Origin of the sequence: Nostoc sp. CCY0012, assembly GCF_963920855.1 — a bacterium.
GTDB lineage: Bacteria > Cyanobacteriota > Cyanobacteriia > Cyanobacteriales > Nostocaceae > Cyanocohniella.
In genome coordinates, this window is record NZ_CAWUDM010000016.1 from 1 (window position 1) to 57,671 (window position 57,671).

Sequence of the window (57,671 nt, forward strand, 5' to 3'; positions counted from 1 at the left end):
GAAAAAAGGCAGGGGGGCAGGGGGCAGGGGGGAAATTTCTGCGTTACTCCCTACTCCCCACTCCCTACTCCCTACTCCCTAATTTTGTAACTGACAAAGCAATAACCCAACCCACTGCTGTGGATCAGTCCACACATGAAGCGGTGTTAAACCTTGTGCGGTGAGTTGCTGTTGAATAGTTTCCAGGTCAAATTTGCGGGAAATTTCCGTGAGGATAGTTTCCCCTGGAGAAAAATTAACAGTGACGTTGAGAGCTTTTAATTCTACAGTTTGCGATCGCAAGCTGCGTAAATGCATCTCGATTTGATTTGCTGTTTCGTTATAAAATGCCCAATGTTCAAACTGCGCGGTATCAAAATTGCCCTCAAACCGTTGATTTAAATGCGCCAACATATTCAGGTTAAATGCTGCTGTTACACCTTGGCGATCGTTGTAAGCTGGTTCCAAGATATTTTTGGGCTTTTGTAAATCTATCCCTAATAAAAAATATTCACCCACTTGCAGCGCATTGGTAATTTGGGACAAAAATAAATCACACTCTTGGGGCTGGAGATTACCTAAAGTGCTACCAATAAAAGCAATCATCCGATTGGGTAATTGGGTAGGTACAAGTTGTGCTAATGCTAATTCGTAGGTTCCCGCAAGTGCATGAACTTGTAAAGAGGGATAATCAGCTAATAGCTGCCTAGCACTACTTTCTAATATCCCAGCACTCACATCAATAGGAAGATAGCGCAGGGGATAGTCTAACTCCTGGTAAGCATCCAAGAGGATTCGGGTTTTTGTCGAGCTACCACTACCAAGTTCGACTAATTCACAAGCACCTGTTATCTGGGCAATTTCACCAGCATACTCCTGTAAAATCGCAGTTTCTGTGCGTGTCAGATAATATTCTGGTAATTCACAGATTTGTTCAAATAGCTCAGAACCCTGATCATCGTAAAAGTAACAAGCAGGAATAGTTTTGGGTGTTTGAGTTAATCCCTTAATGACATCATTGCCTGTATTGGGGACAACTACGCGATTTGCTGCTACCAAATGCTGTACCTGCAAACGCTGTTCAACGCTGTTTTCCAGTGTCACCTTGGTGCTAGCAACTTTAGATATTGACATTCAACCTCCGTATGTTTGGCGTAATAGGTTCCATTTGTTGGGCAAACCTTTACCCCAGCCAGTGAAACACATAGCTATAGCTCATAACATCACGCTTGAGCCAGATTAATCAAGCTTTCAAGCTAACATTAGATATTTTCTCTGATTCCCAACCAAAAGGTTGACACAATTGCGAACTGCAAACTGCAAATTGTTTAGTTAGTCAGCTGCACAACGAAATCCAGCGAACATTTCGCGCATGTGGGGATAATACCAGTTACGAAAACTAGAACGCAGTACCCAAGGGCGTGTTGCCCAACTACCGCCTTTTAAAACGCGATGTTGTTGATCAAAATAAACTTGTGAGTAACCGATGTAAGGGTAACTCTGAAAACCTTTGTAATTATCAAACCAAGAAGCCGTCCATTCCCAGACATTGCCGAGAGTATCGTATAAGCCATAGGCACTTTGTCCTTTTGGATAGGCATCTACTGGCGTAGTCTGACCAATGAGGCGATAGCGAAGCGCTCCGTAGGAATCGCAGTTACAATTTTCCGATGTAGGTAATTCATTACCCCACGGATAGATGCGGCGACAATTAGCTTGAGCATCCCAACTAGCAGCTTTTTCCCACTCGGCTTCTGTTGGTAGTCTTTTTCCCACAAACCGCGAGTATGCTTCGGCTTCATACCAACTCACACCATAAACTGGGTGATTATCCACATTGCGATCGCCACACCAGTAAAGTGGTTGTATTATCTGCTCAGTTTGTCGCCATTGCCATCCCGCCTCTGACCACCAGCGATAATTTTCATAGCCTCCCGCTGCCATGAATACCCGATACTGCCCACAAGTCACCGGGTACTGATCAATATAATAAGTGTTTAAATATACTTTATGTGCAGGTTGCTCATTATCCAGAGCATCTATAGAATCTTGCCCCTGCTCAAACTCCCCCGCCGGAATTTCCACCATCTCTGTAATATTACTGTAAGAAGGGGCATCATTTACTTTTTTCTCCAGCGCCCCCTCTTCCCTTTTCAACAGTTCCCACACAAAGCTAATAATTTCACTATGTTGGCTTTCATGCTGAATCAAAAAGCGCCACAAACGTTCTTCACGTTCAATATCAACTACTTCCAAGTGTTCTAAAACTTTGTTTCTTACCGTGTCCAGATAATAGAGAATTTCCTCTAAATTAGGTAATTGTACACGTTCTGATTTCGGTAAACCATCAGCCGCCAATAGTTTGCGATATTGGGGAAACAAGCAAGGTAAACCCGCACTATGTTCTAGTAACCACAAAGACTCAATATAAGCAATGTGACCTAAATGCCAGCCAACGGGACTAAAATCAGGATGAGGCTGACTACGAAATGTCGAGTCGTCCATCCCCTCAAACAACTTTAGAGTTTTATGACGACACTCATGTAAAGCACAAGCAATAGATTCTTTGACACTAGATTTGGTCAACTTGGATAACACAGTCTTCTCCCACACTGATAATGCTATTTTCTGGAAAAGCAGTCCAATTACCAGTAAATAACGGTTCAGAGGCAATAATTACAGATTGAGGAAAATTTAAATCATCTCTGAGCCAATAAAGCGATGGCGCAGGTGCATTAGAGGCAAAGCGGGAAGCAATCAAACGATTTCCATCACTAAAAACAATGTTGGCTGAAACTTTGATTGTATGGCGTTTTGCCATTTCTAATAAAGTTACTAATGTATTGCGTAAAGCATATTCTGGAGGTCGATGTTTGTTAATTTGAGTCTGGGAAAGTAGCAAGGCGAAAATGTGTTCCGAATCAGTATTCCCATTAATTTTTTCGTAAAAATCGTGAGTTAAAATACTACGGATTTTGCGGTGTAATGTTTTGCGAAAATTTTCAATAAATCCATTGTGAATGAATAGCTGTTGTTGATAACTAAAAGGCTGACAATTAGCAAAATCTAAAGCTTGTCCTTCTGTAGCGCTGCGAACATAAGCTAGTAAACACTTAGATTCTACATAACGGCTCAAATCAGGTAAATTTACATCATTCCAAATAGGTAGTGTATTTTTATACGTAAAGGGTTCAGCCTCTTTTTGATGATGATACCAACCCACACCAAAACCATCTGCATTGACAACCCCAGAAGTCATTTCGCGTGGTTGGTAACTCTGAACTATTAAAGAATGTTCAGGTTTATACAATATTTTTTCTAATGAAACAGGTAAACCTATATAAGCGAGTAAACGGCACATGTATAAAAAAATATATAAATAGAAAGACTTATTGAAAGTTTGTAGTCAGCGGCTCTAGCCCTTTAAAGCCTGGAAACAGAGCGATAAATCGCTCACTACGAACGAAACCTTATTTTACATTTAATTTTGACTTTGCCTGATTCGTAGATAAAATTGTGGAAATTTTGCTTGGTAGTTGACGACTCTAGCCAGGATGACAGTCCTCGAAAGGACACAAGAGAAAAGTCCTGCCCTTTCTGTGTGTCCTTTTTGGTAGGGTATTATCAATGCTTCTGATGCTACTAAAGACCCTCAATTAGCCAAACAAAGTCCCTTCGATGGCGTTAAGAGCCTTTTCTAAATCATCATTAACAATTTTTACATCAAATTCGTCCACAGCTTGAATTTCTTCTTCAGCACGGCATAGACGACGGGCGATCGCTTCTTCCGAATCTTGGGCGCGACCACGTATCCGTTGTTCTAATTCATTTAGGGAAGGCGGTAAAATAAAAATGCTGAGGGCAGCAGGGAAGGAAGCACGGATTTGTCTTGCCCCTTCTAGTTCAATTTCTAGCACCACTAACTTACCAGATTGAACTTGGTTAAGCACTGCTTCACGGGGTGTACCGTAATAGTTACCAGCAAATTCTGCCCACTCTAAGAATTCACCTTGAGCAATTAATTGTTCAAACTTACTACGGCTAATAAAGTAATAATTTTTGCCATCAGTTTCTCCTGGACGAGGAGAACGAGTCGTCACGGATACAGAATAATAAAGTTCCGGATGACGTTTTAATAGCGCTTGCATTAAAGTTCCTTTACCAACCCCACTAGGGCCAGTTAAAACAATCAGCCTACCTGGAGATGGGCATTCTTTGGTAGTAGCGCTACTCTGGGTGGGTAAAACTTGCATCATCCGTTTAACCTGTGAATTAATCAATCGACATTATGTATGAGTCATTAGCTTTATGTTCGTTATCAGAAAAATCTTTGACGAACAAATTTGTAGCACGGGTGACAGAAAACTTGTCTAATTCACATGGTACGGCCGATGTGGTGCAAATAGGGGTAGGGTTATTGACCTACATTACATGAAGTCAATTATCTACAGCATGATGATCGCGAGAAATCACAAAGCGGTTCGCTACCGTTTCCGGTTGAATCGCTGACAAAATCACGTGGCTGGAATCAGTGATAATTACAGCCCTAGTCCGACGACCATAAGTTGCATCCACTAGTTGACCTCTGTCCCGCGCATCGGTAATGATCCGTTTAATGGGCGCAGATTCGGGGCTAACAATGGCAACTACTCGGTTAGCAGACACAATGTTACCGAAACCGATATTGATTAATTGTATTTCCATAAAAAACAGACACCAAATGTGGTGTGACAAACTGGTAAGGTATTTATTCCCATGTTATCCCCAAAAAATCGCAGTTACAACGCTTTACGACAAGCTTCCCTGAGTTTTTAAAGGACAAATGGGTTTTTTAGCTAATAAATAGCTAAATCTACTGAAAATATTCCCCAAGACATATGCGAAACCGTAAAAATACAATCTAATTAATGGATGTAATGTTACTTTGAGTAAAAATCTCGATTAAAACTGGATGTCGTCAGAATTTTCCTCAGTCTGGAGACTGATAAGTAGCAAATATTGTTTCTTCGACTTAGATATTACCTATTCAGCTTTGTCTAAAATTTTAGGTGAAAATATAGATTGATCTGCTGATACTGCCTCACAAAATAACTAGAGGTTCTGTATGAATAAGCAAGAAACGATCAAGAAACAGAAGAGAAATGCATGAATTATTAAATTTTCACAACGAACAGTTTTTACAGCAGTCGTTGACTCACCGTTCCTACGTTAACGAAAATTCTGGTGAAATGCATCATGAACGCCTAGAGTTTTTAGGCGATGCCTTACCATACTTAAATTAATTTGCTGTCTTCTTCAGTATTTGCCATCTTTCTCGCAGTTGATTCAAGTTAGGTGCATGACCACCATAACGCCAGCCTACATAAGCTTGGCAAATTTCATCTATTACCTCAGCCGTTGCTGGGGGATGATGCTGGTGTACTCCGCTGGCATACTCTAGAGGTGTTTGTGCTGGATGTTTAGTCAGACCTTTAATTGATGCCCATTCCAGCATTTGCTGATATAAATTTTCCATCGGGGGCAATTTCTTCAACCAACGGCGCTTCAGCCATTCTTGCCACTGTTCCCAACCTAGCCAACCCAAAAAGGCTGTTGTGGTCGCCACAATTAGGCCGGTCAATATACCCAGCCAACCTTGAGAAAATAAAGCCAAGAACCAAGCGATCGCCCTAGTCAACCAGCTAAATATAATTCCCAATACATGATTGAGGAATCCCGTTACTGGAGAAGGTAACCAACCAGCCACCCATTGCCAAAACTGCCGCAGCACACTAAATGTCTGAATATCCTCAATGGAAGGGGGAATCAAAGGCTGATTGGGAATGGGGTTAAAGGCGAACCAGCCATATCTAGGGAAATACACTTCTGTCATCGCAAAAGCATCTGTGTTGCGGACAACGTACATTCCTGTAAAGGGATTAAACTCTCCTGCACCAAACCCCGCAACTAGCCGCGCTGGGATACCAACGGAACGCAGCATGACCGTGAGAACTGTGGAGAAATGGTCTGGATAGCCGCCTTTATGCTTGAATAAAAAAGCCTCTACCAAATCTTCGTCTTCCCCTAAAAACGGTAGTCCTAAGGGATTTTCGGGAATAGAGTAGTTTTGTTTGAGATACTGAGCTAAATAAAGTGCTTTTTCGTAAGTTGAATCTAAGGTTTTAGAAGACTGTGATATTCGTTCTTGATTATAGTTGGCAATAATTTCTTCAGTACGTTGCCGGACTTTTTCGTTAATTTCTGGAGGAACTTGCAGATAATATTTTTGAATATTTGGTGGATACTTAGTAGAAGTTTCACCTAATAAAGTGCGATCGCGGTAAGGGACTTCAGAAATCACAGTATAGGTGAGTCCTTCAGATAAACTCACAGGCGATCGCAACCCATTTTCTTGATCAACAGCAATAATTGGCGTGGGAAAGTAAATTTCTTTGGGATGCGCCATAGCCGGTATCAGGTTAGGCAAGTCTGACACCACTGTGTAAGTTTGGACTATTTCTCTAGTACGACCAGTAAATATTGGTAAAGGTAGACGTATTTGGTAAGACCAAGGAGATCGCCTGTGGGTACTAACTTCCTCATTGCGAGAAATCTCCCATCCTTTGCCGGTGTAATGGTCAAATGCTAATACTCGCCAAAATCCTTCGATTTGCGATCGTACCCGCATGACTACCTTAGGGGTCATTTCTCCCCGCAGGTTTTGGTTAATCTGGCTATTAAAACCGTAATAAAAGCTTTGATCTAAACTACCTGGTTGACCTGTTTGGCTTTGTCCCTCACCATTGCCATCACCTTGGCCATTAGCATTACCTGGGCGGACATAACCAGGATTAATAATGCTCCGACCTGTAAAATTATCCTGGACATTAATCGGCCCACTTACAGGAAAATTCCGCAGCTGATAGCCAGGGAATCTCGGTAAAACCGCAAAAATTGTCAGCCCTAGGGCGACAACTACTGTAAAAAGTAAAAAATAAACAGATAAATTAGAAGATAATTTTGGTTTTTTTGATTTTAAACTGGGGGTTTTTGCTTTATTCAGACCGAGTTGTGAGCGATAGTTTAATCCTAAAGTCGGCAAGGCGATCGCTAAAAATAACAGCAGCACTGGTGCAAAAGCCAGAGTTTGGCTGAGTGTTGCGGCTACACCCAATAAAATCAATCCGATAACTATGGAATAGCCCAAATCTTTACGCCGGGGCATATCAAAGCTATGGAGTATTTGCAGTTGAATCAATAACTCCGCCAATGCCAGTCGAGTATCATTCAATTCTCCCAGCAATCGCCCGAAGAAAGCACCCAAAGCAATTAACATGCCAATGGCGATGCAAAACTTTACTGGCACATTGGTACTATGGCGACGATAATAACTCCAACCAGCACCCACCATACTTAACGGCACTGCCCACAGACTAAACCTAGTCGCAGCCGAAATATCCGTGGCGACAATTCCCATGATTACCAACGCCAGCACTAGCACTCTTAAGGAAATTGCCTCTTCCACTTCCAGTGCAGGCGATCCTTGGGCATTTTGCCACTTGTAACGACCTAAAGGTAGAAGCCAAACCTGATTGATCCTGGATAAGTTAAACATTGAGATGTCAGCAAAGGGATGTTGTTATGCCATAGACACAATGTTGGGGATATAAACTGACTACCTTACTTGCTCATTTATATTGTTGATGCGAGTTCCTCTAAAGAAAACAGGAACTCCCCGAAGGTAGCCTTTGGGAGTTTAAGTATCTTATACATGTGTCATTTTGATTGCGGTTAATGTAGAAACCCTAATGATCGCTTGTTAAAAAGTAGAAGCCCTAATGATCTGTTACTAAAAACAAATCATCTTCAAAACCACGAAAACCATAGGATTGATCAGTGTTAATCAACCTCATATGCTCACGTTGGTCTGCACGCAATTCAAAACTCAAAAGTCAAAAAGCTTTTACTTTGAGATTTTGAACATTTTGAAGTATCCCTGTTGCGCCTTGCTGTCCTAAATTGTGGGGTTAATCACAAATAACAATGGCTGTGCGTCCAACTCTGGAAACTCAACTTCCAAAGTGTACGTCGGGTTAACTTGATTGCAGTATAACTCAACACTCAAAGCTCCCGGAGTCGAAGATTTTGCTACTGCTTGGTTGCCATCACCTTGCAGCTGCAAAATTCCCGCGGCGGGTAACTCACTTTGAACACGCAAATGCGTCATCTGACCCTGAGATTGGTATTCTACCCTCAGCTTCAGAGTTCCTTCGTTCGTTAGCCATTGTCTTTCTACTACTGGATTAGTGGATGACACTGGTAAAGTCAAATCGTCTAGCAGTTGTTTAGCTGCCATGAGTGACAATGCCATCTGTTGACGCGGCTGTAAATCTGAATAATCGCTCTGAATTTGCGGCATGGTTTCCAGAGTATCCACAGATCTATAGGTGCTTCTTAGCACCAATCCAGCTAGATCATTGATTGTTTGCGATTCGTTGGGGAAAAAGCTCTCTACTACCTGTACTAGTTTTGCCCCTAGAGGTAGTGAAGAAGTGATCATTCCTTGACATCTTTCCAAAAGTTCTTGGAAAACTTTCTCCGGTAAGGGGATGGGCAGATTCAGTTTTGACTGTTGTGCCATCCATCCCCAACTCGGAGTTAATGCTAGCGATCGCTCTTCTACAAAATCTGGGTACTCTACTAATTGAGACTCCCAAGGAAATAAAGGAGGGTGGTCTTCGACTTGGATTTGTAGCCGACGTTTAAGGACGGCTTGGAAACGTTCTTGCACAGTAGGAATTTCTCCCAATTGAAAGGTTTGGGCGATTCCTCCCAATTCTGGCTCACCGCCTGTTAAGGCGGCTACCTCCTTGAGAGGGTCATATACCCCGTCATCTTCCTCACAATCTACCCATTTAGGCTCATGGATGTTAACTTTATTTGCCAACAACCCATCGAGTATATGGTTCTGTGAGGATTCTGAGTTACTATTCATGAGTAGATGCACCTGATCCGGACACTAGGGAGTTACGAATTTCCCATGCTTGTTCCAGAATCTTAAACCAGCGTTTTTGCAGTTGGGCTGTGGACAAACCCAAAGCTTTGGCAATTTTTTCATCTGGTTGTCCTTGTTGTTTCAATTCTAGTAACGAGCGTTGTTTATCATCCAATTGGGCTGTATAATCTTGCCATTGCTGGGGAGTCAAACCTAAATTAGTATGCAGTGAGGCTTCCAACCACTCGTGAACTAATTCCCAACGATGCAATAAGGCAAACCGAATTAGATGATATTTAAATCGTTGTTGTAGGTAATCTCTCTGGCGGGGAGTTAAACCTAAAATCGATTCAATTTCTTGGGTAGGTAAATCCTGGAGACGAAGAGCAAAGTAATCAGCACAATCAGATTGTTGCCGTTGTTCCAGGTAATCCATTAATTCCGTAATCACCACGGAACGTAAAGTATCTTCTTCCGGTTCTGGTTCCGCTTGCGTAGCCATTGCTGAACGCAATTGCTGTACTGCTGGCTCTTCCCAAGAACCGTCATTATCGTTAGAGCTACCTTCTGCGGCTTGTTCTATATCTACGCTGGTTTCCTGGGGTTGCTGTTGCGAAAAAGTTTGGGCCCGCAGGATAATTAGCTGCTGTTGCCGCCCTGGTAAAGGTATGCGCCGCTTACCATAGCGCTCTGTAAATGCCATATACTCTGCCAATTCCAGGAGAGTTTGGGGACGATATGTAGGGCCCATTTGATTTTCTCGTCGGAAAGCATTTAAAGCTTCCAGATAAAAACCTTGGAGAAAATCTTCAATAATGGTCAGTCGCCCTTGATAGCTCAACTGCCGTTGGGGAGGATTAATGTAACGATAAATAATGGCACTGAGAGTACTGTGTAACTCTACCCTACCTCGACTGGAACCTAACTGATAGTACCTGAGACACTGTTGCAGCCGATGCCGTGCCAGGGATATAGCAGAGCTTTCTACAGCACCGGAAGCTTGGATACGTTTACTTTCGCTGCAAATCCGGTATACTTCGGTGGTAATTCGGGTTGCTACATCGTGGCAATTTTGTTTGGAAGCTTTGGTAGACTCCTGAAGCTCCTTCAACAAAAGTTGAAATGTCCCCTCCACGCCGATAGAATTGTCTCCCTGAACTGCTGGGGTGGGAAATGTTGTGTTTGGAATTGTTGCGGTTGCGGCTGAATTCATAGTCTCGGTTTTCAAAAGACCCTAAAATACTTAAATACAACCTGTTACGACCGTGGGTATTGGCTTTGTGGATTTGCGTATAAGCTAAACGCAGGACTATCGAGCATTTAGGATGTGAATACTTTTATTGTTCCCAAGTCTGATGGGATTGTTCACATGTCGATAGATGTTTTTGCCATTACCCACCATGCCGTTTACAAGTCATTATGGATTTAAAAACACAAATTCAATTGCTGATTGATAATGCACCCCGCGATGGCATAACACCACATCTTGTCTCAGCAATTGCTCCTGTATTAAGCGCGATCGCTCTTAGATTACGTCATTCCCAATACTATATTCTTCAAAATTCGGAAGAGAACTGGGTTTTAACTACATTGAGCAATCGGGCAAATGCAGGATTTGAGAAGCGTGTTATCTACGCTTTTCCTACCATACAGGATGTCTCCCTAATTTCACCTGCTGGGCTTGACCCTCAAATGCTAGCGAAAATTGTTCCCGTCACCCATATTTTGTTCCAACTGGTGGCATTAGAACCCGTAGATAGTATCGTTTTTTTGGAGACGCCGGGTAAGACCACTCATACCTTGGAAGTCAAACGCTCAGAATTGCAAAATCTCTTGCAACAACAGCTAAAACAACAGCGATCGGGTAAAAACATACCCCCAAATATTGCATAAATAAATTACGGAGATGGGATTTATTAGATACAATCTAAAATCCCATCTCCGTCTGAGGAATTTTGCCAGAAAAAATTTTCTTGAGTAGCAAAGTTTTTGCAAAAGTTCCAATTTATGATGAAAAATCTAAAATTGGTTAATAAAGTCGGCTCAGTACATAGTCAGCTATATGAATCAATGCCTGGTGTGATGCCGAAGGCGGTAACACAGCCAGATGATCAACTGCTAGCTTGGCATGGTGGTCTGCTAGTTCCCGTGCCTGCTGTATACCTTGACTATTTTGAATCAACTCTAGCGCTTGCTCTAAATCGCTTTCCTGGGTAAATTCCCTTTCAATCAGCACTTCCAGGTATGGTTTTTCCTTAAGAGCGAATAAAACAGGCGCAGTCAGATTACCACTTTTGAGATCAGATCCTGCTGGTTTGCCTAAAGTATCTGTTGTACTGGTGAAATCTAAAATATCATCCACAATCTGAAATGCTAAACCTAGATGACGTCCGTAGGCGTACAAATGGTCAGCGGTTTCTGGGGAGACGTCACTAAGTAACCCAGCAGCTTTGGAACTATTGGCCATTAATGAAGCTGTTTTGTAATAGCTCTTTTTTAAGTACGTCTCAATGGAGATGCTATTGTCAAAGCAATTCAGTCCCTGCTGGATCTCCCCAGTAGCTAGATCCATAATTACTTCAGATAGTAGTTTCACCACTGCCAAATTATCCAGATTGGCTAAATACCAGGACGATTGGGCAAAGAGAAAATCTCCTGCCAAGACGGCAATACGATTCCCGAACAAACTATGAACTGTGGGTACACCACGTCGCATCTGCGATTCATCTACCACATCGTCATGCACTAGGCTTGCCGTGTGAATCATTTCTGTAATTTCTGCTAGGCGTCGATGACGTGGAGTAATGTCTTGTTCTAACATTGTCGCCCGCGATATCAGCAACACAATTGCTGGTCTGATACGCTTGCCCCCAGCTCCGAATAGATGTTCGGCTGCTGCAAAGAGGATGGGGTGGCGATTTCCAACTAGCTGCTTGAGGTTTTCTGCTAGTAGTTGCAGGTCTGCTTCCACAGGGGTAAACAGGGAGGTGGCTGGGGTCATGGATGGGCGGACTCTGGCTTAGGTTACGAAAGTTTACATATCCTACACTCATTTTAAGATAACCCTGTGCCAGCGCAAAGTTTTGATGAGAGAATACTGGCTGATTCTACATTTATTCTGCATAAATAGTTTAGTTTCCACACAAGCGTAAATTGGAAAAACGCTTTGTGGTTAAGCTCTACAGCCTTATCTCTGATTCATGAAAATATTTTGTCAAGTCAAGGAAAAATTTTTTATGTGTTATTTGTGTTGTGAAAAATTAAGGACATAAAATTTATGTAAAATTATGTAATATTTTACACTAGTACAATTAAGCTAAATTTTTTCGTAAATTTGTCTAAATAAAGGAATATTCAGGGTTTTTAGCCAAAATAAATTTTCGGACAACAGTATTAAAAGTTGTATTTAACACAATACTTTACAACTTATTTTTTAAGTAAGAGTTAAAATTTATACTTTTTACTAATAAAGCCAAAATTAGCTTCTCCCAGCCTAGATTTTTGCCCCAAAAAAATTTCAAAATTGACTCCAAAGTCTGCTGAAAACTCAGGATCATTGTGTTACGCTAAAATCTAGGGATTTTAAATTTTTCAGGTACTCATTCTCCAACAGGTAAGATGCCTTTAGGTAAAATTACCTATATGGTTTTGAGGGTCTAAAATAAGTCTTCGCCGTGAATTAAAAATTAAGGAAACAATTTCTTGGTTATTTAATTCGGCAAAAAAGCCTCCTGGGATGGAGCTTCGCGGTATCCGTATGGTTATCACTGCAAGGCTTTAGCTTACTTTAGTAGCTAAGGCTGCTCTTGTCATAGAGGTAAGCCCAAAATAATGCAGACTAAGTAGACTGCTGAGGAGTGCAGTTCAAATTGCTGTCTAGCAATTTAGCTGTTGTGGTGTTTTGTCTGCAAAAACTTAGTTAAACAATTATTTATTTAACCGTAGAGAATCACAGCTGTACGGCGAAATTTCAGTATAGCAAACTACAGCCATCAAGAATCTCTTGGTCGGTTGAATTTTTACTAATTTTATAAAATTTCATATTCCTTTCAGAAAAGGTGCTGGTAGAACAATGATTTACGGGAAGATGCCTATGTTGATTTTTATTTTAGCTGCTGGATATTTGTTCACAGTTTACCTATTACTAGCTCTAGCAAAGCGAACTGGTCAAAAATCTGCTCCGAGGAATTTGCCGACAATAAACCCAGGAAAATATAAGCAAGATGTGTCAGCAAACTCTAATGTCAGTAATGTCAGTGAGGCAGTCAATAGCCAATAGACTAGCTCGGCAGTCAACAGTCCAATTTTTGGTAATTTTGAGTGGTAATCTTCTGTGATGTGTAAAAACCCCGGTTTCTTTGAGAAATCAGGGTTTTTATATTTCATCATAGCTATAGCTGAACAAAGCTTGATTAGAATTGGGAAACTGCTGTATCAGTAAAATCTACAACCTCAACCATAGGGGTATGGCCTAGCAACTGCACACCGGATTGGGCAAACTGTTGTGGACAGCCACTAACAGCAAAGCGAGTGGGTAGTGGGGGGTGAGTATTACTTAAACCGAGTAGTTCTAATTCTTGAGTACAAGCTGCCACAACGTGAACTGCTGGGTCAACTAATTTGACATGAGCAGGTAGAAGCGATCGCAGTACTGGTGCCAAGTGGGGATAATGAGTACAGCCGTAAACTAAGGTGTCAATATTTTGCTGAATCAGCGGCTCTAAATATGAGCGTGCTACTTCAGTAGTGTAGGGGTCATTGATCCGATTTTGCTCAATCAGTGGCACAAACTCTGGACAACTGACTTGCCAGACTTGGACACTGGGGTCAATTTCTAGAATTGCGTGGCGATAGGCATTGCTTTTTGCTGTGGCTGGGGTAGCAATCACACCAATGCGCTTTCCCTGCTGGACTGCTGCTTTAGCCCCTGGGAGAATTACTCCGAGAATGGGCAGGTCAAATTCTCCACGGACTATTTCTAATGCCAAGGCAGAACTTGTATTACAAGCCATAACTACCATTTTGACGCGTTGCTGTTGCATCCAGTGCAGGATTTCACGCACATACTGTAATATTTCTGCTTGTGAACGAATACCGTAAGGCAGCCGAGCAGTATCGCCAAAGTAAATAATCGATTCATTGGGTAGATGCCGATAGAGTTGTCGCAGTACCGTCAGCCCACCCACACCACTGTCAAAAACGCCGATTGGGGAACGTTGAGGTTCTTGAGCAGAAACATCGTCAAGGTTGCCTTCAAACAAGGAAGATGAATACACAGGTAGATTATTGAATTAGGTTATTGGGGTATAAAATACAGAATTTAGCAGAGAATTTGCTAACTGACTACTATATAGGGACTAGCCTCAAGCCTCTAATGTCTAGCCCCTAGTTGGATTTTACCTTTGCTGTAAATATTTGAGGACACCATTTGCGATCGCCTCTGCCATGCGATTTTGATAATCTGGTGTTCCCAAGCGGGGGTTATCTTCTCGACCTGTCATATAACCTACTTCTACTAAAATCGCAGGCATAGAACTTTTTCTGAGAACGTAAAATCTAGCTTGGCGGGTTTTTCGGTCTTTAATAGTACTAATATTTTGCAGAATGCTATTGTGAACTGCTTGAGCTAAACGACTGCCGCTTTCATAATAGTATGTCTCTAATCCATTCACCTCCGGGCGATCGCCAACGGAATTAGCGTGAATGCTGACAAATAAAGTCGCATTAACTCGTTCGGCAATATCTACCCGTCCCTGGAGTTCGACAAAAAAGTCAGAATCCCGTGTTAAAACTGCTTGGACACCATTTTGCTCTAAAATTTCTGCTATCCGTCTACTAATAGGTAATATTACATCTTTTTCTTTTAATCCACCCAAACCAATAGCTCCTGGGTCTTTACCGCCATGTCCAGGGTCAACTACTACTCTCAATTTGCCTCTGGGATTTGTAGGGCTTGTCCCTGGTTGAGATGTGGGTGGGGGAATGTCAATGGCCAGATTTGGTGATGAGTCTCGGTTGGGTAGGGGTAGGGGCGGTAAACTTACTGGCGGAGTAACTGCACGGGAGCGTTGTAATTGTAAAACGACTAACTGGCTACTGAGTTGGTTAACTTCGCCAATTTGCACTCCAGTGGCTGGTTGAACCAAAACATTGACTGAGTTTGGTGCTTGTGTTTGCAAACGTACCCTGAGGACAGGACTATTGGCATCCAAAGCCGGGCCGGTGACAGTGGTAGCTAACTTTGCATTAGGAATATTAATCCTAAACAGACCAGAGGATCTATCCCATCCACCAGTGGCGGATAAATTTTGGTCGCCGCGAATCAACAGTTGCGTACCATTACCTGCTAATTCTACAGATTGAATGGTGGCTAAAGAGTTACTAACAGTAGTAACAGGTGGTGGTGTCGGGTTGGGGCTAGATTTATTAGTTTCCGGCAATCTGGCAATACCACGACTTGGCAAAACTACAAACCCACCAATACTGCTGGTGCTGGTTCGCCAATCTGGACTATTTTTATCTACCTGTAAGGTCATCCGCACAGTGGATGGTTGTGCTGACAGTTGAGTGAATTGAATATTGCTGACACCATAACGATTAATCGATAAATCTTGTTGCCCTAATTTAGGCGACAAAGACGCACCAGCAATATCAATATTAATTTCCCGCTTGTCCTGACTGCGATTCAGCTGAATTTGCGGATTTCCCCCACTAGTGCGGATGAAAAACCCATCACCTGTGATTCGTAAATCCTCAATTTGAGTGACTGCTGCTACTTGATTGACAATCGACTCTTTATTATTTGATGTGTTAGAGCCTGTTCTCACCACACTATAAATATTTCTAGGAGCAAGGGCTGATGCCGTCGTTCTGCCTGTATCTGGTGGCGTGGCGACTTCTTGCTGTAATGTAACTGCGTTGTTAGGAGCTGCTGTATCCAATTCCGGAGTCGGTAATTGTACTGACCAACGACTAGCAGTAATACCTATAAATTTTACTTGCTGGGGGTCTAACGTATAGCCAGGATTCAGTTCCACAACTATACGTGTTGTTTGGGGGTCAAACTGCGCCGCCCGTACAACCCGAACTGCCCCACCTACAGGCTGCGTTGACGGTGAATTGCCAACGGTGACACCTGGTAAATCAATTACCAACCGTGTGGGGTTAAATACCAATTGTGCTTGGGGTTGAACAGCACCCGCAGTGTTAATTTCCAGACGATTTTGAGTAATGTCAAAACGCCAAGATTCTAGTCTCGCAGCCAAAGCTGGCGATGATAGTAAGACAATCCCGCCAATTGTACTAGGTAGTAACCAGTGTAATTTCACAATTTTTGCTCCTGATTCGCGTTGATTATATTGGCAAATCCTCACACCGTCGCCGCCTAAACTTTAGCTTGACAAAGAAAATTCTGATCCGCGCTTCCACAGATCAGAGCTTTTCTTGCAGCAAAAGACTTTTTCGCTGGTATTCCAGCCACCGCTAATGGCGTAATATTGTAGCATTAACTTGTGATTTTGCCATCCCGCGAAGGTATCATTTACAAGCAAAGTAGCAGATGACACCAAACAGAAGCTCATCAGAATTAACCACACAGTTACTTCCTGTTAATGGCACTTAAAATCAGGCAGGATCTTGGTGTTGAGTTATTTAATTGCTGATAGTTAATGTACCCAAAAAATTCGCATTAATATCAACTCATTGGTGATGCAAAATTAGTAATAGCCACCATCCTACCTGTGCGTGAAATTGCTTATCTGCGTTGTATATGTTGGAGAATCCCTTTGGCGATCGCCTCTGCCATTTGATTTTGGTGAGCTGTGGTTCTCAGTTTAGCAGCATCCTCCCGACCGGTGACGAAACCTAATTCCACCAACACAGAGGGCATAGCACTTTTCCTAAGTACGTAAAATCTAGCTCGCCGCACGCCCCGATCTCTAACAGTTACATTTTGGAGAATGCTGCGATGAATCGACTGAGCTAGACTTTGACCACTCTGAAAATAATATGTTTCCAAACCATTGACATCGGGACGACTCATACTAATGGCATTGGCATGGATGCTGACAAATAAATTAGCGTTAGCTTGTTTGGCTAAATTTACGCGTCCTGGTAGACTGACGAAATAATCTGAATCCCTGGTCATGACTACTTGGACGCCATTTTTCTGCAAAATCTCGGCCACCTTTTTGCTGACTGACAAAACTACTCCTTTCTCTTGCAGTCCGCCAATACCAATAGCCCCTGGATCTCGACCACCATGTCCAGGGTCAATCATCACGACTACTCTACTTCTGGGTGCTGGGCGTGGCGTTGGCTGAGGTGTGGGCCGAGGAGGCGCAGCAGGATCTGGTATTTGCCCTTGATTTGCAGGTGGTAAGGGCGGTAATGCTACAGGTGGTGTAGTTTGCCGAGAACCTTGTAATTGTAAAGCTAAAAGCTGGTTACTAACTTGATTTAGGCGCCCAATTTGCACTCCTGTGGCTGGCTGCACCAAAATAGTTACTGTGTTGTTTTGGGGTTGCAGACGTACCCGGAGGATGGGGCTACCGGCGGCAAAATTTGGGCCTGTAACCTTGGGAGCTAATTTAGCATTGGGAATAGTAATGCGGAACAATCCGGAGGATGTATCCCATCCACTGGTAGCATTGACTTGTTTATCGGATCTAATTAGTAATTGTGTGCCATTACTACCCAATTCCACAGCCTGAATTGTCGCTGGAGAATTATTGACAACGGGTGGATTGGGAGTGGCTACCGGTGGTACTGGCTGATTAGGTGGTGGATTGTTCGGTGAGTTGCCTGAATTATTATTTCCAGGTAACGTGACCACACGAGTGGGTAGAACCACCAAACCACCAGAACTACTATTGGTTACCCGCCAGTCTGGGCTATTTCTATCTACCCGCAAGGCCATGCGGACTCCTGGCGGTTGGCCTGTGAGTGGAGTAAATTCTACACGACTTACACCATGTCTGTTGATTTCTTGATTTCGCTGCGCCAGACTCGATGATAAACTCGCATCGGCGATATCCATAAAGATAATATCGCGTTCGCGGCTGCGGCTCACCTTAACTTGAGGGTTATCGCCCTTGGTACGGACAAAAAAACCGTCCCCTGTTACCTGTAAGTTCTCTATCTGAACTTTTCCTGGTGTGGTACTAGCAACCTGATTAGAGAACTCTGGCCTGTTATTAGTATCAGAGTCAACAGTTACTATATTGTAAATATTTCTGTCAGAAGACTGTGTTTGCTGTGCCGTTGGTCTTGGTAACTGTACCCTCCAACGACTGGCTGTCACGCCTTCAAATTTCACTTGCTGGGGGTCTAAGGTATAACCAGGAGTGAGTTCAACTACTAAGCGTGTTGTTTGTGGGTCAAACTGTGCCACACGTAAAGCTCGAATAGCACCGCCAAACTGTTGCGTGGACTGCGGACGCCCAAAGGTTGTACCGGGCAAATCAATTACTAGACGCGTCGGATTGAAGACGAGTTCTGCCCTGGGTTGCACAGCACCGGAAGTGTTAATTTCTAGACTATTTTGAGCAGGATCAAAACGCCAAGATTCCAGTTTTGCAGCCAAAGCCGGCGACGATAGTAAAACGATAGTTCCAACAGTACTGGGTAGTAACCAGTGTAATTTCACAATCTTTTCTCCTGATTCGCGTTCATGGAAGCCATCAATATTTCAACATATTGGCAAATCGTTACACTGTCACAACCTCATCTTTCGCTTTGATACTTCTGGAAATTGTTTGCTGGTATAAAAGCACAATTAATGGCGTAAATTACTAGTATGCCTTCTAATTTTGCCATCCTATCAGGACATAAGAATCACACCTATAAAGCATCGGATGCAACAACAATATCACAGAAGAATTAACTGATTAAAGTCAATCCCCGTCAGTGATACTTGACGTAGCCTTAGATTGGTGCCGAGTTGTTGAATTGCTGGCAATCAATGTGTTGATTAAAAAATTCCAACTACTTTTAACTGATGTGGTTAACTGATGTGGTAAAAATTGCAATCACTAATTTCTAATTGCTGAAAAATATCCAAATTTACACAGACAAACAGAATGTTACTAGTAAGGAGACCAATTATCAAATTAACAATCTTCAAGGACGGAGACTTAGGCATAGAAGTTTCCCGGAAAGAGAGGGGGAGATGGGGGGATGGGGAGATGGGGAGAAAGATTGTGGTGCTAAACCCAAGTACCCCTAGTCCCTAGTCCTTAGTCCCTAGCCCCTAACATCTACTTAGGTTTTGGATACATTATCCCCAGTATCAGGGTTGCCTTCCTTGATCCCACCATCATTGGCGGCAGATGCTATCGATTGAGGTTGGTCTACCATTAACGGTGTTCCAGTCACACTGTCTAAAATCAGTTTATTTTCGGCATCTGTTGCCAAATTGTCTGATTCTGGAAATACGAAACGTAACAGTGGCGGAGCTAAAAAGGTTGTGAGAATGACCATCATAATAATCGCTGCCCCCAGTGATTTAGAGAGAACGCCACTGGCGGCACCAACACCAGCAAACACTAACCCGACTTCACCCCGAGGAATCATCCCTACACCAATTGCTAAACGATTGATTTGGGGTTGACCAAACACGCTGAAACCTGTGATCACTTTACCGATAATGGCCACTACTATCAGGAAAGTTGCCATAATTAGACCTTCTCGATTGCTGGGGATGGCTGGATTCAAAACTCCTAGGTCTGTTTTGGCCCCAACAGTGACGAAGAAAATTGGTACTAATATATCGGCAATGGGTATAACTTGCTTCTGCAATTCTTTACGTTTATCGGTTTCTTCTAGGACTAAACCTGCGGCAAAGGCTCCCAAAATAGCTTCTAACTGGATAATTGAAGCCAGGTAAGCCATGACAAAAGCAAAAATGAATGCTGGTATAACTAGTTCACCGCGTGTTTTGAGTTGATTGGCGATCGCCACAAATGTTTTATTGAAAACATTCCCTAAGACAATGGCACCGATGAGAAACGCACTGGCGCTGATAATCAAATAAATGACTTTGCTGACATCTACTACGCCATCTTTAGCTAGGCTGGCAACCACTGCTAAAACGATGATACCTAGTATGTCGTCAATTACAGCAGCACCTAAAATAATCTGCCCTTCTTTGGAATTGAGTTTTCCTAGTTCTGACAGCACCTTGGATGTAATGCCAATACTTGTGGCAGTTAAAGCCGCCCCAGCAAAAATTGCCGGCACTGCACTCACACCAAATAAAGCCATTAGTCCCACGGTACCAGCGGTAAAGGGAACTACTACCCCGACTATTGCCACAACACAGGCTTGGAGACCCACAGATATCAGGTCTTTTAAGTTGGACTCCAAACCAATTTCAAATAGCAGAATAATCACACCCAATTCCGCTAAAACAGAAACCACCTCTGATTGAGCCTCGAATACCGCTGGAGTGGCTTCAGGTGTTAAACCAGCCGTGGTTTGCAGAAAGGCCATGATTAAAGAGTTAGAACTATCCGTGCCACCTTCTGGAAACACCAATAGATGCAAAACCGAGATGCCTACTACCACACCTCCCAAGAGTTCGCCTAACACGGGCGGTAAACCCACTCGGTTTGATAACTCCCCACCGACTTTACTGGCTAGGTAAATTACCACTAAACTCAGTAGTACTGCGGCCATGACCATTGAACTGTCGGCTGTTTCTGTGGCACTGGCCAACAAGGGAAAATATACGTTTGTTGCATCTAAAAACTGCATTATGTCCTGCAAAAATCCTAATGTGTTCTACGAAAAAGCTTCTCTTTATTTTTACTCCTTTGGGAAAGCAACATATCTTTACAATATATACAAGTTGCTGACCCCAGTCATAAATTAACTTGGGCTAACTTGGGCGATCGCTTAACTCCTGCAAGCGCCTCCAGTAAACTTCCGATACGGGGACAACAGAAAGTCGGGGAAGTCTCAATAAATCAAAGTCGATGAAATTTCCATCCTGCTTAATTTGCGCCAGAGTCAGAGGCTGAGAAACTCTTTTGATAGCCTTGATATCCACAACTACCCGTTTGGCATCATTTAACGCTGGGTCAGCATAAGGTGAACTGACTATCTCTGCTATACCCATAATTTGCCGTTCTTTACCTGTGTGATAAATCAATGCTAAGTCCCCAGGAACCATCATCCGCAGATGTTTGAGTGCTAAAGAATTGTTAACCCCATCCCAAACTGTACTACCTTCCCGCTCTAGATCAAAATAGGAATAATTGTCTGGTTCCGTTTTTAGTAGCCAGTATGCCATCAAAAAACCTCCATAAATTTTGGTGTAATTTTTTTAGTTTCCAAAAATGTAACCATTCTTACTTTTGACTATGGCAGTGTCAAAGTAAGAACATACAAACAGTGCTATGAGTGCAGCCGGTTGTAGTCCTGGCTGAGTCATTGATGATAATTCCGAGATATCTGTTGACTATTGAGAGTTAACAGTTAACTAAGAATTACTAGATTCGTTGTATAAAAGCATCTGTAGATACTTTTTGAGGAGTATAAATATTATGCATAGAACCGCTTTATCGGGTTCTCAGTTGGCGACTGGGAATTTGTGGAAAACTTTACCATTAGCTTTGCTGTTATCTTTTACTTCTATCCAGCCTGGGTTAGCCCAAGAAACAGCAAAAATGTGGCGAACTCTGACAGTTAGTGGTCGTGGTGTAGAAACAATTCCGACAACGCTATCCCAGGTGAGTTTGGGTGTAGTAGTTCAAGGTAAAACTGCCCAAGAAGTACAACAAGAGGCAGCCCGTAGGTCATCAGCTGTGGTAGCCTTACTCAAAAGCCGCAATGTAGAAAAATTACAAACCACTGGTATCCGCCTGAATCCAGTTTATAGTTACACCGATAATGTGCAACGCATTACAGGTTATGCTGCTAGTAATACTGTGAGTTTTCGGATCGCTACCGATAAAGCAGGGATATTGTTAGATGAAGCAGTAAAGGTAGGGGCAACAGAAATTAGTAGTGTCAGTTTTATTGCTAGTGATGAAGCGATCGCCTCGGCACAAAAACAAGCACTGAGGCAAGCTACCCAAGATGCACGACTGCAAGCTGATGCTGTTTTTAATACCTTAGGTTTTCAGGCTAAAGAAGTGGTGAGTGTGCAAATCAATGGTGCCAGTGCGCCGCCGCCACCGATATTGCAGCGGGCCGAAATGGCTAAATTATCCAGTGCAGATGCTTCCACCCCTGTGGTTGGTGGTGAACAGCAGGTAGAAGCATCGGTGACGTTGCAAATTAGTTATTAAAGGGGAGTAGGGAATAGGGATAATGGGGCTTCCAAGTAAATAAATCTCCAGTCGCTTTTGACGCTGGGTTAGCTGGGGGAGAAAGAATCTGATTATCGTCTTCGCTCCCCATAACCAATGATTAATGATTAAAAATGTTCTGAAGACATATCTGCCATAGCGCCTTCGGCATCGCGCTTGGAACCTAATAATTCTAGTTGGTCTACTCTAATAATAGGTGCAGAACGATTGGCTCCTGTTTGGCGATCGCTCCAAGTGTCAAACTTTAAGGAACCTTTGATTCCAATTAAGCTGCCTTTACGTACATAGTTTCCCGCGACCTCTGCTGTCTTATCCCATAGTTCTAAAGTGAACCAGTCAGGTTCATCGCTATTACGAGTTCTTCTTTTTACTGCTAGTGTTAATCTACACTTAACACTACCAGACTCAAAATATTTAATATCCGGGTCGCCGCCTACACGACCAACAAGGGTGACAATATTGATGCTCATAGAGGTTACCTTCTAGTACACAAGTACTGAATTGTTTTAACTTTCATCATAGCGAATTGTGAAGCTATTGAAAATGTGTTAAAAACTTAACAGCCTTTTTGGGTATAAGAATGGAGGAAATGACTTGCAAAAATTGCAAAAATATACGGATATATTGAAGTGGTTAGAGAATATCAAAAACATGGACGCTTGACACTGAGTAAAGATTGCCAAATACAAAATGGGCATTCTGACTGGACTCAGGATAAAAAACGTAATAAAATCCAGCACTATTAACTCTAACAGTTTTTAGTCAACAAAGTATCGCAAATAAGGGGCGTAGAGACGCGTGGGTCTTTTTAGGAACTTTCGCTCATCGTGGGATATGGGTATCGACCTCGGTACTGCCAACACCCTCGTATATGTATCTGGTAAAGGCATCGTTCTCCAAGAACCTTCTGTAGTTGCTATCGATCAAAACGAAAAAGTAGCATTGGCAGTGGGAGAAGAAGCCAAGAAAATGCTCGGTCGCACACCTGGAAATGTGATTGCCCTCCGCCCCTTGCGTGATGGTGTAATTGCTGACTTTGATACGGCCGAGCTGATGCTCAAACATTTTATTCAGAAGGTTAATGAAGGTAGGTCTTTAATATTACCTCGGATTGTCATTGGTATTCCCAGTGGCGTTACTGGGGTAGAAAGACGAGCTGTCATGGATGCAGCCGCCCAAGCTGGGGCCAGAGAAGTGTATTTAATTGATGAGCCAATTGCAGCGGCAATAGGAGCAGGTTTACCGGTTGCCGAAGCCACAGGTAATATGATTATTGATATTGGTGGTGGCACAACAGAAGTCGCAGTACTGAGCCTCCAAGGGACTGTAATCAGTGAATCAGTACGAGTTGCTGGGGATGAACTCACTGAAGCCATCATTATGTATCTCAAAAAAGTTCATAACTTGGTGATTGGAGAACGAACTGCTGAAGATATCAAGATTCGCATGGGTTCTGCCTATCCTACTAATGATGATGAAGAGAGCATGATGGAGGTTCGTGGCTTACACTTGCTTTCTGGTTTACCCCGAACCGTGACGATCAAAAGTCCGGAAATTCGTGAAAGCATGGTAGAACCGCTATCAGTAATTATCGAAGCAGTAAAGCGGACATTAGAACGGACACCCCCAGAGCTAGCTTCAGATATTATCGACAGAGGCATCATGCTTGCTGGTGGAGGTGCTTTGCTTAAAGGCATAGATACCTTAATTAGCCATGAAACAGGAATTGTTACCCACATTGCCGCTGATCCTCTCTGTTGTGTTGTGCTAGGAACAGGTCGTGTGTTAGAAAACTTTAAACAGCTAGAACGTGTCTTCAGCGGACGTTCCCGCAATATGTAGTCAAAAAATATGAGATATTGGGTTCTATTTGGGTTCTATTTGGGTTTTATAAAGGTAGAATCCAATATCTTTTTGAGTGTAAAAACAGGTATAAATGGTCACTTTACGTCGTTGGTGGGATCGGAAAGCACTACAACTCGTCTTACTGGCTCTAGCAGTAAGTAGTGCCTGGATGTTGCGACAGACCCAGGGTCATCTGCTACTAGAAATGTATCAAGTGATCGGTCGACCGTTGCAAATGTTACAAACAGGGACAAGTCCAGAAGAGCGGATGAATGATGCCCGTTTCTGGGAATTGCAAACACGCATAGCTGATTTAGAAACTCAAAATCAAAAGTTACAAAATTTAATAGGCTATGTTCAGGCAGCACCTCTTTCATCGCGCCCAATTCCCGCGCGGGTAGTAGGACGCAGTGCTGACCATTGGTGGCAACAAGTGACTCTCAATCGTGGTTCAAAAGCGGGAATTGAAGAAGGGTTTATCGTTAAAACTGACGGCGGATTAGTGGGTTTGGTAGAGAATGTCACACCTAATACTAGTCGCGTGTTATTAATTAGTGACCTCAAAAGTCAAGTGGGGATTACAATTAGCCGCACATCTGCCAAAGGGGTGTTGAGGGGAAATGCTTCGGCGGAAGCCGTGCTGGAGTTTTACGAAAAAGTTCCTAATGTCCAGGTAGGAGATTTAGTTTCCACATCTACTTACAGTCAAAGATTTCCGGCCGGCTTACCAGTGGGACGCATCAAGTCTCTAGATTTAAAGAAACTACCAACATCCGTGGCAACAGTTGAGTTGTTCCCACCAATACTGTCATTGGATTGGGTAGCTGTATATCCTAAGCCGATAAATCCAGAACAGGAAAACGAAAAGTCTCGGTAGTAGAGGCTAGAGGCTCAAGGTTAATATTTCTTAGTTAGCACTTTGCACTTTTTGAATTCAGATTATCTAGAAAACTTCACCATAATGAAGATGCCTTTATTCGGCGAGAGTAGGCGGAGTCAGCCAAGATCGTCACCAAGAAAATCCAAAATGCTGAATAAGCCCCTTGCTCGTTGGCATCCCGGTACACGTAAACTACTGGATGGGGCTATAACTGTTGGTTCGGTGCTGTTATGTGTACTGATTTTGCCAACTCGGTTTCCGGGAATGGAATTATTGGGAATTGGTCCGAATTGGTTGTTAATTTGGGTGGTAGCCTGGAGTGTCAAGCGCTCAGTCTGGGAAGGGGTATTAGCAGGTGTAGTTTTAGGGCTACTTCAAGATGCTATGACATCACCTCACCCCACTCATGCGATCGCTCTCGGCATGGTCGGATTTTTGACTGGTTTGCTTCAGAAACAGCGTTTTATTCAAGAAGATTTTATTTCTATTGCCTTAATTGTCTTTGTCATGGCAGTGTTGGCAGAAACTATATTTGCATTTCAATTGACTTTGATCGGCGATGGCCAAGCCGAATACATTTGGGCATATTATCAACAGGTTGCTCTAGCCTCTGCCGTTCTCAGTAGTCTTTGGGCGCCTGTGGTTTATTATCCCTTAAATCTGTGGTGGCAGAAAATGAAATTTTTAGAGCAAGGCTAGGAAGAGGCAGGGGGGCAGGGGAGCCACTGCGGTGGACGGGTTTCCCGGCATAAAGCAAGTGGCGTGGCAGGGAGCGGGGGGGGAAATACTCTCGTTGATTGCCAATATCTTGGTTTTTCATATCTTCCCTATCTTCCCCTGATTCCCACTTTCACTGCTAAATTTTTCTAGAATTTGGGTAAGTACTGGCAATATTGATTCAAGCTAGAGTTGAGTAAGATACTCAATAACAAACTCTAACGCCTGGATATCACTGCTGAAGTATCACGACAACAGCAGCTAGCGTGCAAAATATTGATAGTACCGCCCAAAATTATGGATAATTTCCCAGTGGTTGCTCAAGCAGATGCATCTCTACCCAATTACACTCAGGAAAATGGGCATATATTGCGATCGCCTGTTGAATCTGATTTACCCACAACACAGGGGGTAGGCAGTGAATTTGACCGGGCTATGATGCAACGGTGTTTAGCTCTGGCTCGCCGTGCGTTGGGGCGAACTTCACCGAATCCACTAGTGGGGGCTGTGGTTGTTAAAGATGGGGAAATTGTCGGGGAAGGGTTTCATCCCCGTGCTGGTGAACCTCATGCAGAAGTTTTTGCCTTGAAAGCCGCGGGTGTGGGTACGGACTCGAACCAGGAAAATCGCGCTTGTGGGGCGACAGTTTATGTCAACTTAGAACCTTGTAATCACCACGGACGTACTCCCCCTTGTTCGGAAGCGTTAATAGCAGCTGGTGTGGCCAGGGTGGTAGTGGGTATGGTTGACCCCAATCCTTTGGTGGCTGGCGGTGGTATTGCCCGTTTACGTGCTGCTGGGGTAGAGGTGCTAGTAGGAGTAGAAGCCGAAGCCTGTCAGCAGCTAAATGAAGGTTTTGTTCATCGGATTCTGCATAAAAGACCTTTGGGAATTTTGAAATATGCCATGACTTTAGATGGCAAAATTGCTACTACCTCTGGTCATAGTGCTTGGGTGACAAACCAAGATGCCCGCAGTGAAGTTCATCAACTACGGGCGGCGTGTGATGCCATAATTGTCGGTGGTAATACAGTCCGAAAAGATAATCCTTACTTAACGAGTCATCAGGTGGGAGCGCATAATCCCCTGAGGGTGGTGATGAGTCGTCATCTCAACTTGCCTGAAGATGCTCGTTTGTGGCAAACTGCGGAAGCTCCTACTTTGGTGTTGACACAGAAGGGTAGCTCACCTGAGTTGCAAAACTTCTTGCTCAAACAGGGAGTTGAGGTGCTGGAATTAGCATCCCTGACACCAGACTTGGTAATGGCACATTTATATGAGCGGGGTTTTTGTAGTGTGCTGTGGGAGTGTGGTGGTACTTTAGCCGCCAGTGCGATCGCTCAAGGTGCTGTACAAAAAATTCTGGCTTTTATTGCTCCTAAAATCATTGGTGGTAGTCATGCTCCTACACCTGTAGGTGACTTGGGTTTTACCACTATGACAGAAGCTTTGCCCTTAGAACGAGTTCGTTGGCGTGTTGTCGGTTCTGATTGCTTGGTTGAAGGTTATTTACCTCAAAAAACCCAGTAATCAATAAGTTCATAGCCAATAGTAATTGCTATTGACTGTGGACTCATGTGAATTGATTGCTCTTAACACTGGCGTTCATAAGCGAGATCACGTATGAGTGATAGCCGAGATTGAATGTAGTCACTGAGAAAATCAGTTTCTTTGGGATCTAACAACGCTTGATTTGTAGTTTGTTTTACCAGCCATTTTACCAAGCTAGCATCGTCCATTTGTAAAAGTGTCTTGGTTTGGGAATTTTCAACCACAGACCAAAGCTGACGCAGCATCTTAGGAGTCATTAAGACCTCAATTTAATCATTAGCTTAGCTCTCTTCAGATTACACAATTCTGGTGGCAACTTACGACCAAAATGTACAAGCTGAGATAAGTATTATTAAAAACTTAATAGAGAGATTTATATCTTTATGAAGTTTAAGCATTAAGTTACTGCATTAACAAATTAATAAAAATTTACTAAGTTACTTTTTGTGATGTGGCGATTGTAATCAAAAATGAATTTAATCAATTAGCTAATTAAAGAGTAACTATTTATTAACCAAATCTTAACTCTACAAGAACGTATTAGCAAGTAGCATTCCGCTGTGAAGGCAATAATAAATTCGGCTATGCAAGTTGTACTGAGTTTTAAGCTTCTAGCTGAGGCTCCGCCAACAAACATCAAATCTAATTTCTTTGATTATTTCGGTATGATACAAGTAAAATATTTATTAAGTTGCCTTTCAAAACGAAAAAATGCAGTTTTGCTGTATGAAATTGACAACGCCAACTGCCTTGATTACGTTTTTATTCTTCATATTCAACCCAACTATTAGGTGTTTCGGAAACATGTACTTTTAGCTGGACATCTGGAGGTATCCGTTTTTTAGTTTCATCATGAATATATTGGGCAATCATTTCCGCAGTAGTTTCGTACTCACTGGGCATAACTTCATTGAGAACACAGTGGTCAAGTCCTCCTTTGGTCACATCTTGTTTAGCCCAGCGTAAAGTTTTAAAGTCAGCTACCATCACTGGATGGGGACAATAATCTGAAGAGTGCAGCTGTGTCGATATGGCCTCAATGTGGACTGTATAATTATGTCCATGCATCCGACCACAAGGGCCATTGTAATCTTTTATGTAATGAGCGCTATTAAATGTGAATTCTGTTACTAGTTTCCATTTAGGCATGGGAATATCACCTTGTAACTAATTATTAAATAAATTTTTATCTTACTTATATCATTACAGCTATCTTCCAGGGTTTGCCAAGTAATTTTAGATTAAATTCATGTTTTTTGCTAAAAACCTTAATGAAAGCTAGAAAAGGTTTTGCAGTCAAACTAAATACATTATAAAAAAGTATATTAATATAATTCGCTAAAGAAGAATAAGAGAAATAATTAAAGGTGTGCATGAACGCGTTACACCATTAATTTGGAGATAAAAAAGTGCAAATTATTCAACGGAATGTCGAATTAAGAGTAGACGACAGTTTAATGCGTGTTTATGTAGCATCTCCCAAACCTGCCGGCAATTACCCAGGTATTCTGTTTTATAGCGATATTTATCAATTAGGTAGTCCCATGATTCGGTTAGCTAACTATTTAGCAGGATATGGCTATGTAGTAGCAGCACCAGAGATTTTTCATCGCCTTGAGTTAGTTGGTTCAATTATTGAACCAGACGATTTGGGGAGAATGCGGGGTAATGATGATGCGCGGCGGACTCCCATAGCTGGTCATGATGCTGATTGTCGGGCTGTGATTGAATTTTTGCAAGCAGAAAGTGCAGTTTCTCCAGGCAAAATTGGCACTTTAGGTTTTTGTATTGGTGGACATCTAGCTTTTAGAGCAGCTTTTCAAAACGAAATTAAGGCCACAGTTTGTTGCTACCCTACTGGTATTCCCAGTGGGAAATTAGGTCAGGGAATAGCTGACACCATTCACCGGGTTAATGAAATCAAAGGTGAGATGCTAATGGTGTTTGGTACTCTTGACCCCCACATCCCAGAAAATGATCGTCAAACTTTAATTCAATCCCTGGAGAGTGCTGGCGTACCCCACAAAGTTCTGTTGTATGAAGCAGAACACACCTTCATGCGCGATGACGGTTATCGCTACGATGCGGTAGCGGCTACTGCTGCTTGGTCAGAAATAGTAACATTCTGGGAACGGGTATTTGCAGATTAGGGAGTAGGGAGATGGGAAAAAGTCGCTATTATCCCTAACCCCCAACTGAGAAACCCTATTTACTGCATAGGCGATCGCCCGGATACAATCATAAAACCAACAGAATCAAGCCGAATCTGCGGCTGGTGAATACCTTCTAAAATCGCTGCACTCAAAGCCGTTTCTAGTTGCAATTCTTCAGCCAGTGCAGAATCCCCTGGTTGACGATTTAGACGTAGGCGCAATTGCTCTACTCTTTTGCTTAATTTCTGCTCGGCAACTTTAGCGGATTGTTCGTGTAAGTTAATAAAATCAGGACGATTGGCAAGTAATTTTTCAGAACTGCTACGCACTTGATGACAAAAACTTTTCCAATTACTAGGCTCAACAAAATTATCAATGATGCCTAAGCGTTCTTTGGCTAGATTGTAATCTCTACATCTATCATTGTTTCTATCTTTATATGGACGTTGCAGAATGTTTAAGAGTAGATCATCTTCAACAATGCTCATAACATCACTGCGACCATCAATAAAGATAGTTGTGATCATGGGGGGAAATAAACCATCGACACGCCGCTGCAAAATTTTAGCTTGAGAATTATCTAGTTGGTGAGTTGTTAAAACTTTCTTAGCCAGTTCTAAATTTGTTTCCACTAGATAGTTAAGCCGGAAGCCAAACCACTCCTTTCCTGGCGCAGCATCCCAAGATTCATCGTTACGCCACACAGCAAAGGCTTTACCTCTGTCATCCCAATTGATATAGCTTACAAGTGCTTCTATCAATCCTTCCCCAATGCGGAATATTTTGGTACCGGGATTTTGGTTGGCAACTCTGCGGTTATAAGTGCCAAATTGGTCTGTATTATTATTAGCAAAGTGAGTTTTTAACTCATCTACAGAAACTAAGGTGCGCGTTGTTGGTTGATAACGCTTAATTTCTTGGGAATTGGGGTTCATGGCCGACTTAAATCCCAGCGCATCACAGACCCAGCCTTCAGTTGCTTGTTTCATTTCTACATGGCAAGCATCATAATCATCAAGGTCTTGAAAATACTGAGTAGTACCTTCATCGAGAATATCAATTTCATCGAGAGCAGTCTGTTCGCTAAGTTTCACTGTTTCGGCAGTGATTTGTTGCTTAATAGGCTCAATCATGGCTAACAATCCCGCCGCACTTGATTGAAACAAAGTTGTTTCTAACTCTGTCAGTTTCTCATCTACATAAAACTGTAGACTAGCAATTGATTGTTCAAAGATACCAAAGCCATTTTTCAAAAGTTGATACCAAGCATTATGCAGGCTATCTTCCAAGTAGGGGCCAATTAATGCCGAAGATTGAATACCAATTTTGCTGCCAATGCGGTCAAATCTGCCGATTCTTTGTTCTAATTGATTAGGCGACCAAGGCAGATCAAAGTGAACTAAGCAATCAGCTAACTGGAGATTTAGTCCTTCTTCTCCAGAGCGATCGCATACTAAAATAAAGCAGTTGGGGTTATTCTGGAACCTAGTTAAACTTTCTTCAACTTTTTCGCGTTTTTCGCCTAATTGATGGCTAGCAACTGTCTCTTCACCAAAGCTCCGCGATAAACATTGAACAATTGCTGTACATGATTGGGTAAAACTGGTAAACACAACAATTTTCGGCAGAACATCACCAGGAATTGGTCGGCGAATTCTATGCTGTATTCTGGTGAGTAATTCTTGCTTATTTCTGCGAATAGTTGGGGAAATTTTGAAGTAGGTAGCTAACTGATTTAGCAGTACAGTTTGTAAATTTTCTGTGCGTTCTCCATCTTCTACAGGCTGACGAATAATTTTCAGCAAAGATTGTAAAATCTCTTCTTCTCCTGAAAATTTAGGAGTTGTTGTCAATAGGCGAATATCTTCTTCTTTAAACTCTGGGATGAGTTGATTATGGGGTTTACCGCTGACACGTGCAGTAACTACCTGTTCTAAAATCCCTAACCAAGTACCAGCCGCTAAGAATAATAAAAGAAAAATACGCTGATATTGATTTTCTTTAGGGGCGACACTACGCCATTGTTCCAGGATTTCGTGAATATCAAGCGATCGCTCGTCTAAATCATATTCTTCTTTGGGTGTCACATCCCGATCAAAGATCACATCTTCTACCGCAGCGCGACGGTTACGCAGAATCCGGCGGTGTAGGCGATAGGTTTCGCTGATGTGGCTACGAATTTCGCGGATAATGGCATCTGTATCAGTAGACTTGGCTGATAAACATTTTGCCAAATTGTCCGCCAGATTCATCAGGTACTCATCTTCAGCCAATAAACTTCGTAGTTGCTTGAGGTGAGTTTCCAAAACACTAGCACTTGCGCCTTCCCTCAACGAGAGGAGTATTCTGCCAATTTCCTGGCAATTTTCCACTCTGGCATGAAAACCTGCCACATCATGCAGTTGATAGGTTTTAGGGTCGAGTAGATGCAGCATGGCCAGGAAATTTTGCTCGTGATTGAAAACCGGATTAGCCGATAATAAAAACAAGCGATCGCTTTTATGTGCCAGAGTTTTACAAGACTCAAAACGCTGTCGCACTGCTGCATCTCTAGAAGTGGCCATCGCCGCAATGTGATGAGCTTCATCCACAATTAAACAGCCGATATTCGCCTTCGGGTTAATGCGATGAATATCCTCAACCGCCAGCACCACTACCCGTTTACCAAAATGGGAAATATAAAATTTATTTTCTAACTCAGTTTGCCACTGTTTCAACAAATATTGCGGAACTAATACCACCGCACCTTTTTTTGGTTCATCCAGAAGGTATTGACGGAGGATTACACCCGCTTCAATAGTTTTTCCGAGTCCCACCTCATCTGCTAACAAATAGCGTTGAATTGGGTCTTCTAGTACCCGTCGCACAACTTCGACTTGATGTGGATAAAGATCAATGTTTGCCGAAATTAGCCCTCTCATACCGCGACTCATGGCACGTTGCTGAATTAGGCTTTTGACGAAAGCCAATCTTTTATCGTGGAAGTAAGGCGTTTCATGACCCTTCATTGCCAGGGTTTCAATGGGGTCAGAAACAGGTATGTTACAACGAACGTAAATCTCTTGCTCGGTTGCAATTGTGCTTTTTTTATCAGGTAAATCAATTTGATACATCTCTGTATCTTCGTCCCAGGCACAAATTCTGCCAATGATCCATGTATCCTGGTTGGGTGAATTAATAAAGCAGCGAGTTTGCGGCTGAAGCCTGACTTGAGACAGCGAATCTAAAGGTAAAGTTTTTTGGAGGCGCTGCCCTCCTGAGCAAAAATACTCAACGCTGACATCAGGGTGAGAAATTTCAGTAACTTTTCCTATTCCCAAATAGTTGCTCTGGGACTGCACCAGTGAACCAAGCTCAATCATCATTCGAGTTATCTGAAGACACTAAGAGAAATTACTACGCCAACAGCAATAGCAACTCTCCACACTAGCTCGATAACCAGGATCTGGCAACTGAAATTAGAGACAGAAGGGATAGGAAAATGGGAAGATGGTGAAATGAGGACAAAAAACCATTTGTGACAACTAGCTGACGATGCTTGCCTAAAATAATTTCATTTAATATTTTGATTTTGCATTTTTACACTCAAATGCTGTCGCTATGATCAAGTCAGAACTTTGTCAAAGTAATCAATCACAATTTCTGAAGGCTCAAGCTAGTCAAGGTCAGCAATGGTAACGACAGTTGTCGTAATTAATACCTTTATTTCACTTATACTACTTTTTGCCGCTTGGCAAATGTGGAAACTTAAGGGACGAATAGGGCGAATAGCTGATAAATTATCTGCCTATGAACGTGCTGCCCATGCTGCCCTTTATACAGCACCCGAAAGGATTGATATTAGCCAGCAAAAAATTCATAACTTGCGCCAGGGGAATCAAGGGATACAGTTACAAATTCTACAAGTGCGTCAAATTATCAGCCTGCTACTTTTCGGACGACGATTTTGGGTACGCCCTTTTGGTAGAGCAGGTTTAGGAAGAGGAAGAAAAATTGTTACCAAATAAAAACAATATTTCAAGATGATATATCGTCAAAATGCATTAATTAGATAAAATCATTTGGGACTTGCAAGGGGAAAAATCACACCTAAAATGGGTGTAAGGAGAGGAACAATTAAGATGTCTAATAACCGTTCTGGTGTATTTATTGGCGGAATGATGCTAGGAGCAACTATCGGTGCTTTGACCGGATTACTCGTAGCTCCACGTTCAGGGCGCGAAACGCGTAAAATTTTGCAAAAATCGGCGAATGCCATCCCAGAATTGGCGGAAGATTTATCAACAAGTGTGCAAATTCAGGCAGATCGTTTATCTGCCAGCGCACTACGCAACTGGGATGATACATTGGAGAGACTGCGTGAGGCGATCGCAGCTGGCGTAGATGCTAGCCAACGCGAAAGCCAAATCTTGAAGCAGCGACAAGCGCCAGAAGACTCAGATCCCCTTTCCCAGCAATTAGAACGCTCATAGATGAAATAACCGTGATTGATCCCCTGTTTTGGTTGGGACTGTCTATACTCTTAGTCGCCGCCAGTTTAACTGCTGTTTTGGTAGCGGCTATACCCGCTTTGCAGGAGTTAGCACGTGCTGCTCGTAGTGCAGAAAAGCTATTTGACACTCTCTCACGGGAGTTACCACCTACTTTAAATTCCATTCGTAAAACTGGGATAGAAATCACAGATTTAACTGATGATGTTAGTGAAGGCGTAAAAAGTGCAGGTAAGGTCGTTAAGCAAGTTGACCAAAGCCTAGATGGTGCCAAAAAGCAAGCAAAAAATGTCCAAATAGGCACACGTAGTATCGTTGTTGGTGTAAAAACTGCTTGGAAATCCTTTACACGTCCAAAACCTACGAAGCGAGTTGAACGGTTGCCAATCAATGAAAAACCACCGCTCACTTTGCGAGAAAGAGAAGCACTCAAGCAAGAAAATCGTCGTACCAAAGCAGAAGCATATCGTAGTAGCAACTATAATGAGGCTCCTAATAATGAAGAATGAGAGAGTCCAGGGGTTAGAGCTTAGAGGTTAGGTAAAAATTTTCCTAGCCCCTAGTCCCAAAAATAAGCTTTGCTTTCATCCCTAAGATTAGAGTAAAGTAAACAAGTGTAAAGAAGTATCTCTTTTCCCTTACTCTTTTAAAGCAACTTGTTCACTGTGTACTTTTGATATTTGTATAAGAACGTCCATGCAGTCTTGTTTTTGGCGACGAATTTTCGTATCTATTGCGGTATTTATCTTGGCTGGGTCAATTTGGGTAATGCATTCTCCCCAGGCGCTTGCTTATGATAATCCTGACCTACTACCCGACTTCCAAACCCCAGTTATAGATTTAGCTAAATCTCTCACAGATATTCAAGAAGAACAACTGGCCACAGATTTAAAGCAATTTGAAGGTGAAACTGGTTGGAAACTGCGTGTATTAACCCAATATGACCGCACCCCAGGTAGAGCAGTGATCAATTATTGGGGTTTGGATGATAAAAGTATTTTGCTAGTTGCAGATTCTCGCGGAGGTAATATTCTTAGCTTTAGTGTGGGGGACGCAGTTTATGAATTTCTACCCCGGACTTTTTGGATAGAATTGCAAACTCGATTTGGAAATTTATACTTTGTGCGCGAACAAGGTGAAGACCAAGCTATCTTACAAGCCTTAGATTCGGTTAAAGGCTGTTTGATTCAGGGTGGTTGCAACGTAGTACCTGGACTCCCACAAGAGCAATGGATACTCACCCTAATTACTTCGGTAGTTGGGGGCATAATTTGTGGATTTGCATCTCATCCCCAAAAGAAAGGACAGGTTTTTGCTTGGCAATGGGCTTTAATTTTCTCGCCTTTGTGGGGAATTTTGTTTATTGCCTTCGGTATTGGCCCAGTTGTGACCCGAACTAGCGATTGGTTACCTTTGGTTCGCAATATCTCTGGCTTTTTGATTGGCGCTTTAGTGGCTTATCTATCTCCTACTATTAATCGGCCTTCTTCTAATGCTGATACCTAGTAGCACTCCCAGATAATAACTTCGGTGGGAGATGGGGAGTAGGGTGATTGTTGAGCGCAACTTAGTAGAAGAAAAAGAAAAATTTCAGTACCCAAAACTAGGCACTCAGTCATCACTTAAGCTGATAAGCTGAAAGCTGGTATTTCAGGGCTGAATAGCCCTTTTCTATCACTCTGGAGAGAGAAAAATAAATGTAGGTTGGGTAGAACGTAGTGAAACCCAACAATACTAAGGTCTTTGGGTGTTGGGTTGCGCTGTGCTTAACCCAACCTACGCCTAAATTGATAAAAGCCTTGCAAAATAAGGGTTTTAGATTTTTATCTAGAGATAGTAATTAAAGAGGGATAGTAATGGAATGGCATATAACTGATGCTCAAAGTTTGGCAATCATTGATAGTGAAATAGGTGATCATGTTTTTTCACCCGCAGAGTACGAGATTGTCCGGCGGGTGATATATGCTACGGCTGACTTTGAATATAAGTCTGTGATTCGCTTTTCTGAGCGTGCCTTGCAAGCTGGTGCAGCGGCTTTAGCGGCACGCACAACAATTGTGGTTGATGTGCCAACGGTACAGGTAGGTATTGCCCAGGATATTCAAAATACTTTTGCTAATCCAGTCTATTGCAGCCTGGAGGCATTAACACGCCCGCAAAAAGAAAAAACTAGTGCCGCTTGGGGAATTGAAACTTTAGCCAAGCGTTATCCAGAGGGTATCTTTGTAGTTGGTCAAGCACAAACAGCTTTAACAGCATTGGTTGACTTAATTGCATCTGAAGAAATTCAACCTGCTTTGATTATTGCTACTCCAGTAGGATTTGTGAATGTGGATGAAGCTAAAGAGCGTTTGCAAGATTCTTTAGTGCCTCATATCATCATTGACAGTCGCAAGGGTAATGCTGTTGTGGCTGCTGCAATTGTTGATGGATTAGTTGACTTGGCTTGGCAAGCTTATGGACAAGATAGAACAACTGGAGTTTGATGGGGGAGATAAGGAACATGAGTCAGAAAGATTTTGGTAATAGCCAAAAGTATTTCCCCTTGCCCCCTGCCCCCCCTGCTCCCTGCACCCTGCTCCCCTGCCTCTTCTAAGCCTCCTCAACTCTACGGCGACGGCGAGGCGGTTTTTCTCGTTGGTTTCTCCGCAAACGGCTACTGACTTCATTGAAGAAATCTCTTCGTAAATATGGATAGTCATTTACCCACAAGTCACGACTAGGAATATAGACATCACTAAAGTCTTCAATGCTGCTCAAATCTGAACGATTTGACATGACGATCATTTCGGCAATTTGACCGCGAACAATACCTTTGTGAAAATTACGTAGTGGTGCTTCTAACTCGACGGTAAAACCTGTGTCATCTCCCACTTCTAAATTAATTCGTTTTTCTCGATTTTCGACTATTACCAGTTCACCTCTGCTGTTGACGGTTTCTTGTTTGCCCATGATTCGGTCTGTAATCCACCAATCGAGGATTCGTCCTCGAAAGAAGCCACTATATTTATAACGGCGGCATTTGGCATTTCTGATACTTGCCTGAAAGACCGGATACCACAGCCAAAAAAAAGCACCCATTACTCCCACCAAAAAGATGATTGGGCCCACATCTAGCCTCAATAATGTTTTACCCAGCACAATTATGGCTATGGTAACTACAGAGATTAATAGGCGCTGCAAGAAATTTGAAAATTTCCCCCAGTAGTACTTGTACTGGGCGCCGGTGGCGATGAGCGGGATGATTTGTTCAAATTTCTTCCGAGTCAGTGGTACTAACATAAGTGCTGAGTACTGAGTGCAGAGTGCTAAGTTTGAAGTTAAAGGATTTTTTCTAATCCATATACTAATGACTTTAGCTGAGAGACTTTGCGAATCGCTAGTAGTACTCCTGGCATATAACAAGAGCGATCGCTTGTATCATGTCGTAAAGTATAAATTTGACCAGGTGCGCCAAAAATAACTTCTTGGTGGGCGATGAGTCCTGGCAAGCGTATACTATGAATCCTAATATTTTCCTCTGCTAGACTGCCCCTTGCCCCTGGTAATTTTTCTGTTTCTTCTACAAGGGCGGGGTTAAAAGTTTTACCCATTTCTGCCAGTAACTGTGCCGTTTGAATTGCTGTACCACTGGGAGCATCAGCTTTTTGGTTGTGGTGCAATTCGATAATTTCTACATGATCGAAATATTGAGAAGCTGCAACTGCGGCTTGTTGCAACAACACCATCCCAATGGAAAAGTTAGGAATAATTAAGCAACCAGTACTAGCTTTTTCGGCAAAATCTGTCAAGTCTTTGATTTGTTCTGGACTTAACCCTGTTGTGCCGACTACAGGACGAATCCCATAGGCGATCGCACTACGAATATTGTTATACACTGAGTCAGGATGGGTAAAGTCTACAATTACCCCTGGAGGGGACTGTCTATCGCCAGCCACATACCCCAGCATTGGCTCTAATTGATTAGTAATCGGTACTTCTAAAGGTTCACTTAAACCAGCCAATTCTCCGGCATCTTGATCTTGATGTTCAGGGCTGGTGTCAATTGCACCCACTAAGTTCAAGTCTGGTGCTTGCGCCACTGCTTTAAGTACTTCACGTCCCATTTTGCCAGCTGCACCGTTGACAATAACCGGAATAGGAGCTTGATTCGTCATAATTTAGGAAATGCTTTTTGAGTCAATACAAGGAATTATAAAGACTTTTGTAATTCTTAATCTTGAAGTCCCAAACCTATCACTAAATTATACTTTTAAGCAGTAGCAGTAACATTTAGTTATTCAACTATATAATATTGAAAATGTATCTCACTAAATACAATTTTGGATAAATTGATCACAAACTATGCAGTTAACATTCAGAGATTATTAAACAGTAGTAGATTCCGGCAGTTCAAACTTATAACCGTAGCCACGCACAGTCTTAATAAACTCAGGAACAGTAGTATCAACTTCTAACTTCTTGCGAAGCTGACCTATATGTACATCAACCACCCGTCCATCTCCCACATATTCGCAACCCCAGATTTTTTGAATTAACTGGGGACGACTCCAGGCTTGACCAGGATGACTTGCTAAAAAATGTAGAATATTAAATTCCAGGGCTGTTAAGGTTAGAGGCTTATCATTAAGTTTTACCTCCCGACCATCTGGATTAATTGCCAATTGATTGAAGACTAGGCGCTGTGATGGAGAAGGATTAACACAACGGATACGTCTTAACAGTGCTTGTACTCTCACTTCAACTTCTGCCAAGCTGAAAGGCTTTGTTAAAAAGTCATCTGCACCTGCGGCAAGGATTTTAATTTTATCGGCTTCAGCAGTTCTCCCAGTTAATATCATTACTAAGACATCAGTGCGACTCTGCATTTCCTGACAAAGTTGATAGCCACTGGTATCCGGTAAATTCCAATCCAAAATTACTAAAGCTGGTTGGAACTGATCAAACAACGACAAAGCTGTCTTACCATCTGCCGCAGACTCTATGTGATATTTTCGACTTAAAAAGCGATATATGAGATTGCGGATGCCGAAGTCGTCATCTACAACCAGGATTTTAGGATTTGTAGTAGGAAGCATAACCATAACGTTTTAGCCTGTTTCGGATCTGGCGATTGACTATGGGCCGTAGCTTTTACCCTTCTTGACTGCTAGCCTTTCACCAAACGGATTTAATTAACGTGTAGCATCTTACAGAAAGGGTAGGTTCTGAGGGGTAGTCTGGGAAAATACTTAAACTTGGGTAAGGACTGCGCTGAAGATTCTTAGGGGATATACCTCTGGCACGTCTATGAGGGTAAGTGCAACTAAGTCCACAAAATGTGTACGCGATCGCCTGATGCCAAAAGCTTGGTTCGGAGTTTTGATTTGCCCTTACCTGGACTGAGAATGTAGATGTAGATAAAAAAATCAATTGTTGCCCGATATTACCTCTGTGGTACTTAGCTACACTTAATTTTCTATTAATTTTAGAAAAAGTTCAGCTATTATAATGTATGAATAATGTATGACTTTTGTATAAGTTTGGTATGTTTTTCATATTTAATGATGTATTTTTAAATCTTTATACTTAAGCAAAGCGTATTTTTAGCAGTACTTACCCAGATACACTTAATCTTTAAATTGACTACAAAACTGCAAAGTAATCACAATGATAAATTTTATAGTGGCGTGGCACAGTTGCTCGGGCATTACAGAAATCCTATTTAATTTTTGTTAGTGTAGCCTGCACTAAGGGCTGAAAACCTCAGTACAACTCAAATAGCCTGATTTCCTCTTGCCTATTTGCCTACGCATACTTCTACTCCCTGGTTGCTTGTTCGTTGCTTTACAAGTAATTTGAGCAAATATGGCCAATAATTAGCTGAGAGCATGACAAGTCAAGGACTGAGAGCATCGCCAGAAGGTATCAAAGCAGCAAAAACAGCTTTAACTGACAAAACATTAAGTCAGCACAAATTAGCAGTCGCCTTAGGTATCACACGCCAACCAGTTTCTAAGTTTTTCGCAGGTGAACCAGTTTCTCGCAGTTGTTTTGTGCAAATTTGTCAACAGCTAGGATTATCTTGGCAAAAAGTTGTCAGTATACCTGACGATGAGACATCTGAGATAACAGCTAAAGACAAGTTTAACGATTTTGATATCAACGCACTGGTGCAGAAAGTCCGTCAACAGCGCCAAGATAGAATTACCGACCAGTGTGGCACTTTGCAACTGTTGGATATTGCCCCAGTCATTCCTATAAATAACATCTATACAGATATCACTGTTTCCGAAGAAATCAGTAGCCAACAATGGCTAGATATTGCCGATTTAGCACTAGACTTTAGCCACAAGTCAAACTTTCATTCACTTACAGAAATCAATAACCTGAATAAATTACCTGGTTTAGAAGCTGTATCTCGGTACTCAAAGTTAATGGTGTTGGGTAAACCTGGTTCCGGTAAAACTATATTTTTGCAATATCTAGCTACTGAATGCAACAAAGGAGAATTTCAACCAAAGCGGATATCAATTTTCATCCGACTGCAAGAATTTGCTGAAGATACTCAAGATGATGGTGAATTGTCTTTAATGAAATATATTACCCAGGAATTTATCAGTTCTGGTATTGAAGAAAAGGCAACTGCAACCATACTAACTGAGGGTAAGGCACTGATTTTATTAGATGGCTTAGATGAAGTGCCATCTGCATATGTGAATCAAATGAACAGGGAAATTCGCAGATTTACTCAAACTTATTACAAAAACCAGTTTGTCATTAGCTGTCGCCTAGGGTACCAAAATTATAGATTTCCAGGCTTTACGCAAGTTGAAATCGTAGACTTTAACAATAAACAAATTGAAGTTTTTGTCAAAAACTGGTTTGTAGCAGTTGCTCATAAATCTAGAGAAGCTGGAGAAAGTATAGGTAATTTATTTTTTCATCAACTGAATCTGCTAGAAAATCGGCCGATTAAAGAATTAGCCATCACACCAATATTGCTACATCTAATTTGTTTAGTTTTTAGAGTCAAATCTGAATTACCATCCAACCCAGCCAAGTTTTATGAGCAAGTTTTGAATGTTTTATTAGTGAGGTGGGATGAAGTCAGAGGTATTCAACGATATCAGATTCATGGTGATTTAACCTTAGAACATAAAAAAAAGTTGTTGTCTCAGATTGCAGAGAGTACTTTTGAAAAGGAAAGTCATTTTTTTGAAATAGCAAAAGTTCAGCATATTATTAGCAACTATCTGAATACCTTGCCAAATATCTATACAGAGACAGGGCAATGGCAACAAGATATGGCAACCTTGTTTAAAGTAATTGAGGGGCAAAATGGTTTATTAGTAGAAAAGTCACGGGAGATTTACTCGTTTTCTCATTTAACACTGCATGAATATTTAACTGCTAAAAATATTGTAGAAAATTTCTCATACCAAGACTGTAATAATTTGATGAATAATATCACTGACGAGCGCTGGCGGCAAGTATTTTTGCTTACCGTGAGTATGTTACCCAATGCTGAAGATATGTTATGGGCGATGAAAAAAAAGATTGATTTAATAGTAGTAAATGATGAGAAAATACAAGGTTTGCTGATTTGGTTATCAAGAAAATCTCAATCAGTTTCCACTAGTTATCAAGCAGTAGCTCTGCGTGCTTTTTATCTAGTTTGTGTTGGACGTACTCCGCAGGAAGAACCATTCAAAAAGAGTATTTTTGCTGCTGCTTCTACATATGAACACAAAGTTATAATAAATGATCATATTCATACTCCTAGCTGTGACCTAGAGTGGGCCCTTGTGGGTAACATAGCTTTTAATCCTGACCTAGCCCTTGATGAATTTTTAACTAGTACTCTCATTTGTGCAATCGAGCTAAATTTGGCTGTTGAGTCTACCCTTGATGATGCTATTACCCTGGATCATGTTCAAGCTCTTAAAATTGCCTTACATCAAGCTTTAAATTTGGTTACAGAGGATGAATTGAAGCAAAAATTACAAAGCCTTGAAAAACAATTACCTCATTTAAATAGTAATTCAGAAAAAATTTACCAATGGTGCCAATCTCAAGGTAAATACTGGATTAAAAATCTAAGAAAAATTTTGATATCTTCTCGTGATATTGCTCATAATTGGCAGTTCAATAAACAGCAAATAGAATTATTACAGCAGTATTATTATGCTAATAAATTAATAATAGATTGCCTTAATCAATCTGCATACATTAATCAAGTTAACCAACAAGAAATTAAAGAAAGCCTGTTATTAGCATTTACAGAAACTAATCAATAAAGTTTTGCAGACTTAGTTTTGTAGAAAAACTAATAAAAATATGTGTTAAAAGATATTTTTTTAAAATAAAATTTAAATCTATCGCAAGAAAGAGACTTACTATAATATTCATACCTACGAAAGATAAAATAAAAATGTATATTTTGCTAATTTAATGATAGTGAAATCAATCAAAAATATTTATGAATAGTAATCCCCTTGAGAATATTATTCCCTCACAGCCACCAATAGAACCACAATCTGACGCTTATGCAGTTAAGTCTCGTTTAGAATGGGGTGAACCAGCTTTTACCATGCTGGATGTACGCGATCGCATGGCCTACAATCAGGGTCATATTATGGGCGCCATGGCCATGCCAATGGATGACTTGGTAGACCGAGCCGCTTCATCTTTAGAAAAGAAACGTGACATTTATGTTTACGGCGCCAACGAACAGGAAACCGCTCAAGCAGCACAAATGCTTCGTGCTGCTGGATTTGTCCATGTATCTGAACTCAAAGGTGGCCTAGCCGCATGGAAGGAAATTGGCGGGCCCACAGAAGGGATTATTGAATCCAGAACTCCCGCAGGTGCAGATGACCATAATGTTGTATCGCGGATGCAAAATCACTTAGATAATCTGGATAAAAAAGCCTAGATTTCAGGTCAATAGTTACTATTTGTAGGGTTTTTTACTTTGATGCAGGGTAACTGCACTAACATAAAAAGCGTTGTCAGTTGTAGCTATTGACCGTCTGCTTAATGCTCAAATACATCTTTATACTGCAATAAATCTAAGGACACTAATGTCGGTAGAACGTGAAAGCATTCTTGAGCAATTTCCCAACGTTCTTCCCGTTTGAGCATAGCGGTTAGTTGCTGCTGGATACTGAGTAAGTAGCGGACATCATTGGCGGCGTAGCTTAATTGAGCCTCAGACAAATTAGCGGCGTTACCCCAATCAGAACTTTGAGCGCTTTTATCTAGTTCTACTTTTGTTAACTCTTGCACCACATCCTTGAGTCCGTGACGATTGGTGTAAGTACGAGCTAGTTTACTGGCAATTTTGGTACAAAAAACAGGCTGCACCTGAATCCCCAAGTTATAGCGTAAAGTCGCAACATCGAAACGAGCGAAGTGAAAAACTTTGACAATATTCACCGCTTCCAAGAGTTGCTTCAAATTAGGGGCCGCAGTTTGCCCTCTAGCGATGCGAATTGCCGTGACTTTGCCTTCCGGGTTGCACAGCTGCACAAGACACAGGCGATCGCGCTGTGGTAATAAACCCATAGTTTCGGTATCAATGGCCATGGCCTCGGATTTTAAATACTCCGCCAGCACATCGTCGCTCAGATCGCCATCGCCTACTTGAAAATCTGGTAGTGTCATGAATTACTCAATAATAAATGCAGTGTCTTTTCGGTGAAATTACCATAAGACACTACATTATTATCCTATCTAGTACGAATGAAAATTTGGGTAAGGTAAACTTCGCCTTGGGAATTAGTCGCAACACCAATCCCCGTGTGGTCAAAATTGCCTTGGATGTTTTGTAAATGTCCAGGACTTTTCAACCAACCAGTAATAGCTTCGCTAGCGGGATCGCTATATCCCTGATTAACAGCGACATTCTCTGACGCATCATTGTAGCGAAGGGGAATAGCTTTCACACGCTGTTCAAATCCCTGATGACTAAACGGGACTTGTCCATTAGCCATGTTTTGACTGTGAATCCGAGCCTGTTGAGTAATATTTGCATTTAGGGTCAACTGTGGCAGTTTATTAGCAATTCGATATCGATTGATTTCCTCAAAAACTGATTTCTCCAAAGCAGTAGTTTCAAAAGACGTAGTTAATGTTGCAGCCTGACTTAAAGGAATCAACAACGGTTGATTAGGAGTGGTTGGTTCTGTCGAAGAGTTACCTGGTATGGGAGCAGTCATTAATCCACTCGCAAAGACAAGCGTACTTAAAGCGATGCCAAAAGCAGGTTGTCGGAACATGGAAACTTGCGTGATGTATGTACTTGAGACCTATACTCTAACTTCGTATTCTCAGAATACATAACAGGATACTATTGAATATTCATTAAATTAGGCCATTTTGGCAAATATTTCCGGAAAATAGCCAGTTCAAATATCTAACTGTCAGCACTGGGATAGATGAGTTGTAATTAATATGTAATATTTTTAACAAAAACTGGGAAAATGTGGGATAGTCCACCTTTCTAAGCACTTCTGAGCGCCACAATCGGGTCAAGTTTAGCAGCGCGACGGGCGGGAACGACACCAAAAAATAAACCAATACCGCCAGAAACACCAACGGCTGTAGCTATGGCTATGGGAGAAATTGCCGCTTCTAAGGGAGTAACAGCTGCTACCAAGACAATACCGCTCACACCAACCGCAGTCCCCACTAAACCACCAATGACGGAAACAATCACCGCCTCAATCATGAATTGCAGCAAAATATCTTGCTCGTTAGCACCAATTGCCTTTCGTAGTCCGATTTCTTGGGTGCGTTCGGTGACGGAAACCAGCATAATATTCATAATGCCAATACCACCCACAAATAATGAGATGCCGGCGATCGCAGCGAGCATAATGGTTAATGCACCTGTAATTTGACCAACGGTTTGCAACGCATCTTTTTGCGTGTTGATGGTGAAATCGTCTTCTCCAGTAATTTTGTGCCGCAAACGTAGTAAGTTCGTGATTTGAAACTGGGCTGCATCCACACTTTCAGCATCTGTGGCTGAAGCGACAATATAAGTTACCTCCAATCCATAGGGAGAAGTTCGTCCGACAATGCGGTTAGCCATAGTATTCAGTGGGATTAAGGCGGCTTCATCGTAATTCACACCTAAATTTGAGCCTTTGTCCTCTAACACCCCAATGACTTGAAAGCTAGCATTTTTAATCCGCAACTGCTGACCCACAGGGTTACTATTACCAAAGAATCTTTCTGCTAAGTCTGCACCAATGACTACAACTTGGTTACTGCGCCTCATGTCTATGTCGTTGAAAAACCGCCCTGTGGCAGTTTCAAAGTCACGCACACTTAAGAAGCTGGGAGTTGTACCAATAATGTTGACATTAGTGTTTTGGTTACGATAAGTTACCACCTGCCTACTATTTAACTCAGCAGTCACAGCCGCTATAGTTGGTACTTGACTGGCGATCGCCTGAGCATCTTCATACACTAAAGTTCTGGGTAAATCTAAAGAAATGCGCTGTGTGGCGCGATTACCGGGAATCACAAATAATACGTTTGGCCCTAAAGATTCCAACTCTTGGGTAACAAACCTTTGTCCGCCTTCACCAATACCAATCATGGCAATTACCGAAGCATTACCAATGACAATTCCCAACATCGTTAAGGCGCTACGCAACTTATTCGATAGCAGGGTTTTTCCTGCCATTTGCATACTTTCGAGGAGATTCATAAGTAATTCGTAATTTTATTGGTTGTTCTGCTGTTTGGCTCTTTCAGTGATGTAGTCTTGTGGTGGGTTGATAAAGACGCGATCGCCTTGTTGGAGTCCTTGTAAAATCTGGGTTTGGTCTTGGATTTGGGCGCCAATTGTCACTTCACGGAACTGGGGTTGATTTTTTTCATCGGCTACCAATACCCCTGTTATGCCTTGTTCTGTGACAATGGCTACCGTTGGTAACACCAAAGCATCACTGACGCGATCGCCTAAGAAGGTTAAATCTACATTTAAGCCAGAACGCAATTCATCTATACCTGTATCTAACTCCACCCGCACCTGAAAGGATGTCACGCCTTGTTCTACTACGGCTTCGGGGGCAATTAAACGCACATTACCTTTAAATATTTGGTCGGGATAGGCATCAGCCACAATTTCTACCTGCTGTCCCTGTTTAATTCTGCCAATATCAACTTCTGGGACTTGCGCTAGCACTTCTAAACCTTTAGCAACGGCGACAATGGAACTGGAAGTAGCCGACGCACTAGTAGAAGCCGAAGTTGTGGGAGTAACAAATGCACCCACATTGGCGTATTTCTGGGTGACAATTCCTGATAAAGGCGCACGAATAACTGTATCTTGGAGCCTGACTTCTGCCGCTTGGATTTGAGCTTCCGCCCCTTTCACTGCTGCTTGACGTTGAGCAATTTCTTCTGGACGACTGCCATTTTGCAACAGAATTAAGGCGGCGCGGGCTTCAGTAACAGCAGCTTCCCTTGCTGTGATTTCCTCATTGCGGCTACCACTTTCTAATAGTGACAGTCGTTTTTGGGCTTCATCTAAACTAGCTTTTGCTCTTTGGTCTTCACTAATATACTGTTCCAATTGGTCTTGAGAAGTTGCCCCTTGCTGGGTTAATTCTCGATAGCGGTTCACCCGTGATTGGGTGAGAGTCACCTGTGCTTGGGCTGAATTTACCTGTGCTTGGGCTTGGGCAATTTCTTGGGCGCGATTCCCCGCACGGGCTTGAGCTAATTGTGCCTCTGCTTGGGCTAATCTAGCTCTGGCTTGGTCAATTTCTTGAGGACGACTCCCCGCACGGGCTTGATCTAACTGGGCCTGTGCTTGGGCTAAATTAGCGCGGTATTGCAGTATCTGCGCTTGAATATCACCCACATCCATACGGGCGAGAACTTGTCCTTGTTGGACGCGATCGCCTTGTTCCACATATAACTGTGCCACCACACCAGGGTTTTTGGGACTGATATTGACACTTTGAACAGGTACAACCTTACCACTAGCAGTAATCCGCAAAGTGACATTTTGAGCTTCCACAGGAACAGTTAATTGGCTGATATCTTGTTCACGTGATCTCTGGTTAACAAGGTGATATGTAGTAGTTGTACCGACAACGACTGAACCTGCTACTATTAACCCCATTGCCCAGCGAAATGGATGCTTGACTTTGCCAATAAAGGGAAATTCTATCTGCGTCATCATAAATAGTAGCCTGAGCTAGCAAGTGCAGAAATGTAAAAAACTGTCCATCAACTAAACAACTAGACTGAAAATCAGCTTTATAGTTGCTTAATCTGTTTTTATACTAACTTTTAGTATTTTTTCCCGCCTTCACCTGATAGAGTGAAATCCACACCATGTCGAAGAGGCAGGGAGCAGAGGGGCAGGGAGCAGGGGAGAAAAACCACCCACAAGGAGGAGCCACTGCGGTGGATGGGTTTCCTGACTTGTAGACGCCCTCTGGGCGGCTTCCCGCAGGGTACGGACTGGCGTCAAGTGGCGTTAGGGCTTCTCTACGAGACGCTGCGCGTAGCTTGCTTCTCCGTAGGAGGAGTACAATCAACAGAGCAAGGGAGCAAGGGAGCTATCGCCCACAATTCCACTCGGCTTTATTTAAACCTTATCTTTTGGTACAAGGGACTTCCCAGTCTCTCCCCCCTGCCCCCTGCTCCCTGCCTCTTCAGTGAGGTTGTTGATTTAATTGGCCGCCCTCAAAGCCACACTCCGCCGCAAATTAGCCAAGGCACGATTGTAATTTAAAATAGCTGTGACTCGATTACCTTCAGCCCTGGTGAGGTCGTTTTCTGCAAAAATCACATCTGTTTGAGTACCTACACCAGCTTCAAACCTCAGCCTAGCTAAATTTAATGCTTCCCTAGCTTGATTTAAAGCCACGCTAGAAGTTTGCACATTCTCTAGATTTGATTGCAATTGAGCATAGAATTGTTCTACATCGAACCGAATTTGATCGCGCTGACTGGCAAATTGCGTTTCGGCGATCGCAATATTAACTTGTGACTGAGCTGCACTTGCTCTAGCTGCACCCCCATCAAATAAATTTAAACTGCCTCTAAGTGCTATTGAATAACCATCAGTAGAGCTGAATCCATCATCAAATCGATCAGCTATGTTATAGAACCCATTCGCACTGATTTGCGGCCCTAGCCGTGCCAAAGCCTGTCTTCGCTGTTGTTCGGAAATCCTGCGTTGTGATAATTGTTGTGGCAATTCTGGACGGTTTTGTAATGCTTGAATAATACTTTCTTCAACCGTTGGCTGCCAAAGACCCGCTATTTCCACAGGATCAGCCGCACTGATATTTACCGACTGCGCCAAACTTAACAAAGTAGCAAACTGTCGCCGGACTATTTGCTGTTGAGCCAGAGAATTAGTTAAATCTTGTTGAGCATTAGCTAAATTTACCTGAGATTGCAGCACATCGAACCGTGTACCGACTCCCGCCTGTTCCCTAGCTTGAGCATCCCGCAAACTAGCCTGGGCGTTTTCTACAGCCGATTGATTAATTCGTACTTGTTCATCAGCTTCTTGCAAATCGTAGTATTGAGTGATGACATTCAACTCAATTTCCAAAGACCTGATTTCCACAGACAGCTGGGGTAACCGTTCCTCTGCTACGCGGATGCTAGCTTGCCTACTACCAGATGTATAAATGTCATAATTTATTTGCACTTGACCGTTGAAAGCAGTACTAGATTGAGCCGCAGTCCCAGTAAAACCTTCACCACTGTTAGTCAAATTAGCACCAAGACTAACATTAGGAAACAAAGCCGCTTGAGACTCTCGCAATGCAGATTGTCCGCGCTCAAGTTCTAATATAGCTACTTGTAAATCTCGATTATTGCGTTTTGCTAGTTCCAAGGCCTGAGCCAAGGTTATGGGTTGAGTACCCTGAATCCTCACTTCTTCTGGCTTTGTCGGAAATTGCAGTGGATTGGGACTAGGGTTGAGAAAATCGGGAACTTGTACAGCATTAGCTGGTGTTTCTACGGGAGTTTGAGCATTGACGCTCTTGGCTAAAGTCGGGACAACAAGAGCGATCGCCACGGCAACCCCGGTAAAATGCACACAGTATAAGAGAAAATTCATATTATATTTAGCACTTACGTATTGACAGATTGCTTAGATAGTGTATCGAAAAACAGGCTTTCTCTCCCAACAGATATCAGACAATAAGAGATACTGGTTAACTGGGAAGAATTACTTTACATTGGTTTATTTTAGAAACTTAATACCCTAATATCAATATTATCCAGCAAGACCTAACAGTAGTGGGCAAAGCTACGATTAGGGTATGTAATATGGTTGAACTATTCATAAGTTAATTTAATATAAAATAATCTTTTATAGATGGCAGAATATGACAACCTGTATAAAATCCTCGATTTGGCGAAATCGATGCATCCATAATTGAGAGAATGCGAGTTTTAACTACAAAACAATGGGAACAGTTAGGAGAAGAATTTTTAGACTTTTCTCATGTATCTGATTTAGGTGCTTGGCTGAAACAAAATACGAGCAGTTAACAGAAATTTTAGCCAACAATTAAACCATCTTGGACGCGGATAATTCTTTTGGTTTGAGCAGCAATATCTGGTTCGTGAGTCACAATCACAATGGTAATTCCTTGCTCATTTAATTCTGTTAATAAATTCATTACATCGTGAGAAGTTTCAGTATCTAAAGCACCCGTAGGTTCATCTGCCAAAACCAATGCTGGTCGGTTAACCAAAGCACGGGCGATCGCTACCCGTTGTTGTTGTCCGCCAGACAGTTGACTGGGACGATTAGCAATGCGATCGCCTAGTCCCACCCTTTGTAATGCTTCCAAAGCCCTTTGACGGCGTTTTGGTTTAGGTAAGTTGGCATAAATCATGGGTAACATGACATTTTCTAAAGCCGTTGACCGCGCCAATAAATTAAATTGTTGGAAAACAAAACCAATTCTTTGGTTACGAATATAAGCTAATTCATCATCATTAAAAGTAGTTAAATTTCTGCCTTCAAAAATGTAGTTTCCCGTTGAGGGCCGATCCAAACACCCCACAATATTCATCAACGTAGATTTACCCGAACCTGACGCACCCATAATAGAAATATATTCCCCTTCCTCAATGGAAAGTTGAATACCCTTAAGTATAGGAACAGTAACTTCTCCTAAATAGTAAGTTTTAGTAATAGACTCCAGCCAAATCATCGTAGTCATATGAATTACAAATTAATAATTATTTAATCGCTTCTTAAAGCAGTAATCGGATCTAATTTAGAGGCATTGCGTGCAGGAATTACACCAGCTAGTAAGCCAACGCCTAAAGATAGGGCAAACCCAGCAATAATTGATAATACAGAAATCACAAAGGGAAAACTGAAAACTGTAGATGCACTAAAGGCAATTAAAATGCCACCCCCTATGCCAATAGCACCACCCAGAGTGGAAATGACGATCGCCTCAGCTAAAAATTGATTGAGAATTGCTGAATTGGTTGCCCCTACTGCCTTACGAATCCCAATTTCCCGCGTCCGTTCGACAACAGAAACCAGCATAATATTAGCAATACCGATACCACCAACAACTAAAGAAATCCCGGCGATCGCTACTACCATAATTGTAAATAACCCCACCACATTGGTGAAGGTACTGACAATATCAGCTTGGTTAGTTAAGCGGAAATCATCAGGTTGTGGTGGATAAATATTGTGGCGTAGGCGTAAAATATTCGTCACTTGAAACTGAGCGGCCTCTAACTTTTCCTGATCACTGGATTTAATTAAAATTCCATTCACAGAAACACCTGCTAAGGCATTGTTACCCACAATTCTCCTAGACATACTAGTTAGAGGAATAAACACTTGGTCATCTCGGTCATTGGGCCCTTGAGAACCTTTCGGTTTCATGACGCCAATTACTTCATAAGCCTCGCCCTGAATGCGGATTCTTTCGCCTAGAACATTAGCACTCTGTCCAAATAATGTCCTCTGGACTGTAGTCCCAATAATCGCCACTTGTGTAGCAGTATCTAGTTCCTCCTGAGTAAAAAATCTTCCCTGCTGGGGAAAAGTATTTCTCGCTTCCGGGTAATTCAAATCTGTACCAAAAACAGTTGTCGAAGTATTTTGCTGCCCATAAACCACTTGTGTATTGCTTTGGAGATAAGCAGAAACAATCTCAGCCGATGGTGCTTGTGATGCGATCGCCTTAGCATCTTCCCAAGTTAAAGTACTACTAGAACCTAAGCCTTGACGCACATTACCGCTTCTAGCCGCACCCGCCAAAACCTGAATCACATCTGTACCCAAAGCCTGAATTTGTTGCTCAACACCTCTTTGCACCCCTTGACCAACAGAAGTAATAGCAATAACTGAAGCAATACCAATAATTACACCCAGCATCGTCAAGCCTGTGCGTAACTTATTACTCCACAGCGTCTCCGCCGCCATTGACAAAATTTCCCAAAATGGCACCGAGCGAGTCTGTACAACACCCCCTGGCTGTTCTTGGCGCACTTGGCGGTTAGTCAAAACACTAATCTTCACAATTCCCCCAAAATAGCTATATTATTCAAAACCAAATTTATGGGCGACCACCACGATTTCGACCACCCCCACCCATACCAGGAAGAATACCCCCTCGCGGTGTTGATTGTGGACGTGACCCTGGCGGAAAACTCAGTAAAACTTCCTCATCTCCTGTCAATCCCGATTTAACTTCCGTAAAGTTGTTCTCAGTCATTCCAGTCTCAATACGAGTAAAAAAAGGTTGTCCATCAGCGCCAACCACAAACACACCCGTACCATTTTCTCGACGCACAACCGAGGCTGTAGGCACAACTAAGGCGTTTTCTACCTGATTAACTTGAAACTCTGCTTCCACATTCATCCCCGATCTCAGAAGCCGTTCCGGGTCTACAAGTGATACTTTCACTTCAAAACTGGTAACATTTTGCACTACAACAGCTTGGGCAGCAATTTGACTAACTTGACCTGCAAAAGTTCTTCCGGGATAAGCATCCGCCCTAATTGTGACTGATTGACCAAGGCTAATTTGAGAAATATTGGTTTCCGCTAAATTAGTCACCACTTCATTAAGAGAAGCCAAAGACAAAATAGAGGAAGAAGTCGCAGAAGATACATCGCTACCAGCAGTGGTAGGCGTCACAAAAGCACCAGGATCAGCAAACTTCCTCGTCACCAAACCATCAAAAGGAGCGCGAATGATGGTGTCATTAATTTGGGCTTGAATAGTTGTCCGCGCGCTGAAGTGAGTTGCCCTTGCAGATTAGAGTCATCCATGTAAGCCAAAATTTGCCCGGCTTTGACAATATCCCCTTCTTCCACTAATAATCTTCTCAAAATGCCGGAATTTTTCGGACTGAGATTTATTGACCTTTCAGGCTTCACCGTTCCATTAGCGGCCACTGTGTCTGTGAGGTTTTGTCGTTCTACAGGCTGCGTCAGCACTCGCTGTCTTGCTTGTTGACCAGGACGGACGGCTAGTTGGTAATACACTGCATAGCCAACTCCACTTAAAAGTCCCAAGATAAGTAACCAAGATAGCCAACGATTCCTATTCTTTGTTTTCACCTTTGGCATCAAAGATGCTGAATCTACTGGGTTGGATGTATCAATAGTCATATTAATTTTAATGTAGAAAAAATGGCTACCGAGCTAGTTCTGGATGGCTAGAACTTTAGCCTGGTAGCTCTATACCTTGCAATTTCGTCAGATTTTAGTTACCGCTAGGAAAAGGATTTTCTGTAGGTTAGCGATTCCATAATCTCAGTGTACTGCCCTTAATTTTAACCACTATATTTTGATAAGTACTCCATTTTGAAGCCTGATTTGGCCGTTTGTTAGTGAAATTGACTCCTTATTTGCACAAAATTTCAATTGCGTCAAACTCAATTGATGCTAGTAATTATCAGACACAAAGTTCCAATTCTATGCGTGACTAAAGTCATTAATCAGGATAAAAGAGTATATGACCAAAGTCATTAATTTTGCCTGATTTACCAAAAAATATTTCTCTACTAATATAATTAAATTTTTGAATATCAAGTATTACGCTGTTACCCAGCTTCGCTAACAGACTGCCAAATAAAAAATATCTATAACTGCGTAAATTACGCCCTTTGTGGTTTATTAATTTTGATAATTTATGCATTAATAATCCTTGAAGATTGGTATTTTGAGAATTGATGTTCTAGTTTTTAACCATAATTTGACTTCCAAAAATCTAGAACACGAGGGATGAACATAGTTGCAACTTATGCCTGCAATCTAATTCACTGTCGTTCAAAAATAAAAATCATTGAAGCTGGTTGCAGAGTCTGGGAATGGCAAGGTTCTTGTAACTTGACTAATCGGTAATTCCTGAGATGAAACTCTGCAATCCATGATTCAATTGTCCTAAAATACCAAGGAGCAGGTTGAAACAATTCATCTGATATCCCTTGCCAAGAAGTGGAACGCCAACCATCTGCGTATGGTAAGTCATCACCTGTCATCAGAGGATGGAGTGTTTGAATAATTATTTTGCCTTGAGACTCTAGCAAACTCTGGCCCGCTTCAGCTATTTCTCCCAAGGAGCGTTCTCCCAGAATGGAAAAGTTGCAGATGAAGCAAGAGAATTGCTGAAAGCTGCCAAATTTTTGTAATGGCAAATCCGAGTATGCAGATACTACAAAGCGGACATCGCCAAGAGATTTTGCTGACTCAATCAGATCAGGTGTACCATCAACTCCCCACCCATTAAACCCACGTGAGCAAAGTTCACGGCATAACCAGCCTTCACCACATCCAATATCTAAGAATGATTTGGGTGCAAGTTCCACCACAGCTGCGACAATAGCGGAGTTTGTCACCAAAGTACGACTTTTAATTTGCTGTTCACGCACTACACGTGTCCACGGTTGAGCATTCACAGCCCATGAATCAAGTAATTTTTGTTCGTTCTGAGTCATCTAAATTGAAGTTGAAATTGGAATAATTAGTATATGCTGATACAGCCAGCACTAGCGACAGTAAATTTTGCCTTTCTTCTCAAGCAGAGATCGTTTAAGCTAGCTGGAAGATTCCTTGATTTGTGGCTAAGAGGCGGTAGTGTGCCTAAAAATGTTAGTTTAATTTCTCTTCTGGTAGTTTGCAGCTTGTGGAGTATGCCCAGGGCAGTGAACGCACAAGCGTTGCTCCCCCATACCGTGCAGCTAGATGCAACAAAGTTGGAGCAACAAGGGTTGCGCCTAGCACAAGAAGCGGCTCAACTCGGTCAATTTCAGCAATTTGACTTGGCCTTACCACGGGCGAGATTGGCGAGTCAACTGGCTCCCAAAAATGAGAGAGTTTGGTTTCTTTTAGGTGGTTTGCATTTACAAGCTAAAGATTATGATGCAGCTACAAATGCATTGCAAAAAGCAAAATCTCTCAATCCTCAAAATCCGGACGTTGCATTTGCGTTAGGTTCAGCTCAGTTCCAACAGCAAAAGTACCAAGCAGCGGCGGATTATTACAAGGAGGGCTTGAAGTTAAAACCTGACAATGCCGAGGGATTGTTTGATTTGGGTAATGCTTATTATATGATGGGTCGATTATCCGAGGCGATCGCCCATTACAATAAATCTTTCTCTCAAGATCAAAAATTCTGGCCCGCGATTAACAACATTGGTTTAATTAATTATGAACAGGGTAATATTGATGGGGCAATTAAGCAATGGCGAGCTTCTGTGAATATCGACAAGCAAGCAGCAGAGCCTTTATTAGCCCTAGCTGTGGCACTATACAATAAAGGCGATCGCCAGCAAGCTCTGTCAATGGGAGAAACTGCACTGCGTATCGATCAGCGCTATGGTGATTTGGATTTCCTCAAGGAAAACCTCTGGGGTGAACGTCTGTTATCTGATACAAAACAATTCTTAGAATTGCCGGGCATTCAAGCTGCTCTACAGCAACAGGATAACTCGTCAGCACCCAGGTAAGACATAATTACTAATTCGTAATTCGTCATTAAAGGTTCTAGTTGCTAGAAATATCAATGACGAATTATGCTGACAACAGAGCCTAGAGGCAAAAATTAAAAGTCTTTGCTTTTTGCCTTTTATGACATTGACACTTGCCGAGTACTATCATTATATAGTACATATATACTAAATAAAACGAGAATTATTCGCCCAGTGAATGCTTTGGGCGAATATTCTTGACAGCAGTAGTCAAGGTTTAGTGTATATCTGTAGGGAGAAGGGCAATAATTTGTTCAACAAACTTTTGATGATCGACAACAGGTTTAGAGATGTAACCATCTGCACCACTTTGCTTGAGAAAGTTCTCGCGATCGCCTTCCATCGCATGGGCTGTTACCAGAATAACAGGTAAGTTTGCTGTTTTTGGGTCGGATTTCAACATTTGTGTAATTTTGATTCCGTCAACAGATTGACCTTGGTAAACACTTCTAGAAAGAGAGACATCCATCAAAATTAGGTCTGCTTCTCCCGACTGGGCAATCTTGATTACTTCTTCCACATTTTCTGTGTGTTTCACATCCAAGCCTCCCCGTTTGGTCAAAATTTTAGAAAAAACACGAGCGTTAATTAGATCGTCTTCAACAATTAAAACGGTTTTCATGAGAATTTTATATATAGAGGTGAGGGAGGTAAAAAGCTGACTAAAACTGTTGTCTAGCTCCTTTTTAATCATCAATTTGCATTCCTGTCATCAAGGATAATACTACTGCTATTTATCCTTTGACTATCAAGATTGTGTTAGGAATCTCATTTCATCCGTTATGCTGTGTTTGCTACAGTATTTCATTCAAGCGACCTTTGTGTAATTAAATTTCAGGGAAAAAACTCATGGCAAAACAGTTAAACCTTCTCCCCACGGGACAGGTAATCACAACAGCCCTGCACACGGAGATGCAACGGTCTTATCTAGAATATGCCATGAGTGTGATTGTTGGGCGAGCCTTACCAGATGTGCGTGATGGCTTAAAACCAGTGCATCGGCGGATTTTATATGCCATGCATGAACTAGGTTTAACGCCAGATAGACCCTATCGTAAGTGCGCCCGTGTAGTCGGAGATGTACTGGGTAAATATCATCCTCATGGTGATCAGTCAGTTTATGATGCCTTAGTCAGGTTAGTACAAGAATTTTCCTGCCGCTATCCCTTACTAGCAGGACATGGCAACTTTGGTAGCGTTGATAATGATCCCCCAGCCGCCATGCGTTACACAGAAACGCGACTTGCACCCATCAGCTATGAGGGGATGCTGGCAGAAATTGGCGAAGAAACTGTAGAATTTATTGGTAATTTTGATAATTCCCAACAAGAACCTACAGTATTACCTGCTCAGTTGCCTTTTTTATTACTAAATGGCTGTTCTGGGATTGCTGTGGGGATGGCGACAAATATTCCCCCACACAACTTGGGAGAATTAGTTGATGGCTTAATTGCCTTAATTGACCAACCAGATTTGTCAGATGAAAAATTATGGCAGATAATTCCCGGCCCCGACTTTCCTACCGGCGGCGAAATAGTTGGTAATTCAGGGATTCGGGAAGCATACACCAGTGGTAAGGGGGGAATTTTGCTGCGGGGAGTCGCCAACCTGGAGGAGATTGCACCTACCAGGGGTAGTAAGCGACGGACAGCAATTATTATCACCGAATTGCCTTATCAAGTGAATAAGGCAGGTTGGATTGAAAAAGTAGCAGACTTAGTAAATCAAGGTCGAATACAAGGCATTTCTGATCTGCGGGACGAAAGCGATCGCGAAGGAATGCGAGTAGTAATTGAACTCAAACGTGATACTAATCCCCAAGAACTTCTCCAGAATTTGTATCACCAAACCGCCTTACAAAGTAACTTTGGGGCGATTCTTTTAGCTTTGGTGGATGGACAACCCCGCCAGTTAAGCTTGCGCCAGATGTTGCAGGAGTTTTTGAAATTCCGAGAACATACGCTCAACCGTCGCTACAGTTATGAGTTAGGTAAGGCGGAAAGTCGGCTGCATATCGTGACAGGTTTGCTCAAAGCACTGTCTCAACTAGATCAGGTAATTGAAATTTTGCGCCAGGCTGCTGATGGTAGTACGGCAAAAATTAGCTTATGTAGCCGACTGGAATTGAGTGAGGAACAAGGTGATGCTATTCTAGCGATGCCATTACGCCGCCTCACCAATTTAGAAAAGCACAACTTGCAACAAGAGTTTGAACAACTCAGCGAACAAATTGCTTTACTGCAAAGATTACTGAGCGATCGCCGAGAATTACTGAAAACACTGAAAAAAGATTTGCGATCGCTAAAGCGCAAATATAACAATCCTCGGCGGACTAAGATTTTAACTCACATTAGTCACGAGTTACCTCAAAACAAAGGAGCAGAAAAAAGCAAAAGCAAAGTAGCCACAGCAGAACTACAAAATTTACCAACCGCTGAACCCGCAGAAGAAATCAGCTTGGAGTCTACCCACAGGGGATATGTGCGTCGCCTACCGTTATCAGGGAAAAAGTCAAAAGTTGAAAACGGGCTGCATGAGAATGACTTCATTATCCAAACCGATATTACTAATACACATAAAGAGTTACTGGTAATTACCAGTGGCGGTAAAGTCTACCCTGTGAATGTGGGCGATATTCCCCCCACCACTGGACGTTCGCCACGGGGAACACCACTGATTACCATGCTCACAAGTACTGCTCAAGGCGCACAAGAAGACGTAACTAGTAGGCTGATCCTGCCAGAAAATTTGGAAACAAGGCAGATGGTTTTG

At 42.2% G+C, this 57,671-nt stretch carries 48 protein-coding genes and 2 pseudogenes (1 of these 50 running past the window's edge); 19 read left to right on the top strand and 31 right to left on the bottom strand.

The annotated features are described in order from the left end of the window. Positions 1 to 78 precede the first annotated feature (78 nt). The 5 genes from egtD to remA form a co-directional block, all read right to left on the bottom strand. A complete protein-coding gene (gene egtD / locus ACM0OS_RS06340) occupies positions 79 to 1,113 on the bottom strand; it encodes an L-histidine N(alpha)-methyltransferase (RefSeq protein WP_414542322.1) in 1,035 nt (344 codons plus the stop codon). Positions 1,114 to 1,311: 198 nt separating this feature from the next. Then, positions 1,312 to 2,577, bottom strand: a complete 1,266-nt coding sequence (locus tag ACM0OS_RS06345) for an ergothioneine biosynthesis protein EgtB (RefSeq protein WP_414542323.1) — start codon at positions 2,575 to 2,577, stop codon at positions 1,312 to 1,314. Next, the gene (gene egtC, locus ACM0OS_RS06350; RefSeq protein WP_414542324.1) at positions 2,552 to 3,340 is read right to left on the bottom strand and encodes an ergothioneine biosynthesis protein EgtC; all 789 of its coding nucleotides are present in this window, start codon (positions 3,338 to 3,340) and stop codon (positions 2,552 to 2,554) included. Before egtC ends, ACM0OS_RS06345 begins: the two co-directional genes overlap by 26 nt. Before the next feature lie 295 nt (positions 3,341 to 3,635). Beyond that, complete coding sequence (gene gmk / locus ACM0OS_RS06355; RefSeq protein ID WP_414542325.1) at positions 3,636 to 4,235, bottom strand: guanylate kinase; 600 nt, start codon at positions 4,233 to 4,235, stop codon at positions 3,636 to 3,638. A 181-nt stretch (positions 4,236 to 4,416) separates the two neighbouring features. Further along, positions 4,417 to 4,683 (bottom strand): extracellular matrix/biofilm regulator RemA, encoded by a 267-nt coding sequence (gene remA, locus ACM0OS_RS06360; protein WP_280793307.1) that lies wholly within the window; start codon positions 4,681 to 4,683, stop codon positions 4,417 to 4,419. Positions 4,684 to 5,120: 437 nt separating this feature from the next. On the opposite strand from remA, the pseudogene ACM0OS_RS06365 reads away from it, so the two are divergent. Then, a pseudogene (locus ACM0OS_RS06365) lies at positions 5,121 to 5,246 on the top strand (ribonuclease III); the annotation flags it as partial. A gap of 11 nt (positions 5,247 to 5,257) precedes the next feature. On the opposite strand, the gene ACM0OS_RS06370 reads toward ACM0OS_RS06365, so the two are convergent. The 3 genes from ACM0OS_RS06370 to hetZ form a co-directional block, all read right to left on the bottom strand. Further along, positions 5,258 to 7,573: a DUF3488 and DUF4129 domain-containing transglutaminase family protein gene (locus tag ACM0OS_RS06370; protein ID WP_414542326.1), complete on the bottom strand. Its 2,316-nt coding sequence runs from the start codon at positions 7,571 to 7,573 to the stop codon at positions 5,258 to 5,260. A gap of 399 nt (positions 7,574 to 7,972) precedes the next feature. Continuing rightward, positions 7,973 to 8,953, bottom strand: a complete 981-nt coding sequence (locus tag ACM0OS_RS06375; protein WP_414542327.1) for a PatU — start codon at positions 8,951 to 8,953, stop codon at positions 7,973 to 7,975. Beyond that, on the bottom strand, positions 8,946 to 10,166 hold the full coding sequence (gene hetZ / locus ACM0OS_RS06380; RefSeq protein WP_414542328.1) for a heterocyst differentiation protein HetZ: 1,221 nt from the start codon (positions 10,164 to 10,166) through the stop codon (positions 8,946 to 8,948). Before hetZ ends, ACM0OS_RS06375 begins: the two co-directional genes overlap by 8 nt. Positions 10,167 to 10,372: 206 nt before the next feature. On the opposite strand from hetZ, the gene ACM0OS_RS06385 reads away from it, so the two are divergent. Then, on the top strand, positions 10,373 to 10,846 hold the full coding sequence (locus ACM0OS_RS06385; protein ID WP_414542329.1) for a hypothetical protein: 474 nt from the start codon (positions 10,373 to 10,375) through the stop codon (positions 10,844 to 10,846). A gap of 136 nt (positions 10,847 to 10,982) precedes the next feature. On the opposite strand, the gene sds is transcribed toward ACM0OS_RS06385, so the two are convergent. Next, positions 10,983 to 11,954, bottom strand: coding sequence for a solanesyl diphosphate synthase (gene sds / locus ACM0OS_RS06390; protein ID WP_414542330.1), 972 nt, complete (start codon positions 11,952 to 11,954; stop codon positions 10,983 to 10,985). 1,092 nt (positions 11,955 to 13,046) lie between these two features. On the opposite strand from sds, the gene ACM0OS_RS06395 reads away from it, so the two are divergent. Then, positions 13,047 to 13,232, top strand: a complete 186-nt coding sequence (locus ACM0OS_RS06395) for a hypothetical protein (protein WP_414542331.1) — start codon at positions 13,047 to 13,049, stop codon at positions 13,230 to 13,232. A gap of 133 nt (positions 13,233 to 13,365) precedes the next feature. Here the strand turns inward: ACM0OS_RS06395 and murI are convergent, their stop codons facing one another. The 5 genes from murI to ACM0OS_RS06420 all read right to left on the bottom strand — a co-directional run bounded on the left by murI (position 13,366) and on the right by ACM0OS_RS06420 (position 21,245). Then, entirely contained in the window at positions 13,366 to 14,229 is an 864-nt protein-coding gene (gene murI, locus ACM0OS_RS06400; protein ID WP_414542332.1) for a glutamate racemase, read from the bottom strand. 120 nt (positions 14,230 to 14,349) lie between these two features. Then, complete coding sequence (locus ACM0OS_RS06405; RefSeq protein ID WP_414542333.1) at positions 14,350 to 16,281, bottom strand: N-acetylmuramoyl-L-alanine amidase; 1,932 nt, start codon at positions 16,279 to 16,281, stop codon at positions 14,350 to 14,352. 425 nt (positions 16,282 to 16,706) lie between these two features. Continuing rightward, positions 16,707 to 18,599, bottom strand: coding sequence for an N-acetylmuramoyl-L-alanine amidase (locus ACM0OS_RS06410; RefSeq protein WP_414542334.1), 1,893 nt, complete (start codon positions 18,597 to 18,599; stop codon positions 16,707 to 16,709). Positions 18,600 to 19,213: 614 nt separating this feature from the next. Beyond that, the gene (locus ACM0OS_RS06415) at positions 19,214 to 20,707 is read right to left on the bottom strand and encodes a cation:proton antiporter (RefSeq protein WP_414542335.1); all 1,494 of its coding nucleotides are present in this window, start codon (positions 20,705 to 20,707) and stop codon (positions 19,214 to 19,216) included. 124 nt (positions 20,708 to 20,831) lie between these two features. Continuing rightward, positions 20,832 to 21,245: an EVE domain-containing protein gene (locus ACM0OS_RS06420; protein WP_414542336.1), complete on the bottom strand. Its 414-nt coding sequence runs from the start codon at positions 21,243 to 21,245 to the stop codon at positions 20,832 to 20,834. Between the two features lie 253 nt (positions 21,246 to 21,498). Here ACM0OS_RS06420 and ACM0OS_RS06425 point away from each other — a divergent pair, with 253 nt between their 5' ends. Further along, complete coding sequence (locus ACM0OS_RS06425) at positions 21,499 to 22,245, top strand: SIMPL domain-containing protein (protein WP_414542337.1); 747 nt, start codon at positions 21,499 to 21,501, stop codon at positions 22,243 to 22,245. A gap of 128 nt (positions 22,246 to 22,373) precedes the next feature. On the opposite strand, the gene ACM0OS_RS06430 is transcribed toward ACM0OS_RS06425, so the two are convergent. Next, on the bottom strand, positions 22,374 to 22,736 hold the full coding sequence (locus tag ACM0OS_RS06430) for a single-stranded DNA-binding protein (protein ID WP_414542338.1): 363 nt from the start codon (positions 22,734 to 22,736) through the stop codon (positions 22,374 to 22,376). Between the two features lie 364 nt (positions 22,737 to 23,100). Between ACM0OS_RS06430 and ACM0OS_RS06435 the strand changes: the two genes are divergently transcribed. The 4 genes from ACM0OS_RS06435 to ribD all read left to right on the top strand — a co-directional run bounded on the left by ACM0OS_RS06435 (position 23,101) and on the right by ribD (position 27,238). Further along, positions 23,101 to 24,108, top strand: coding sequence for a rod shape-determining protein (locus tag ACM0OS_RS06435; RefSeq protein WP_414542339.1), 1,008 nt, complete (start codon positions 23,101 to 23,103; stop codon positions 24,106 to 24,108). Between the two features lie 94 nt (positions 24,109 to 24,202). After that, positions 24,203 to 24,988, top strand: coding sequence for a rod shape-determining protein MreC (mreC, locus tag ACM0OS_RS06440; protein WP_414542340.1), 786 nt, complete (start codon positions 24,203 to 24,205; stop codon positions 24,986 to 24,988). A gap of 84 nt (positions 24,989 to 25,072) precedes the next feature. Next, positions 25,073 to 25,690: a rod shape-determining protein MreD gene (gene mreD, locus ACM0OS_RS06445; protein WP_414542341.1), complete on the top strand. Its 618-nt coding sequence runs from the start codon at positions 25,073 to 25,075 to the stop codon at positions 25,688 to 25,690. Positions 25,691 to 26,005: 315 nt separating this feature from the next. Beyond that, a complete protein-coding gene (gene ribD, locus ACM0OS_RS06450) occupies positions 26,006 to 27,238 on the top strand; it encodes a bifunctional diaminohydroxyphosphoribosylaminopyrimidine deaminase/5-amino-6-(5-phosphoribosylamino)uracil reductase RibD (protein WP_414542342.1) in 1,233 nt (410 codons plus the stop codon). A 62-nt stretch (positions 27,239 to 27,300) separates the two neighbouring features. Here ribD and ACM0OS_RS06455 read toward each other — a convergent pair whose 3' ends face one another. Together ACM0OS_RS06455 and ACM0OS_RS06460 are read right to left on the bottom strand one after the other, a co-directional pair. Beyond that, the gene (locus tag ACM0OS_RS06455; protein WP_414542343.1) at positions 27,301 to 27,516 is read right to left on the bottom strand and encodes a hypothetical protein; all 216 of its coding nucleotides are present in this window, start codon (positions 27,514 to 27,516) and stop codon (positions 27,301 to 27,303) included. Positions 27,517 to 28,021: 505 nt separating this feature from the next. Next, positions 28,022 to 28,408, bottom strand: coding sequence for a 6-pyruvoyl trahydropterin synthase family protein (locus tag ACM0OS_RS06460; RefSeq protein ID WP_414542344.1), 387 nt, complete (start codon positions 28,406 to 28,408; stop codon positions 28,022 to 28,024). 260 nt (positions 28,409 to 28,668) lie between these two features. Between ACM0OS_RS06460 and ACM0OS_RS06465 the strand changes: the two genes are divergently transcribed. Next, positions 28,669 to 29,409 carry a dienelactone hydrolase family protein gene (locus ACM0OS_RS06465; protein ID WP_414542345.1) on the top strand — a complete coding sequence of 247 codons (741 nt, stop codon included), beginning with the start codon at positions 28,669 to 28,671 and terminating at the stop codon, positions 29,407 to 29,409. A gap of 59 nt (positions 29,410 to 29,468) precedes the next feature. On the opposite strand, the gene dpdE is transcribed toward ACM0OS_RS06465, so the two are convergent. After that, on the bottom strand, positions 29,469 to 32,774 hold the full coding sequence (dpdE, locus tag ACM0OS_RS06470) for a protein DpdE (RefSeq protein WP_414542381.1): 3,306 nt from the start codon (positions 32,772 to 32,774) through the stop codon (positions 29,469 to 29,471). A gap of 309 nt (positions 32,775 to 33,083) precedes the next feature. On the opposite strand from dpdE, the gene ACM0OS_RS06475 reads away from it, so the two are divergent. From ACM0OS_RS06475 to ACM0OS_RS06495, 5 genes are all read left to right on the top strand, one after another. After that, positions 33,084 to 33,419, top strand: a complete 336-nt coding sequence (locus ACM0OS_RS06475) for a hypothetical protein (protein WP_414542346.1) — start codon at positions 33,084 to 33,086, stop codon at positions 33,417 to 33,419. Between the two features lie 114 nt (positions 33,420 to 33,533). Further along, entirely contained in the window at positions 33,534 to 33,884 is a 351-nt protein-coding gene (locus ACM0OS_RS06480; RefSeq protein ID WP_414542347.1) for a YtxH domain-containing protein, read from the top strand. 11 nt (positions 33,885 to 33,895) lie between these two features. Beyond that, a complete protein-coding gene (locus ACM0OS_RS06485) occupies positions 33,896 to 34,411 on the top strand; it encodes a hypothetical protein (protein WP_414542348.1) in 516 nt (171 codons plus the stop codon). Positions 34,412 to 34,598: 187 nt separating this feature from the next. Further along, positions 34,599 to 35,408, top strand: coding sequence for a TPM domain-containing protein (locus ACM0OS_RS06490; protein WP_414542349.1), 810 nt, complete (start codon positions 34,599 to 34,601; stop codon positions 35,406 to 35,408). A 350-nt stretch (positions 35,409 to 35,758) separates the two neighbouring features. After that, positions 35,759 to 36,388, top strand: a complete 630-nt coding sequence (locus tag ACM0OS_RS06495; protein WP_414542350.1) for a precorrin-8X methylmutase — start codon at positions 35,759 to 35,761, stop codon at positions 36,386 to 36,388. Between the two features lie 106 nt (positions 36,389 to 36,494). On the opposite strand, the gene ACM0OS_RS06500 is transcribed toward ACM0OS_RS06495, so the two are convergent. The 3 genes from ACM0OS_RS06500 to ACM0OS_RS06510 form a co-directional block, all read right to left on the bottom strand. Then, complete coding sequence (locus ACM0OS_RS06500; protein WP_414542351.1) at positions 36,495 to 37,184, bottom strand: phosphate ABC transporter permease; 690 nt, start codon at positions 37,182 to 37,184, stop codon at positions 36,495 to 36,497. 38 nt (positions 37,185 to 37,222) lie between these two features. After that, positions 37,223 to 38,059 (bottom strand): 4-hydroxy-tetrahydrodipicolinate reductase, encoded by an 837-nt coding sequence (dapB, locus tag ACM0OS_RS06505; protein WP_414542352.1) that lies wholly within the window; start codon positions 38,057 to 38,059, stop codon positions 37,223 to 37,225. Positions 38,060 to 38,269: 210 nt separating this feature from the next. Continuing rightward, a complete protein-coding gene (locus ACM0OS_RS06510) occupies positions 38,270 to 38,986 on the bottom strand; it encodes a response regulator transcription factor (RefSeq protein WP_414542353.1) in 717 nt (238 codons plus the stop codon). A 786-nt stretch (positions 38,987 to 39,772) separates the two neighbouring features. Between ACM0OS_RS06510 and ACM0OS_RS06515 the strand changes: the two genes are divergently transcribed. Continuing rightward, positions 39,773 to 42,181, top strand: a complete 2,409-nt coding sequence (locus ACM0OS_RS06515) for an NACHT domain-containing protein (RefSeq protein WP_414542354.1) — start codon at positions 39,773 to 39,775, stop codon at positions 42,179 to 42,181. A 182-nt stretch (positions 42,182 to 42,363) separates the two neighbouring features. Continuing rightward, positions 42,364 to 42,819: a rhodanese-like domain-containing protein gene (locus ACM0OS_RS06520; RefSeq protein ID WP_414542355.1), complete on the top strand. Its 456-nt coding sequence runs from the start codon at positions 42,364 to 42,366 to the stop codon at positions 42,817 to 42,819. A 101-nt stretch (positions 42,820 to 42,920) separates the two neighbouring features. Here the strand turns inward: ACM0OS_RS06520 and ACM0OS_RS06525 are convergent, their stop codons facing one another. The 5 genes from ACM0OS_RS06525 to ACM0OS_RS06545 form a co-directional block, all read right to left on the bottom strand. Beyond that, the gene (locus tag ACM0OS_RS06525; protein ID WP_414542356.1) at positions 42,921 to 43,550 is read right to left on the bottom strand and encodes a ribonuclease H-like domain-containing protein; all 630 of its coding nucleotides are present in this window, start codon (positions 43,548 to 43,550) and stop codon (positions 42,921 to 42,923) included. A 65-nt stretch (positions 43,551 to 43,615) separates the two neighbouring features. After that, positions 43,616 to 44,164: a CAP domain-containing protein gene (locus ACM0OS_RS06530; RefSeq protein WP_414542357.1), complete on the bottom strand. Its 549-nt coding sequence runs from the start codon at positions 44,162 to 44,164 to the stop codon at positions 43,616 to 43,618. Positions 44,165 to 44,388: 224 nt separating this feature from the next. Beyond that, positions 44,389 to 45,606: an ABC transporter permease gene (locus ACM0OS_RS06535; protein WP_414542358.1), complete on the bottom strand. Its 1,218-nt coding sequence runs from the start codon at positions 45,604 to 45,606 to the stop codon at positions 44,389 to 44,391. Positions 45,607 to 45,621: 15 nt separating this feature from the next. Then, positions 45,622 to 47,091: an efflux RND transporter periplasmic adaptor subunit gene (locus ACM0OS_RS06540; protein WP_414542359.1), complete on the bottom strand. Its 1,470-nt coding sequence runs from the start codon at positions 47,089 to 47,091 to the stop codon at positions 45,622 to 45,624. A gap of 495 nt (positions 47,092 to 47,586) precedes the next feature. Next, the gene (locus ACM0OS_RS06545) at positions 47,587 to 48,996 is read right to left on the bottom strand and encodes a TolC family protein (protein ID WP_414542360.1); all 1,410 of its coding nucleotides are present in this window, start codon (positions 48,994 to 48,996) and stop codon (positions 47,587 to 47,589) included. A gap of 305 nt (positions 48,997 to 49,301) precedes the next feature. On the opposite strand from ACM0OS_RS06545, the gene ACM0OS_RS06550 reads away from it, so the two are divergent. After that, complete coding sequence (locus ACM0OS_RS06550; protein WP_414542382.1) at positions 49,302 to 49,433, top strand: DUF4351 domain-containing protein; 132 nt, start codon at positions 49,302 to 49,304, stop codon at positions 49,431 to 49,433. A gap of 8 nt (positions 49,434 to 49,441) precedes the next feature. On the opposite strand, the gene ACM0OS_RS06555 is transcribed toward ACM0OS_RS06550, so the two are convergent. From ACM0OS_RS06555 to ACM0OS_RS06570, 4 genes and pseudogenes are all read right to left on the bottom strand, one after another. Next, the gene (locus tag ACM0OS_RS06555) at positions 49,442 to 50,113 is read right to left on the bottom strand and encodes an ABC transporter ATP-binding protein (protein WP_414542361.1); all 672 of its coding nucleotides are present in this window, start codon (positions 50,111 to 50,113) and stop codon (positions 49,442 to 49,444) included. A 23-nt stretch (positions 50,114 to 50,136) separates the two neighbouring features. Beyond that, the gene (locus ACM0OS_RS06560) at positions 50,137 to 51,345 is read right to left on the bottom strand and encodes an ABC transporter permease (RefSeq protein ID WP_414542383.1); all 1,209 of its coding nucleotides are present in this window, start codon (positions 51,343 to 51,345) and stop codon (positions 50,137 to 50,139) included. Between the two features lie 133 nt (positions 51,346 to 51,478). Further along, a pseudogene (locus ACM0OS_RS06565) lies at positions 51,479 to 52,539 on the bottom strand (efflux RND transporter periplasmic adaptor subunit). A 650-nt stretch (positions 52,540 to 53,189) separates the two neighbouring features. Continuing rightward, a complete protein-coding gene (locus ACM0OS_RS06570) occupies positions 53,190 to 53,867 on the bottom strand; it encodes a class I SAM-dependent methyltransferase (RefSeq protein WP_414542362.1) in 678 nt (225 codons plus the stop codon). A 141-nt stretch (positions 53,868 to 54,008) separates the two neighbouring features. On the opposite strand from ACM0OS_RS06570, the gene ACM0OS_RS06575 reads away from it, so the two are divergent. Next, the gene (locus tag ACM0OS_RS06575; protein WP_414542384.1) at positions 54,009 to 54,878 is read left to right on the top strand and encodes a tetratricopeptide repeat protein; all 870 of its coding nucleotides are present in this window, start codon (positions 54,009 to 54,011) and stop codon (positions 54,876 to 54,878) included. 238 nt (positions 54,879 to 55,116) lie between these two features. On the opposite strand, the gene ACM0OS_RS06580 is transcribed toward ACM0OS_RS06575, so the two are convergent. Beyond that, positions 55,117 to 55,521, bottom strand: coding sequence for a response regulator (locus ACM0OS_RS06580; protein WP_414542363.1), 405 nt, complete (start codon positions 55,519 to 55,521; stop codon positions 55,117 to 55,119). A 227-nt stretch (positions 55,522 to 55,748) separates the two neighbouring features. On the opposite strand from ACM0OS_RS06580, the gene gyrA reads away from it, so the two are divergent. Further along, positions 55,749 to 57,671, top strand: partial view of a DNA gyrase subunit A gene (gyrA, locus tag ACM0OS_RS06585; RefSeq protein ID WP_414542364.1) — the 5' portion only. Its footprint extends 594 nt past the window's final position; 1,923 of the gene's 2,517 nt are visible here — the first part of the coding sequence; the start codon lies at positions 55,749 to 55,751; its stop codon lies beyond the right edge, outside the window.

Bases quoted from the DNA above. Each gene is read 5' to 3' on its own strand.
- egtD (WP_414542322.1), bottom strand. From the start codon at position 1,113: ATGTCAATATCTAAAGTTGCTAGCACCAAGGTGACACTGGAAAACAGC.
- egtC (WP_414542324.1), bottom strand. From the start codon at position 3,340: ATGTGCCGTTTACTCGCTTATATAGGTTTACCTGTTTCATTAGAAAAA.
- gmk (WP_414542325.1), bottom strand. From the start codon at position 4,235: ATGATGCAAGTTTTACCCACCCAGAGTAGCGCTACTACCAAAGAATGC.
- remA (WP_280793307.1), bottom strand. From the start codon at position 4,683: ATGGAAATACAATTAATCAATATCGGTTTCGGTAACATTGTGTCTGCT.
- ACM0OS_RS06370 (WP_414542326.1), bottom strand. From the start codon at position 7,573: ATGTTTAACTTATCCAGGATCAATCAGGTTTGGCTTCTACCTTTAGGT.
- ACM0OS_RS06375 (WP_414542327.1), bottom strand. From the start codon at position 8,953: ATGAATAGTAACTCAGAATCCTCACAGAACCATATACTCGATGGGTTG.
- hetZ (WP_414542328.1), bottom strand. From the start codon at position 10,166: ATGAATTCAGCCGCAACCGCAACAATTCCAAACACAACATTTCCCACC.
- ACM0OS_RS06385 (WP_414542329.1), top strand. From the start codon at position 10,373: ATGGATTTAAAAACACAAATTCAATTGCTGATTGATAATGCACCCCGC.
- sds (WP_414542330.1), bottom strand. From the start codon at position 11,954: ATGACCCCAGCCACCTCCCTGTTTACCCCTGTGGAAGCAGACCTGCAA.
- ACM0OS_RS06395 (WP_414542331.1), top strand. From the start codon at position 13,047: ATGTTGATTTTTATTTTAGCTGCTGGATATTTGTTCACAGTTTACCTA.
- ACM0OS_RS06415 (WP_414542335.1), bottom strand. From the start codon at position 20,707: ATGCAGTTTTTAGATGCAACAAACGTATATTTTCCCTTGTTGGCCAGT.
- ACM0OS_RS06420 (WP_414542336.1), bottom strand. From the start codon at position 21,245: ATGGCATACTGGCTACTAAAAACGGAACCAGACAATTATTCCTATTTT.
- ACM0OS_RS06425 (WP_414542337.1), top strand. From the start codon at position 21,499: ATGCATAGAACCGCTTTATCGGGTTCTCAGTTGGCGACTGGGAATTTG.
- ACM0OS_RS06430 (WP_414542338.1), bottom strand. From the start codon at position 22,736: ATGAGCATCAATATTGTCACCCTTGTTGGTCGTGTAGGCGGCGACCCG.
- ACM0OS_RS06435 (WP_414542339.1), top strand. From the start codon at position 23,101: ATGGGTATCGACCTCGGTACTGCCAACACCCTCGTATATGTATCTGGT.
- mreC (WP_414542340.1), top strand. From the start codon at position 24,203: ATGGTCACTTTACGTCGTTGGTGGGATCGGAAAGCACTACAACTCGTC.
- mreD (WP_414542341.1), top strand. From the start codon at position 25,073: ATGAAGATGCCTTTATTCGGCGAGAGTAGGCGGAGTCAGCCAAGATCG.
- ribD (WP_414542342.1), top strand. From the start codon at position 26,006: ATGGATAATTTCCCAGTGGTTGCTCAAGCAGATGCATCTCTACCCAAT.
- ACM0OS_RS06455 (WP_414542343.1), bottom strand. From the start codon at position 27,516: ATGACTCCTAAGATGCTGCGTCAGCTTTGGTCTGTGGTTGAAAATTCC.
- ACM0OS_RS06460 (WP_414542344.1), bottom strand. From the start codon at position 28,408: ATGCCTAAATGGAAACTAGTAACAGAATTCACATTTAATAGCGCTCAT.
- dpdE (WP_414542381.1), bottom strand. From the start codon at position 32,774: ATGATTGAGCTTGGTTCACTGGTGCAGTCCCAGAGCAACTATTTGGGA.
- ACM0OS_RS06475 (WP_414542346.1), top strand. From the start codon at position 33,084: ATGGTAACGACAGTTGTCGTAATTAATACCTTTATTTCACTTATACTA.
- ACM0OS_RS06480 (WP_414542347.1), top strand. From the start codon at position 33,534: ATGTCTAATAACCGTTCTGGTGTATTTATTGGCGGAATGATGCTAGGA.
- ACM0OS_RS06490 (WP_414542349.1), top strand. From the start codon at position 34,599: ATGCAGTCTTGTTTTTGGCGACGAATTTTCGTATCTATTGCGGTATTT.
- ACM0OS_RS06495 (WP_414542350.1), top strand. From the start codon at position 35,759: ATGGAATGGCATATAACTGATGCTCAAAGTTTGGCAATCATTGATAGT.
- ACM0OS_RS06500 (WP_414542351.1), bottom strand. From the start codon at position 37,184: ATGTTAGTACCACTGACTCGGAAGAAATTTGAACAAATCATCCCGCTC.
- dapB (WP_414542352.1), bottom strand. From the start codon at position 38,059: ATGACGAATCAAGCTCCTATTCCGGTTATTGTCAACGGTGCAGCTGGC.
- ACM0OS_RS06510 (WP_414542353.1), bottom strand. From the start codon at position 38,986: ATGGTTATGCTTCCTACTACAAATCCTAAAATCCTGGTTGTAGATGAC.
- ACM0OS_RS06515 (WP_414542354.1), top strand. From the start codon at position 39,773: ATGACAAGTCAAGGACTGAGAGCATCGCCAGAAGGTATCAAAGCAGCA.
- ACM0OS_RS06520 (WP_414542355.1), top strand. From the start codon at position 42,364: ATGAATAGTAATCCCCTTGAGAATATTATTCCCTCACAGCCACCAATA.
- ACM0OS_RS06525 (WP_414542356.1), bottom strand. From the start codon at position 43,550: ATGACACTACCAGATTTTCAAGTAGGCGATGGCGATCTGAGCGACGAT.
- ACM0OS_RS06530 (WP_414542357.1), bottom strand. From the start codon at position 44,164: ATGTTCCGACAACCTGCTTTTGGCATCGCTTTAAGTACGCTTGTCTTT.
- ACM0OS_RS06535 (WP_414542358.1), bottom strand. From the start codon at position 45,606: ATGAATCTCCTCGAAAGTATGCAAATGGCAGGAAAAACCCTGCTATCG.
- ACM0OS_RS06540 (WP_414542359.1), bottom strand. From the start codon at position 47,091: ATGATGACGCAGATAGAATTTCCCTTTATTGGCAAAGTCAAGCATCCA.
- ACM0OS_RS06545 (WP_414542360.1), bottom strand. From the start codon at position 48,996: ATGAATTTTCTCTTATACTGTGTGCATTTTACCGGGGTTGCCGTGGCG.
- ACM0OS_RS06555 (WP_414542361.1), bottom strand. From the start codon at position 50,113: ATGACTACGATGATTTGGCTGGAGTCTATTACTAAAACTTACTATTTA.
- ACM0OS_RS06560 (WP_414542383.1), bottom strand. From the start codon at position 51,345: ATGGCGGCGGAGACGCTGTGGAGTAATAAGTTACGCACAGGCTTGACG.
- ACM0OS_RS06570 (WP_414542362.1), bottom strand. From the start codon at position 53,867: ATGACTCAGAACGAACAAAAATTACTTGATTCATGGGCTGTGAATGCT.
- ACM0OS_RS06580 (WP_414542363.1), bottom strand. From the start codon at position 55,521: ATGAAAACCGTTTTAATTGTTGAAGACGATCTAATTAACGCTCGTGTT.